56 protein-coding genes (1 of these 56 running past the window's edge) are annotated in these 55,565 nt (G+C 66.2%); 24 read left to right on the forward strand and 32 right to left on the reverse strand.

Annotated elements, in window-relative coordinates; translation table 11 throughout:
* Positions 1–188: 188 nt before the first annotated feature.
* Complete coding sequence (gene clpA, locus M0L44_RS20970) at positions 189–2,498, reverse strand: ATP-dependent Clp protease ATP-binding subunit ClpA (protein ID WP_252772133.1); 2,310 nt, start codon at positions 2,496–2,498, stop codon at positions 189–191.
* Positions 2,495–2,851, reverse strand: a complete 357-nt coding sequence (clpS, locus tag M0L44_RS20975; RefSeq protein WP_252772134.1) for an ATP-dependent Clp protease adapter ClpS — start codon at positions 2,849–2,851, stop codon at positions 2,495–2,497. Before clpS ends, clpA begins: the two co-directional genes overlap by 4 nt.
* A gap of 228 nt (positions 2,852–3,079) precedes the next feature.
* Between clpS and M0L44_RS20980 the strand changes: the two genes are divergently transcribed.
* Entirely contained in the window at positions 3,080–3,304 is a 225-nt protein-coding gene (locus tag M0L44_RS20980) for a cold shock domain-containing protein (protein ID WP_151123101.1), read from the forward strand.
* A gap of 114 nt (positions 3,305–3,418) precedes the next feature.
* On the opposite strand, the gene icd is transcribed toward M0L44_RS20980, so the two are convergent.
* The 3 genes from icd to hemN form a co-directional block, all read right to left on the reverse strand.
* A complete protein-coding gene (gene icd, locus M0L44_RS20985) occupies positions 3,419–4,672 on the reverse strand; it encodes an NADP-dependent isocitrate dehydrogenase (protein ID WP_252772135.1) in 1,254 nt (417 codons plus the stop codon).
* Positions 4,673–4,797: 125 nt separating this feature from the next.
* Positions 4,798–5,499: a sulfite exporter TauE/SafE family protein gene (locus M0L44_RS20990; protein WP_252772136.1), complete on the reverse strand. Its 702-nt coding sequence runs from the start codon at positions 5,497–5,499 to the stop codon at positions 4,798–4,800.
* Positions 5,500–5,501: 2 nt separating this feature from the next.
* Positions 5,502–6,911: an oxygen-independent coproporphyrinogen III oxidase gene (gene hemN / locus M0L44_RS20995; protein WP_252772187.1), complete on the reverse strand. Its 1,410-nt coding sequence runs from the start codon at positions 6,909–6,911 to the stop codon at positions 5,502–5,504.
* Between the two features lie 158 nt (positions 6,912–7,069).
* On the opposite strand from hemN, the gene fnr reads away from it, so the two are divergent.
* Positions 7,070–7,804: a fumarate/nitrate reduction transcriptional regulator Fnr gene (fnr, locus tag M0L44_RS21000; protein ID WP_252772137.1), complete on the forward strand. Its 735-nt coding sequence runs from the start codon at positions 7,070–7,072 to the stop codon at positions 7,802–7,804.
* 59 nt (positions 7,805–7,863) lie between these two features.
* On the opposite strand, the gene M0L44_RS21005 is transcribed toward fnr, so the two are convergent.
* The 9 genes from M0L44_RS21005 to M0L44_RS21045 all read right to left on the reverse strand — a co-directional run bounded on the left by M0L44_RS21005 (position 7,864) and on the right by M0L44_RS21045 (position 15,814).
* Positions 7,864–8,145 (reverse strand): hypothetical protein, encoded by a 282-nt coding sequence (locus tag M0L44_RS21005; RefSeq protein ID WP_252772138.1) that lies wholly within the window; start codon positions 8,143–8,145, stop codon positions 7,864–7,866.
* 70 nt (positions 8,146–8,215) lie between these two features.
* Positions 8,216–8,497 carry a nitrogen fixation protein FixH gene (locus tag M0L44_RS21010; protein ID WP_252772139.1) on the reverse strand — a complete coding sequence of 94 codons (282 nt, stop codon included), beginning with the start codon at positions 8,495–8,497 and terminating at the stop codon, positions 8,216–8,218.
* A gap of 22 nt (positions 8,498–8,519) precedes the next feature.
* Entirely contained in the window at positions 8,520–9,992 is a 1,473-nt protein-coding gene (ccoG, locus tag M0L44_RS21015) for a cytochrome c oxidase accessory protein CcoG (RefSeq protein ID WP_252772140.1), read from the reverse strand.
* A 14-nt stretch (positions 9,993–10,006) separates the two neighbouring features.
* Positions 10,007–10,924 (reverse strand): cytochrome-c oxidase, cbb3-type subunit III, encoded by a 918-nt coding sequence (gene ccoP, locus M0L44_RS21020; protein WP_252772141.1) that lies wholly within the window; start codon positions 10,922–10,924, stop codon positions 10,007–10,009.
* Positions 10,925–10,967: 43 nt separating this feature from the next.
* On the reverse strand, positions 10,968–11,141 hold the full coding sequence (locus tag M0L44_RS21025; RefSeq protein WP_252772142.1) for a cbb3-type cytochrome oxidase subunit 3: 174 nt from the start codon (positions 11,139–11,141) through the stop codon (positions 10,968–10,970).
* An 18-nt stretch (positions 11,142–11,159) separates the two neighbouring features.
* A complete protein-coding gene (gene ccoO, locus M0L44_RS21030; RefSeq protein WP_252772143.1) occupies positions 11,160–11,780 on the reverse strand; it encodes a cytochrome-c oxidase, cbb3-type subunit II in 621 nt (206 codons plus the stop codon).
* Between the two features lie 19 nt (positions 11,781–11,799).
* The gene (gene ccoN, locus M0L44_RS21035) at positions 11,800–13,245 is read right to left on the reverse strand and encodes a cytochrome-c oxidase, cbb3-type subunit I (RefSeq protein WP_252772144.1); all 1,446 of its coding nucleotides are present in this window, start codon (positions 13,243–13,245) and stop codon (positions 11,800–11,802) included.
* 32 nt (positions 13,246–13,277) lie between these two features.
* Positions 13,278–13,481, reverse strand: a complete 204-nt coding sequence (gene ccoS / locus M0L44_RS21040) for a cbb3-type cytochrome oxidase assembly protein CcoS (protein WP_022982560.1) — start codon at positions 13,479–13,481, stop codon at positions 13,278–13,280.
* Positions 13,482–13,522: 41 nt separating this feature from the next.
* Entirely contained in the window at positions 13,523–15,814 is a 2,292-nt protein-coding gene (locus M0L44_RS21045) for a heavy metal translocating P-type ATPase (protein WP_252772145.1), read from the reverse strand.
* 82 nt (positions 15,815–15,896) lie between these two features.
* On the opposite strand from M0L44_RS21045, the gene M0L44_RS21050 reads away from it, so the two are divergent.
* Positions 15,897–16,361: a DUF192 domain-containing protein gene (locus tag M0L44_RS21050; RefSeq protein WP_435526452.1), complete on the forward strand. Its 465-nt coding sequence runs from the start codon at positions 15,897–15,899 to the stop codon at positions 16,359–16,361.
* 66 nt (positions 16,362–16,427) lie between these two features.
* On the opposite strand, the gene M0L44_RS21055 is transcribed toward M0L44_RS21050, so the two are convergent.
* Complete coding sequence (locus tag M0L44_RS21055) at positions 16,428–17,012, reverse strand: superoxide dismutase (RefSeq protein ID WP_252772146.1); 585 nt, start codon at positions 17,010–17,012, stop codon at positions 16,428–16,430.
* An 88-nt stretch (positions 17,013–17,100) separates the two neighbouring features.
* On the reverse strand, positions 17,101–18,399 hold the full coding sequence (gene xseA / locus M0L44_RS21060; RefSeq protein ID WP_252772147.1) for an exodeoxyribonuclease VII large subunit: 1,299 nt from the start codon (positions 18,397–18,399) through the stop codon (positions 17,101–17,103).
* A 386-nt stretch (positions 18,400–18,785) separates the two neighbouring features.
* Here xseA and M0L44_RS21065 point away from each other — a divergent pair, with 386 nt between their 5' ends.
* From M0L44_RS21065 to adk, 6 genes are all read left to right on the forward strand, one after another.
* Positions 18,786–19,409, forward strand: coding sequence for a MotA/TolQ/ExbB proton channel family protein (locus M0L44_RS21065; RefSeq protein ID WP_252772148.1), 624 nt, complete (start codon positions 18,786–18,788; stop codon positions 19,407–19,409).
* A gap of 16 nt (positions 19,410–19,425) precedes the next feature.
* Complete coding sequence (locus M0L44_RS21070) at positions 19,426–19,860, forward strand: ExbD/TolR family protein (RefSeq protein ID WP_252772149.1); 435 nt, start codon at positions 19,426–19,428, stop codon at positions 19,858–19,860.
* Complete coding sequence (gene lpxK / locus M0L44_RS21075; protein WP_252772150.1) at positions 19,857–20,927, forward strand: tetraacyldisaccharide 4'-kinase; 1,071 nt, start codon at positions 19,857–19,859, stop codon at positions 20,925–20,927. The genes M0L44_RS21070 and lpxK overlap by 4 nt, the downstream gene beginning before the upstream one ends.
* Positions 20,924–21,121 (forward strand): Trm112 family protein, encoded by a 198-nt coding sequence (locus tag M0L44_RS21080; RefSeq protein WP_252772151.1) that lies wholly within the window; start codon positions 20,924–20,926, stop codon positions 21,119–21,121. The genes lpxK and M0L44_RS21080 overlap by 4 nt, the downstream gene beginning before the upstream one ends.
* Positions 21,118–21,876: a 3-deoxy-manno-octulosonate cytidylyltransferase gene (gene kdsB, locus M0L44_RS21085; protein WP_252772152.1), complete on the forward strand. Its 759-nt coding sequence runs from the start codon at positions 21,118–21,120 to the stop codon at positions 21,874–21,876. The genes M0L44_RS21080 and kdsB overlap by 4 nt, the downstream gene beginning before the upstream one ends.
* 141 nt (positions 21,877–22,017) lie before the next feature.
* A complete protein-coding gene (adk, locus tag M0L44_RS21090; protein ID WP_252772153.1) occupies positions 22,018–22,671 on the forward strand; it encodes an adenylate kinase in 654 nt (217 codons plus the stop codon).
* Positions 22,672–22,796: 125 nt separating this feature from the next.
* Here adk and M0L44_RS21095 read toward each other — a convergent pair whose 3' ends face one another.
* The 5 genes from M0L44_RS21095 to M0L44_RS21115 form a co-directional block, all read right to left on the reverse strand.
* Positions 22,797–25,898, reverse strand: a complete 3,102-nt coding sequence (locus tag M0L44_RS21095) for a TonB-dependent receptor (protein ID WP_252772154.1) — start codon at positions 25,896–25,898, stop codon at positions 22,797–22,799.
* Positions 25,899–26,184: 286 nt separating this feature from the next.
* Entirely contained in the window at positions 26,185–27,090 is a 906-nt protein-coding gene (locus M0L44_RS21100) for an LD-carboxypeptidase (protein ID WP_252772155.1), read from the reverse strand.
* Entirely contained in the window at positions 27,087–27,704 is a 618-nt protein-coding gene (gene tadA, locus M0L44_RS21105; protein WP_252772156.1) for a tRNA adenosine(34) deaminase TadA, read from the reverse strand. The genes M0L44_RS21100 and tadA overlap by 4 nt, the downstream gene beginning before the upstream one ends.
* Positions 27,705–27,747: 43 nt before the next feature.
* A complete protein-coding gene (locus tag M0L44_RS21110) occupies positions 27,748–28,437 on the reverse strand; it encodes an LrgB family protein (protein WP_252772157.1) in 690 nt (229 codons plus the stop codon).
* A gap of 9 nt (positions 28,438–28,446) precedes the next feature.
* Entirely contained in the window at positions 28,447–28,854 is a 408-nt protein-coding gene (locus M0L44_RS21115) for a CidA/LrgA family protein (protein ID WP_252772158.1), read from the reverse strand.
* Between the two features lie 94 nt (positions 28,855–28,948).
* On the opposite strand from M0L44_RS21115, the gene M0L44_RS21120 reads away from it, so the two are divergent.
* Entirely contained in the window at positions 28,949–29,824 is an 876-nt protein-coding gene (locus M0L44_RS21120; RefSeq protein ID WP_354004159.1) for a LysR family transcriptional regulator, read from the forward strand.
* Positions 29,825–29,839: 15 nt separating this feature from the next.
* Here M0L44_RS21120 and M0L44_RS21125 read toward each other — a convergent pair whose 3' ends face one another.
* The 4 genes from M0L44_RS21125 to guaB all read right to left on the reverse strand — a co-directional run bounded on the left by M0L44_RS21125 (position 29,840) and on the right by guaB (position 34,891).
* The gene (locus M0L44_RS21125; protein WP_252772160.1) at positions 29,840–30,445 is read right to left on the reverse strand and encodes a 2'-5' RNA ligase family protein; all 606 of its coding nucleotides are present in this window, start codon (positions 30,443–30,445) and stop codon (positions 29,840–29,842) included.
* 4 nt (positions 30,446–30,449) lie between these two features.
* Positions 30,450–32,054 (reverse strand): glutamine-hydrolyzing GMP synthase, encoded by a 1,605-nt coding sequence (gene guaA / locus M0L44_RS21130; RefSeq protein WP_252772161.1) that lies wholly within the window; start codon positions 32,052–32,054, stop codon positions 30,450–30,452.
* Positions 32,055–32,063: 9 nt separating this feature from the next.
* Positions 32,064–33,338, reverse strand: a complete 1,275-nt coding sequence (locus M0L44_RS21135) for a TCR/Tet family MFS transporter (RefSeq protein ID WP_252772162.1) — start codon at positions 33,336–33,338, stop codon at positions 32,064–32,066.
* An 80-nt stretch (positions 33,339–33,418) separates the two neighbouring features.
* The gene (guaB, locus tag M0L44_RS21140) at positions 33,419–34,891 is read right to left on the reverse strand and encodes an IMP dehydrogenase (RefSeq protein ID WP_252772163.1); all 1,473 of its coding nucleotides are present in this window, start codon (positions 34,889–34,891) and stop codon (positions 33,419–33,421) included.
* Positions 34,892–35,051: 160 nt separating this feature from the next.
* Here guaB and M0L44_RS21145 point away from each other — a divergent pair, with 160 nt between their 5' ends.
* Positions 35,052–35,549, forward strand: coding sequence for a DUF4124 domain-containing protein (locus M0L44_RS21145; protein ID WP_252772164.1), 498 nt, complete (start codon positions 35,052–35,054; stop codon positions 35,547–35,549).
* A gap of 30 nt (positions 35,550–35,579) precedes the next feature.
* Here M0L44_RS21145 and M0L44_RS21150 read toward each other — a convergent pair whose 3' ends face one another.
* Both M0L44_RS21150 and M0L44_RS21155 read right to left on the reverse strand, forming a co-directional pair.
* Entirely contained in the window at positions 35,580–35,897 is a 318-nt protein-coding gene (locus M0L44_RS21150) for an RnfH family protein (protein WP_252772165.1), read from the reverse strand.
* A complete protein-coding gene (locus M0L44_RS21155; protein ID WP_252772166.1) occupies positions 35,884–36,336 on the reverse strand; it encodes a type II toxin-antitoxin system RatA family toxin in 453 nt (150 codons plus the stop codon). Before M0L44_RS21155 ends, M0L44_RS21150 begins: the two co-directional genes overlap by 14 nt.
* A gap of 48 nt (positions 36,337–36,384) precedes the next feature.
* On the opposite strand from M0L44_RS21155, the gene smpB reads away from it, so the two are divergent.
* Both smpB and pip read left to right on the forward strand, forming a co-directional pair.
* Positions 36,385–36,855, forward strand: a complete 471-nt coding sequence (gene smpB / locus M0L44_RS21160; RefSeq protein WP_252772167.1) for an SsrA-binding protein SmpB — start codon at positions 36,385–36,387, stop codon at positions 36,853–36,855.
* Between the two features lie 10 nt (positions 36,856–36,865).
* Complete coding sequence (gene pip, locus M0L44_RS21165) at positions 36,866–37,843, forward strand: prolyl aminopeptidase (protein WP_252772168.1); 978 nt, start codon at positions 36,866–36,868, stop codon at positions 37,841–37,843.
* A gap of 7 nt (positions 37,844–37,850) precedes the next feature.
* Here pip and M0L44_RS21170 read toward each other — a convergent pair whose 3' ends face one another.
* Complete coding sequence (locus M0L44_RS21170) at positions 37,851–39,662, reverse strand: NAD(P)/FAD-dependent oxidoreductase (protein WP_252772169.1); 1,812 nt, start codon at positions 39,660–39,662, stop codon at positions 37,851–37,853.
* Positions 39,663–40,016: 354 nt separating this feature from the next.
* Here M0L44_RS21170 and M0L44_RS21175 point away from each other — a divergent pair, with 354 nt between their 5' ends.
* Positions 40,017–42,071, forward strand: a complete 2,055-nt coding sequence (locus M0L44_RS21175) for a sigma-54-dependent Fis family transcriptional regulator (protein ID WP_252772170.1) — start codon at positions 40,017–40,019, stop codon at positions 42,069–42,071.
* A 16-nt stretch (positions 42,072–42,087) separates the two neighbouring features.
* Here the strand turns inward: M0L44_RS21175 and M0L44_RS21180 are convergent, their stop codons facing one another.
* Genes M0L44_RS21180 through phaR form a run of 3 tightly spaced genes read right to left on the reverse strand, consistent with a single transcriptional unit; the run spans position 42,088 to position 45,318 of the window.
* A complete protein-coding gene (locus M0L44_RS21180; RefSeq protein ID WP_252772171.1) occupies positions 42,088–43,278 on the reverse strand; it encodes a PLP-dependent transferase in 1,191 nt (396 codons plus the stop codon).
* Positions 43,279–43,298: 20 nt separating this feature from the next.
* Entirely contained in the window at positions 43,299–44,702 is a 1,404-nt protein-coding gene (rimO, locus tag M0L44_RS21185) for a 30S ribosomal protein S12 methylthiotransferase RimO (RefSeq protein WP_252772172.1), read from the reverse strand.
* A gap of 43 nt (positions 44,703–44,745) precedes the next feature.
* Complete coding sequence (gene phaR, locus M0L44_RS21190; protein ID WP_252772173.1) at positions 44,746–45,318, reverse strand: polyhydroxyalkanoate synthesis repressor PhaR; 573 nt, start codon at positions 45,316–45,318, stop codon at positions 44,746–44,748.
* A gap of 234 nt (positions 45,319–45,552) precedes the next feature.
* Between phaR and M0L44_RS21195 the strand changes: the two genes are divergently transcribed.
* A complete protein-coding gene (locus M0L44_RS21195) occupies positions 45,553–46,851 on the forward strand; it encodes an O-acetylhomoserine aminocarboxypropyltransferase/cysteine synthase family protein (RefSeq protein WP_252772174.1) in 1,299 nt (432 codons plus the stop codon).
* A gap of 15 nt (positions 46,852–46,866) precedes the next feature.
* Here M0L44_RS21195 and M0L44_RS21200 read toward each other — a convergent pair whose 3' ends face one another.
* A complete protein-coding gene (locus M0L44_RS21200) occupies positions 46,867–48,045 on the reverse strand; it encodes a DUF4382 domain-containing protein (RefSeq protein WP_252772175.1) in 1,179 nt (392 codons plus the stop codon).
* A gap of 289 nt (positions 48,046–48,334) precedes the next feature.
* On the opposite strand from M0L44_RS21200, the gene M0L44_RS21205 reads away from it, so the two are divergent.
* From M0L44_RS21205 to M0L44_RS21245, 9 genes are all read left to right on the forward strand, one after another.
* On the forward strand, positions 48,335–48,997 hold the full coding sequence (locus M0L44_RS21205) for a TetR family transcriptional regulator C-terminal domain-containing protein (RefSeq protein WP_252772176.1): 663 nt from the start codon (positions 48,335–48,337) through the stop codon (positions 48,995–48,997).
* A 223-nt stretch (positions 48,998–49,220) separates the two neighbouring features.
* Positions 49,221–49,808, forward strand: a complete 588-nt coding sequence (locus tag M0L44_RS21210; protein ID WP_252772177.1) for an NAD(P)H-dependent oxidoreductase — start codon at positions 49,221–49,223, stop codon at positions 49,806–49,808.
* A 5-nt stretch (positions 49,809–49,813) separates the two neighbouring features.
* Positions 49,814–51,124: an amidohydrolase family protein gene (locus M0L44_RS21215; RefSeq protein WP_252772178.1), complete on the forward strand. Its 1,311-nt coding sequence runs from the start codon at positions 49,814–49,816 to the stop codon at positions 51,122–51,124.
* On the forward strand, positions 51,121–51,591 hold the full coding sequence (locus tag M0L44_RS21220) for a RidA family protein (protein WP_252772179.1): 471 nt from the start codon (positions 51,121–51,123) through the stop codon (positions 51,589–51,591). The genes M0L44_RS21215 and M0L44_RS21220 overlap by 4 nt, the downstream gene beginning before the upstream one ends.
* 5 nt (positions 51,592–51,596) lie before the next feature.
* Positions 51,597–52,457 (forward strand): creatininase family protein, encoded by an 861-nt coding sequence (locus M0L44_RS21225; protein WP_252772180.1) that lies wholly within the window; start codon positions 51,597–51,599, stop codon positions 52,455–52,457.
* A gap of 80 nt (positions 52,458–52,537) precedes the next feature.
* Positions 52,538–53,542, forward strand: a complete 1,005-nt coding sequence (locus M0L44_RS21230; RefSeq protein WP_252772181.1) for an ABC transporter substrate-binding protein — start codon at positions 52,538–52,540, stop codon at positions 53,540–53,542.
* Positions 53,543–53,605: 63 nt separating this feature from the next.
* Entirely contained in the window at positions 53,606–54,436 is an 831-nt protein-coding gene (locus tag M0L44_RS21235; protein ID WP_252772182.1) for an ABC transporter ATP-binding protein, read from the forward strand.
* Positions 54,433–55,257: an ABC transporter permease gene (locus M0L44_RS21240; protein ID WP_252772183.1), complete on the forward strand. Its 825-nt coding sequence runs from the start codon at positions 54,433–54,435 to the stop codon at positions 55,255–55,257. Before M0L44_RS21235 ends, M0L44_RS21240 begins: the two co-directional genes overlap by 4 nt.
* Positions 55,258–55,282: 25 nt before the next feature.
* A protein-coding gene (locus M0L44_RS21245) for an FAD-binding oxidoreductase (RefSeq protein ID WP_252772184.1) crosses the window boundary here: on the forward strand, positions 55,283–55,565 show its beginning. 1,097 nt of this gene lie beyond the right edge of the window; the window shows 283 of its 1,380 coding nt (coding positions 1–283); its start codon is at positions 55,283–55,285; the stop codon falls past the right edge of the window.

Genomic DNA, 55,565 nt, shown 5'->3' on the forward strand with positions numbered 1-55,565 from the left:
CCAGCGCACCGCCACCATCGACCCCGGCGACGGCATGACCTGGCGCGTGGGCTTCTCGCTGCTGCGCCACGTCGTCGACATCTGATCGAACTTCGTCAAGAGGGCCTTGGGGCCGCGCTTACGCTGATCCTGGGTTCGCCTGGACAAAAAAAGAGCACCCGAAGGTGCTCTCTTGGCAGGCTGGAGCCTCAGGCCGCAGCCGCTTCGGCCTTGGGCTTGTCGCCGCTCTTGCCTGCCGGCTGGATGTCCAACTGGACCTGACCTTCGGCATCCACATCGACGGTCAGACGACCACCGTCGACCAGCCGCCCAAACAGCAACTCGTCGGCCAGTGCCTTGCGGATGGTGTCCTGGATCAGGCGCTGCATCGGTCGAGCGCCCATCAGGGGATCGAAACCGCGCTTGGCCAAGTGCTGGCGCAGGGCGTCGGTGAAGGTCACCTCCACCTTCTTCTCGGCCAGTTGCTCTTCCAGTTGCAGCAGGAACTTGTCGACCACCCGCAGGATGATCTCCTCGTCCAGGGAGCGGAAGTTGATGATGGCGTCCAGGCGGTTGCGGAACTCCGGCGTGAACAGGCGCTTGATGTCTCCCATCTCGTCCCCCTGCTCGCGCCGGGTCGTGAAGCCGATGGTGGACTTCTGCATGGTCTCGGCCCCCGCATTGGTCGTCATGATGATGATGACGCTGCGGAAGTCGGCCTTGCGCCCGTTGTTGTCGGTCAGCGTGCCATGGTCCATGACCTGCAGCAGCACGTTGAAGACATCCGGATGCGCCTTCTCGATCTCGTCGAGCAACAGCACCGCATGCGGCTTCTTGGTGATGGCTTCAGTCAGCAGCCCCCCCTGGTCGAAACCCACATAGCCCGGAGGTGCGCCAATCAGCCGACTGACCGCGTGGCGCTCCATGTACTCGGACATGTCAAAGCGAATCAACTCGATGCCCAGGATGTAGGCCAGTTGCTTGGCCACTTCGGTCTTGCCGACGCCGGTGGGGCCGCTGAAGAGGAAGGCCCCGATGGGCTTGTCGGCCCGGCCCAGGCCCGAGCGCGCCATCTTGATGGCGGAGGACAAGGCCTCGACCGCCGGATCCTGTCCGAACACCACGCTCTTGAGGTCACGGTCGAGACTCTTGAGCTTGCCGCGGTCGTCGCTGGACACGTTGGCCGGCGGAATGCGCGCAATCTTGGCGACGATTTCCTCTACCTCGTTGCGAGTGATGGTCTTCTTCTGCTTGCTCTTGGGCAGCACGCGCTGGGCTGCACCGGCTTCGTCGATGACGTCGATCGCCTTGTCGGGCAGGTGTCGATCATTGATGTACTTGGCCGACAACTCGGCCGCAGCCTGGAGCGCGCCCAGAGCGTACTTGACGCTGTGGTGCTCCTCGAAGCGGGACTTGAGCCCCTTGAGGATCTCCACCGTCTGCTCCACCGAAGGCTCCACGACATCCACCTTCTGGAAGCGGCGCGACAGGGCCGCGTCCTTCTCGAAGATGCCGCGATATTCCTGGAAGGTGGTGGCGCCAATGCACTTCATCGCGCCACTGGACAGAGCGGGCTTGAGCAGGTTGCTGGCATCGAGCGTGCCGCCAGAAGCCGCACCGGCACCGATCAGCGTGTGGATCTCGTCGATGAACAGAATGGCCTTGGGTTGTTCCTTGAGCTGCTTGAGCACGCCCTTGAGCCGTTGCTCGAAATCGCCGCGGTACTTGGTGCCCGCCAGCAAAGCCCCCATGTCCAGCGCATAGACGATGGCATCGGAGAGCACCTCTGGCACGTCCCCTTCGGTGATGCGCCAAGCCAGCCCCTCGGCAATGGCGGTCTTGCCCACGCCGGCCTCGCCCACCAGCAGCGGATTGTTCTTGCGACGGCGGCAGAGAACCTGGACCACACGCTCCACTTCGGATTCCCGTCCGATCAGCGGATCGATCTTGCCTTCCTTGGCCTGCTGGTTGAGGTTGGTGGTGAATTGCTCCAGCGGGGAACCCTTGCCCTCGCCGGCGTCTTCCTTCTCGCCCTCAGGCGCCCCGCCCTCGTTGCCACCCTTGGCAGGCTCGGGGGGGTCGGACTTCTTGATGCCGTGAGCGATGAAGTTCACCACGTCCAGCCGGGTCACGCCCTGCTGGTGCAGGTAGTAGACCGCGTGGGAATCCTTCTCGCCGAAAATGGCCACCAGCACGTTGGCGCCGGTCACTTCCTTCTTGCCACCGCCGGTGGACTGCACATGCATGATGGCGCGCTGGATCACCCGTTGGAAGCCGAGTGTCGGCTGGGTGTCGACTTCATCCGTCCCGCCCACAGTCGGCGTGTTCTCACGGATGAAGGCCACCAGGCTCTTGCGCAGATCCTCGATGTTGGCTGCGCAGGCGCGCAGCACCTCTGCGGCGGAGGGATTGTCCAGCAGCGCGAGCAACAGGTGCTCCACGGTGATGAACTCATGGCGCTGCTGTCGGGCCTCGACGAAGGCCATGTGCAGGCTAACTTCAAGTTCTTGCGCGATCATGCGGCCTCCATAATGCATTGAAGCGGATGTCCGGAGCGGCGTGCTGCAGCGAGCACCAGTTCGACCTTGGTCGCGGCAATGTCCTTGCTGAACACGCCACACACCGCACGCCCCTCATGGTGGATCTTCAACATGATTTGGGTGGCGGCCTCAAGATCAAGCCTGAAATATTCCTGCAGCACCATCACCACGAACTCCATCGGGGTGAAGTCGTCGTTCAGCATGACCACCTGGTACATGCGGGGAGGACGCGTACGCTGTGCCTTGCGCTCGGCCACGACCGAGCCCTGCCCGTCCTCGGGCTTGGGCGTCGAAGCCCCCCCAGGGGGCGAGGAAGGTCGGTTCGAAGGCATGAATTCAGTATAGCCACTTGATAGCCCGTTCACACTGGTAGGGAATGGTCCGCGGAACCAGCCTCTCTCAAGCCCCAAAAAGTGACACATTGCAAGCGCAGTTCGCATGCGCGTGACATCTCATCACCTTGCACGAAACCCAGGTACCTCAAGCGATTGACACATGAGCGTCAAGTGCCAAAAATTGTCATTAATAAAAGCCTGAAAAAGGCCAAAGGAGGAAATGCGATGGAAGCCATTGGCACTGTGAAATGGTTCAACGACGCCAAGGGTTTTGGCTTCATCGAGCCGGAGAGCGGCGGGGGCGACGTGTTCGCCCACTTCTCCGCGATTCAGATGGATGGGTTCAGAACCCTGAAGCAAGGCGGGAAAGTGCGCTTCGAGCTCGTCCAAGGCCCCAAGGGACAGATGGCGCAGAACATCCGGCCGCTTGAAGAGCCGGTTCGTTCCTGAACTGAGCAAGAAGCCCCACGCTCACCCCCAGAAGGCAAAAGCCCGGCACCGCTTGCGCGGCACCGGGCTTTTCTGTCTCTGGAGGAGGCCCGCCTTGTGGGCGGGCACACGAGATCACATGTTCTCGATCATCACCTGACCGAAACCGGAGCAGGACACCTGGGTCGCACCGTCCATCAGACGGGCAAAGTCATAGGTGACCTTCTTGCTCAGGATGGACTTCTCCATGGAAGCGACGACCAGATCAGCCGCTTCGGTCCAACCCATGTGGCGCAGCATCATCTCAGCCGAAAGAATCTCGGAACCCGGGTTCACGTAGTCCTTGCCGGCGTACTTCGGCGCAGTGCCGTGCGTGGCCTCGAACATGGCCACCGAGTCGCTCAGGTTGGCGCCCGGAGCGATGCCGATGCCGCCGACTTGGGCAGCCAGCGCGTCAGAGATGTAGTCGCCGTTCAGGTTCAGCGTAGCGATCACCGAGTACTCGGCCGGACGCAGCAGGATCTGCTGCAAGAAGGCATCCGCGATCGAGTCCTTGATCACGATGTCCTTGCCGGTCTTCGGGTTCTTGAACTTGCACCACGGGCCGCCGTCGATCAGCTCGGCGCCGAACTCCTTTTGGGCCAGGGCGTAGCCCCAATCACGGAAGCCACCTTCGGTGAACTTCATGATGTTGCCCTTGTGGACCAGGGTCACGCTGGGCTTGTCATTGTCGATCGCGTACTGGATGGCCTTGCGCACCAGACGTTCGGTCCCTTCGCGCGAGACCGGCTTGATGCCGATGCCCGAAGTTTCCGGGAAACGGATCTTCTTGACACCCATCTCCTCGATCAGGAACTTGATGACCTTCTTGGCCTTCTCGGTCTCGGCTTCCCACTCGACACCAGCGTAGATGTCCTCCGAGTTCTCACGGAAGATCACCATGTCGATCTTCTCGGGCGCCTTGACAGGCGACGGAACGCCCTTGAAGTACTGCACCGGACGCAGGCAGACATACAGGTCCAGTTCCTGGCGCAGCGCCACGTTCAGAGACCGGATGCCACCGCCCACGGGGGTGGTCAGCGGGCCCTTGATCGACACCACGTAGTCGCGCAGGACTTCCAGCGTCTCGGCCGGCAGCCAGACATCTGGGCCGTAGACCTTGGTGGACTTCTCGCCCGCATAGATCTCCATCCAGTGGATCTTGCGTGCGCCACCGTATGCCTTGGCCACAGCGGCATCCACCACCTTGATCATCACCGGGGTGATGTCAAAGCCCGTGCCGTCACCTTCGATATAGGGAATGATCGGGTTATTCGGCACATTGAGCGAGAAGTCCGTGTTGACGGTGATCTTCTGCCCACCCTCGGGCACTTTGATGTGCTGGTACATGTCGCTAGGCTCCAGGCGTCGTTATGAAAAGATGTTCCAGAGTCTGAAATTCTAGTTCAGACGGACTGTCTTTCGGCTGACGTTCGCACGCAAGATCCTGCAGATGCTGCAGTGGCACGAATCCATCAGGAAATGCAGTAGGCGGCGACCCTCATCCAGAGGTCGTGACCCAGTGCCCACGCAGAGGCGGCGGTCAGGGCCACTCCAGACAGCCGGACCACCCAGGACATGACGCCAGCCTCGACCAGATTGGCACGCCCTCCCAGCCAGCGCACGAAAAGCGCCGGCACGGTCCCCAGCGCCACCGAGGACCCCAGAGCAAAGACCGTCATCACGGCAGCCCCGCCAACGGGCCCATTCGCCAGAGCGGCGACCACAAGCGCCGACTGGAGAAGACCGCAGGGCCAGGCGACCCACAGGGCGCCCATGCCCAAGGCTTTGCCCGGCCCCCGAACGACCTGCCAGCCATCCGACATGGCGGTCGAGCGCAGCCCACCACGCCCGAGCCGGTCCAGCCAGGCCGGTTGCCGCCCGGTGAACATCAGCCAGATACCCAATGCGAGGGCCGCCATGTGCGCCAAGCCCCACAGGGGACGCAGCGCAGGGCTCAGCCGCCCGAGTTCGCCCAGCGCAGAGACGCTTGACGCAGCAAGCGCGCCCGCCGCGGCATACCCCAGCACCCGCCCCACATGGAAGCCGGCCCAGGCGGAACGACCACCGCCGCAAACCCCCACCACCGCAGCGCTGGACGCACCACACATGGCCACGCAATGGACCGTACCCGCCAGCCCCATCATCAGGGCACTGAAGATCAACGCATAGTTCACCTTCAGATGATGCGCGAGAAACGCTCCCTGACCTTGTCTGCCTGGAGATGTTTGTCAAAGGCCATGGCGATGGCTCGGACAAAGAACCAGCCGCGGGCCGTGACCTGAAGCGCCGCAGGCTCTCGCACGACAAGCCCCATGGCCTCGTAGGGCGCGAGGGACTCCAGCTCGGTCCGGAAGTACTCCGGCACCTTGATCAGGTGGGACAGCTCGATCGACTCGAACTCCAGACGCCCCTGGCACATCAGGGCCATGATGACCGCCCGCCGAAGCAGGTCGTCGCGCGTCAGCGCCAGCCCGCGGACGATCGGGAACTGCCCCTGGCGCACCGCGTCGTAGTACTCGGGCAAAGTTTTGGCATTCTGGCTGTAGGTCGCCCCCATGCGCCCGATGGCGGAGACCCCCAGACCAATCAGATCGCAATCGGGCTGCGTGCTGTAGCCCTGGAAGTTCCGGTGCAGACGCCCCTGCCGCTTCGCAGCCGCCAGCGCGTCGCCAGGCAAGGCGAAGTGATCCATGCCGATGTAGGTGTACCCGTCGGACAGGAAGCCGGCGATCGCGCCGGACAGCATGGTCACCCGGTCCGCCGCACTCGGCAACTCCGCCGGATCGATGCGCCGCTGGGGTTTGAACCGCTGCGGCAGATGGGCGTAGGCATACAGGGCGATCCGATCCGGCCTCAACTCACCCACCAGGCGGATGGTCTGAGCGAACGACTCCGGGTTCTGCTTGGGCAGGCCGTAGATCAGGTCGACATTGACGGATTCATATCCCAGCTCGCGCGCGCTGCGGACCAAGTCACGAACGCTCTCGAACGACTGAACGCGGTGCACGGCCTTCTGAACCTCGGCATCGAAGTCCTGCACGCCGAAGCTCAGCCGGTTGAAGCCCAACTGCCGCCAAAAGGCCAGCCGCTCGGCAGAAGCGGTGCGAGGATCGACTTCGATGGAGATTTCCGCCCCCGGTGCCAGCTGAAACGCCCTGCGCAAGGACGCCATCAGACGAGCCAACTCTTCATCGCTGAGAAAGGTGGGCGACCCGCCGCCCAGGTGGAGCTGTGACACCACCTGCGGCTCACCCAGTGTCTTGGCATGCAGGTCGATCTCGAGATCCAGCGCGTCGAGATACTCGCCGGCACGCTCATGGTGCTTGGTAATGACCTTGTTGCAGGCGCAGTAGTAGCAGACCGACTCGCAGAAGGGGATGTGGATGTACAGGGACAGCGGAGGCTTGCCGCCCACCACCGCTCCCTCCGCACGCTGACGCAGGGCGCAGGCATAGTCATGCGCGGTGAACGCCTCCACGAACCGATCTGCTGTCGGATAGGAGGTGTAGCGGGGACCTGGAACGTCGAATTGCCGCAACAAGTCAACCGGCAGCTGCACATCGGCGGAGTCTGAGATCTGAACCATGTCGCCATGGTGCCAGCGGCCCCACACCCGGTCTTGATTTGACTCAAGCAACCACAGATACTGATCGGGACAATTGCGCTCCTGCACCGGGGCTTCCATGGTGCGCCGTACCGTGCCCCATCGCGCAGCGAAGCGGGTGCTTCTTCCATAATGGGCCTATGACCGACGCCACCCAATTGAAACCCGACGCGTTCAAGGTCGCGTGCTCCAGCTGCAATCTGCGCGAACTGTGCTTGCCCGTGGGACTTGCCCGTCCCGACCTGGAAAGACTCGATGCCCTGGTGGCCACGCGCCGCAGCGTGGCACGTGGCGACATGCTGTTCCGTGCTGGAGATGCCTTCCAGTCTCTCTACGCTGTTCGTACCGGCTTCTTCAAGACCTGCGTGTCCTCCGAGGACGGTCGCGATCAGGTGACTGGTTTCCAGATGGCCGGGGAGTTGCTCGGGCTGGATGGCATCAGCAACGACCGCCACTCTTGCGACGCCGTGGCCCTGGAGGATTCCCAGGTCTGCATCATTCCCTACGGTCAGCTGGAGTCCCTGTCACGTGAGTTCACTGACCTTCAGCATCAGTTCCACAAGATCATGAGCCGCGAGATCGTTCGCGATCACGGCGTGATGCTGCTGCTGGGAAGCATGCGGGCCGAAGAGCGGCTGGCTGCCTTCCTGATGAACCTGACCCAGCGCCTGCAGGCACGAGGCTTCTCAGCCTCCTCGCTGATCCTGCGAATGACCCGGGAAGAGATCGGGAGCTACCTGGGGCTCAAACTTGAAACCGTCAGTCGCACGTTTTCGAAATTCCAGGACGATGGCCTGCTTGAGGTGAAGCAGCGCCATATCCGCATCATCGACCAAGACGGTCTTCAGCAGTTGATCAACGGCGCACACTGCTGAAACACTCTACGGCCCAAGCCATCGGGAGATCGCTTGGGCCGAGAGACATCGGCGATCCCTCAAGCAAGGTGCGCCACATCCTTGCGTTCAGAGTCCGTGCCCGGCGGCAAGCTCAGCAGCTGCGTCAGCGCTGCGGCAATGGAGATCACCGCCCAAAAGATGAGGAAGGTGGCGGAGTAGATCGCAGACAAGCTCCAGTCAACGCGGTCAGCGCCGAACCAGTGCAACTCGGCTGGATCCACCACGACGAAGACCAGCGCCTCAGCGACCCCAGCCATCAGAAAGGCTGGCCAAAGGACACACAGCGCCCTGACCGAGCACATGCGGGTGGATTCAGGCATGGCAACACTCCTCCCAAACAGGGTTGAAGGACACCTGGTTGCCGTGGCGGGGCATCACAGCCCCTCAAATTCAAGGTTCCTGCTTCGGCGTCGCCGCATGGTTGCGGGCGGCAAGCGCGGGCGTCATGCTATCCACCCCATCATGAACCTCGGAAGCCCCACCCGACTCATCCTTCAGCAGCACAGGATCGGCGCCCCGAACAGCCACCACGGCAGAGATGATGCTGGCGACCACCACCGCCAGGGGGCCGGAGATCACCAGCCACACCATGGGGTGACGCCACCACGGCTTTTGCGAATCCTGAGCCTGAGGCGCAACACTGACAACAGGGGAAACTTCGGATGCCGACATGTCTGAATTCCTCAAATGGCGCTCAACGGGGCACCATGAAGGTGGATTTCTCCTCCACCAGAACAGGGTGCGTCTTGTCGTCATGCGCCAAGCGCTCGACGTCAAACTGGATGCTGTGCATGCCGTTGCCCACCTGCTGTGCCGCCTCAAAGGGGATCTGCGCGCTCACGGTGATCCACCGTGCCTCGGCAGGGTCAAGTTCGAACGCAGCGGGCCCGGCAATCATGATTCCCGGCAGGCCGCGAACAGCAAGCTGGTACTTCTGCTTCTCTTCCGCGGAGTTCATGATCTGGATGCGGTAGACATTCTCGACACGACCATCGTCAACGATGCGTGCCAGAGAAGCGCGATCCCGCACGACATCCACGCGGAAGGGGCTACGCAGATAAATGCTCAGCACGAATGCAGAAACGATAGCGATCAGAATCGCCGTATAGATCAATACACGTGGGCGGAGTATGCGTCGAATCATCGACCCTCGATCCAGGTGCTGATCCAGACCATTTTCGGTCGCGTAGCGGATCAAGCCCTGCTGGTACCCCATCTTGTCCATGATGCCATTGCAGACATCGATACAGGCCGCGCAACCGATGCACTCGTACTGCAGTCCCTTGCGAATGTCGATGCCCGTGGGACACACCTGCACACACAGCCCGCAGTCGACACAAGAGCCCAACCCCAGCTTGGCGGGATCGGCCTTCTTGGAGCGCGCACCACGGGGCTCACCACGCTCCGTGTCATAGCTGATGATCAGCGTATCCCGGTCGAACATCACGCTCTGGAACCGGGCATAGGGGCACATGTACTTGCAGACCTGCTCGCGCATGTAGCCTGCATTGCCGTACGTGGCAAAGCCGTAGAACAGGACCCAGAACCATTCCCAGGGCCCGAAACTCAGTGTCAGCGCCTCATGACCCAGCACACGGATCGGGGTGAAGTAGCCCACGAAAGTGAAGCCCGTCCACAGGCCGAAAACGATCCAAGCGATCTGCTTGCCACTTCTGCGCAGCAGCCGCTCCAAGGTCCAGGGCCCCTGATCCAGGCGCATGCGCTGGGCACGGTCCCCTTCGAACTTCTGTTCGAACCACATGTAGATCTCGGTGTAGACCGTCTGGGGACAGGCGTAACCACACCAGAGCCGCCCTGCCACCGCCGTGAAGAGAAACAGGCTGTAGGCAGAAACAATCAAAAGACCCGTCAGATATATGAAATCCTGAGGGTAAAGAACCATCCCGAAGATATAGAACCTGCGGGCACCCAAGTCGAACAAAATCGCTTGGCGGTCATTCCAACTCAACCAGGGCAGTCCATAAAACAGAATCTGCGTGAGCCAGACCAATCCCCAACGCCAGGTGGCAAACCACCCCGTGACGCTGCGGGCATAGATTTTCCGAGACTTCTGGTAAAGCGATACCACCTCCGCCACACTGTCTTTGCCAGTCTCTGGCGCTTGCCCAACGGGAGAAGAAGAAATAGGGGTGGTGGTATCGCTCATGCTGTTACTTTAGCTCACTGAGCTGCGACCTTCGTGTTCTGAGACAAATTCCAGACGTAGGCCGTCAGCACCTTGATCTGCTCAGGGGTGAAACGCTGCCCTTGCGGCGGCATCACATTGGTCTTGCCGTGGTTGACCATGGCCATCACGGCATCTTCACCCCAGCCATGCAGCCAGATCTTGTCGGTCAGATTGGGTGCTCCCACCACCGGGTTGCCCTTGCCTTCCGGACCATGGCAGGCCGCACAGACCACGAACTTGGGCTTGCCCAGTTGAGCCGCCACCGAGTTATTGGGGCTGCCCGACAGGCTCAGCGCATAGTTGGCCACATTGCGCACATCCTCGGGGGTGCCCACCGCGGGCGCCATCACCGGCATCACGCCCTGGCGACCGTTGATGATGGTCTTCTCGATGTACTCGGGGCTGCCGTCGCCGCCCAGCCAGTCCTTGTCGGTCAGGTTGGGAAAGCCCTTGCTGCCGCGAGCATCCGCGCCGTGGCATTGCGCGCAGTTGTTGACGAACAGGCGCTCGCCAATCGCCATCGCCTGCGGATTCTTGGCCAGATCGGCGGCAGCCAGGTTGGCGAAGCTGGCGTACACCGGCGCCATGGTGGCGCGCGCCTTCTCGTTCTCAGCCTGCAATTGCCCCACGGCCGTCCACTGCAGCGTGCCCTTGCTTGAGCCCAAGCCGGGGTAGAGCGCCAGGTACACCGCGGCAAACACCACGGTGATCACAAACAAGCCCATCCACCAGCGAGGCAGCGGGTTGTTCATCTCCTTGAGGTCCTCGTCCCAGACGTGGCCCGTGCTGTTGTCTTCGGCCATCACCTTCCGGCGGCTGGCGATGATCAGCAAAGCCAGGCAGAAGACGAGACCCCCAATCACGATGGCCGCGATGTAAACGGACCATCCGATGTTGAAAAAGTCACTCATTCCATTCTCCAGTGGCGGAGGCGGTCGCCCGCCCCTTCACACATCATTTGTGGGTGGACGTCGAGCCGGGCGCGTCGTCATCCAGGAATGGCAGTTGGGCCGCTTCGTCGAAGGCGGACTGACGCCGCCGACTCCAGGTCCACACCATCAGCCCGATGAACAGCAGCAAGGACACGAGGGTCACGATGCTGCGCAGCGAGTTCAGATCAATCGACATGCTCTCGGCTCCTTGTCATCACTTGCGGGCGGTGCCCAGGACCTGCAGATAGGCCACCAGGGCGTCCATCTCGGTCTTGCCCTTGACCTCTTCGCCGGCAGCGCCGATCTCAGCCTCGGTGTAGGGCACGCCCACCTTGCTCAGGGCAGCCATCTTGGGGCCGATGGCGGCCGGATCCAACTGGTTGTTGTTGAGCCAGGGGAAGGACGGCATGTTGGACTCAGGCACCACATCACGCGGATTGTTCAGGTGCACACGATGCCATTCGTCGCTGTAGCGACCACCCACGCGCTGCAGATCCGGACCCGTGCGCTTGCTGCCCCACTGGAACGGGTGGTCGTAGACGAACTCGCCAGCGACCGAGTACGGGCCATAGCGCAGGGTCTCTGCACGGAAGGGACGCACCATCTGCGAGTGGCAGTTGTAGCAACCCTCGCGGAGGTAGATGTCCCGGCCAGCCAGCTGCAGCGGGGTGTAGGGCTTGAGGCCCGGCACCGGCTGGGTGGTGGAATGCTGGAAGAACAGGGGGACGATCTCGACCAGACCACCGAACGCCACGGCGATCAGGATCAGGACGATCATCAGGAAGTTACTGGTCTCGATCTTCTCGTGACCAGATGGCTTGTGTTGGCTCGCCATGTGTTGTTCTCCTTCAAACTCAGGCGTGAGCGGCCACCGCCGGGATCGGCGTCGGCACGGCACGGCCATTGGCGACAGTCATGATCGTGTTCCAGGCCATGATCAGCATGCCCGTCAGGTACAGCAGACCGCCGCACACACGAATCACGTAGAACGGATAGGTGGCCTTGACCGATTCGACAAAGCTGTAGACCAGCGTGCCGTCCGGGTTCACCGCGCGCCACATCAGACCCTGCATCACGCCGGCAATCCACATGGCGGCGATGTACAGCACGATGCCGATGGTGGCGATCCAGAAGTGCAACTCAATCGCACGGGTGCTGTACATGCTCTTGCGGCCGAACATGCGGGGGATCAGGTGGTACAGGGCGCCGATGGACACCATGCCCACCCAGCCCAGGGCACCGGAGTGCACGTGGCCGACGGTCCAGTCCGTGTAGTGCGACAGGGCATTCACGGTCTTGATCGACATCATCGGACCTTCGAAGGTCGACATGCCGTAGAACGACAGGGACACGATCAGGAACTTCAAGATCGGGTCGTCACGCAGCTTATGCCATGCACCCGACAGGGTCATGATGCCGTTGATCATGCCACCCCAGGAGGGAGCCAGCAGGACCAGCGAGAAGATCATGCCCACCGATTGCGCCCAGTCGGGCAGCGCGGTGTAGTGCAGGTGGTGGGGGCCGGCCCACATGTAGGTGAAGATCAGGGCCCAGAAGTGCACGATCGACAGGCGATACGAGTACACCGGACGCTCAGCCTGCTTGGGGATGTAGTAGTACATGATCCCCAGGAAGCCAGCGGTCAGGAAGAAACCCACCGCATTGTGGCCATACCACCACTGGACCATCGCATCCTGGACACCCGCATAGGCGGAGTAGGACTTCATCGGCCACAGGGTGACAGGCACCTCAGCGCTGTTGACGATATGCAGCAGGGCCACGGCGATGATGAAGGCACCGAAGAACCAGTTGGCCACATAGATGTGGCGCACCTTGCGGATGCCGATGGTGCCGAAGAACACCACCGCATAGGACACCCACACCACCGCGATGGCGATGTCGATCGGCCACTCCAACTCGGCGTACTCCTTGCCGCTGGTCATGCCCAGCGGCAGGGTCACCACCGCAGACAGCACGATCAGGTTCCAGCCGATGAAGGTGAACCAGGCCAGCTTGGGCAGGAACAGAGCGGTCTGGCAGGTGCGCTGGACCACGTGATAGCTGGTGGCAAAAAGCACCGAGCCGCCAAATGCAAAGATCACAGCATTCGTGTGCAGCGGCCGCAGGCGACCATAGGTCAACCAGGGGATGCCGTTGATGAGCTCAGGCCACGCCAACTGGGACGCGACGATCACTCCTACCAGCATCCCTACGATGCCGTACAACACCGCGACGAGGGCGAACCCCCTCACCACGGCGTCTGTGTATGCCGGTTGCGCCGGCGCGGAACTATTTGCCATCGGAAGGCCTCCTTCTTATCGAGACTCTTGACTCACTGAGACGGGTTGGATTGTTTTTGAACACCCTGACGGGGCGCTTGATCGTCATCAACGACGGTCGCGTCCTGTTGCAGGATCCGCTCACCTTCGCGCTCCAGGTCGTCAAACTGGCCACGGTGCAGCGCCCAGCCGAACACGCCGATGATCACCAGCACCAGCACGGCGGAGAGGGGTATCAGCAGGTAGAGAATGTCCATCGGATCGCGCGCAAACAGATGAGGGGGATGCCGGGAAACTCTCAACGACCGATTCGCCAGGAGTTGCCCACCACCAACAGTGAACTCAGGGCCATGCCCAGCCCGGCCCCCCAGGGGGGCAGGTAACCCAGCATGGCCAGCGGAATGCAGGCGGCGTTGTACAGCGCAGCCCAAGCCAGGTTCTGGCGCACCACCCGCATGGCCTGGCGCGCCAGACGCCGAGCCAGCAACACATCCTCGAACCGGTTCGACACGATCACCGCATCGGCATGGGCGCGAGACACCAATGCCCCCTGCCCCATGGCGAAGGACACGTTGGCACGCGCCAGAACAGGGGCATCGTTGATACCGTCTCCCACCATCCCGACGATCTCCCCGCCCGCCTGCGCCGCCGCCAGCACGTCGCGCTTCAGATCGGGCGTCGCATCCCCATGGACTTCCCGGATCCCCAGCGGCTGGGCCATCTTCTGGACACGCTCACTGACATCACCAGACAGCAGCCCCACCTGGACACCATCGGCCTGCAGGGCCGCCAGCGCCGCGGGCACCCCCGGCCGGAGCTGCTCGTCAAACTCAAAGCGAGCCAGCGGCTGTCCCGGCCGCCCGAAGTAGACGCAAGGCGCACTGCCGTCCACAGCGACAAAGTCACCTTCTTCACCAGCCCCGCCGCCACGCACCCAGGACAACGCCCCCAGGCGCCACGGCGCACCGTGCTCATCCGTTCCCTCCAGGCCGGCCCCGGGCTGCTCAGCGACCCGCCGCCAGACCGCCCGCGTGCCTGAAGCCTCGGCAGAGGCCAGGGCTTGTGACAGCGGGTGGGTTGACCAAGTGGCCAGCGAGGCCGCCAGGCGCATCAACTCCCGCTCGTCCGCTGCGTCTCCCTGAAGAACCACGGTGCGCACCCACTGCGGGCGCTCCTCGGTCAGCGTGCCCGTCTTGTCGGTATAGAGCCGGCTCATGGAGGCCAAGGCCTCCAGCGCATCCAGGCGCTGAACCATCACGCCTTTACGGGCCAACGCACCGGCCGCGGCCACCAGCGCAGAAGGCGCTGCCAGAGACAGGGCACAAGGGCAGGTGACGATCAGCACCGACACCACCACCCAGACGGCGCGGGACGGCTCGATCCACGCCCAAACCAGGCCCGAGCCCAGGGCCAAGGCCAGCACCGTCCACAGAAAGGGTCCCGCCCATGCATCCGCCCAGCGCGCCAGGGCAGGCCGCTGGCTCATGGCATCCCGCATCATGGCCACGATGGCTTCATGCCGGGTGTCCGCCCCCACCCGCTCAACCTGCATCGTCACGGGCGCAGACAGATTCATGCTGCCGGCCACCACCTCATCGCCCGCCCGCTTGTCGACCGGGCGGGACTCCCCAGTCAAAAGAGACTCGTCCGCCTGGGTGCTTCCCTGCTCCAACCGACCATCGGCAGGAAAGGCCGCCCCCACAGGCACCCGCACGCGATCCCCCCGTGCCAGGCGCAACACGCTGACGGTCTCGACCGCGTCATCGCGGCCCACCAGCCGAAGGGCAGTTTCCGGCATGCCCGACAGCGTGTCCTCAAGTGACTCAGCGGCGCGATGCCGGGCCGACATCTCCAAGAAGCGCCCCGCCAGCAAGAAGCTGACGAACATGGTGAGCGAGTCGAAATAGACCTCATGCCCGAAGGGCCCCTGTGGGTCGAAGGTGGCTCCAGAACTGGCCACGAAGGTGACCAGCAGCCCCAGTGCCACCGGAATGTCCATGCCAATCCGACGACTGCGCAGGCTGGCCCACGCGCCCTTGAAGAAGGCTCCTGCCGAGAAGGCCATCACCGGGATGGACACCAGCCAGCTCGCCCAGTTCAGCAACTGCCGCAAGTCGGGCGCGAGCTCGTTGCCATGCGCCACGTAGCTGGGCGTCGCGAACATCATCACCTGCATGGCACAGAAGCTGGCCACGAAGACGCGCCAGAGGGCCTGCCGCCGTTCCTTGCGCCGCAATTCGCGGGCCGAGGCCGCCGCATCCGGCACCGCATCGTAGCCCGCGCCCCGGATGGCCCGCACCATGGCAGAAGGCGATGTCCGGGCGGGGTTCCAGCGCACCATGGCGCGGCGGGATGCGGAGTTCACGCTGGCCTCCTCCACACCCGGCACGGCGCTCAACGCCGATTCGATGATCCCTGCGCACGCCGCGCAGTACATTCCGCTCAGCTGGAACGCCGACTCGGCGTGACGCCGACCATCGGCCTCTTCCGTCCAGCGGGTGAATCGCTGCTGCTCGATCGGATCATCCAGCACGTCCAGATCGCTGGCATGCAGAGATTCCGGAAGAGGCGAGGCAACGGCGGCGTTCATGAGGGGCGGAGACACGATCCAATGTCAGCCGCCCAGCGGGCAGCAGCGTTTCAGCATGTTAGGGCCAACAGACACACCAGAAATGACATTGATCAAGCGTAATCTCATCGCATGGAGCGCAATGCTGGGCCTGCTGGGGGTTTTCCCCCATAACGCCAAGGCCCAGGATGCTCAAAACCTGCCGACCCAGACCTTGTCCGCCGGCATGTACAACATCGTGGCCCAGGTGGCCCGAACCCCCCAGCAGCGGGAAATCGGACTGATGTTCCGAAAGGCCATGGCGCCCCACGAAGGGATGCTGTTCGTCTTCGAGGAGCCGGCCACCCAGTGCTTCTGGATGAAGAACACCCTGATCCCGCTGTCGGCAGCCTTTGTCGCCAGCGATGGGACCATCGTGAACATCGAAGACATGGCCCCCCAGACCGAAAACTCGCACTGCTCCCGCAAGCCTGTCCGGTTTGTGCTGGAAATGAACCAGGGCTGGTTCGCCAAGCGAGGGTTGAAGGCCGGCGCCCATCTGTCCGGTGCCGTCTTTGGCGGCAATTGACCTGGTTCGGACCGGAAAATGAAAAGGCCGGCGAAAGCCGGCCTTTGGCAGGTGTGCTGAGAAAAATCAGCCGGCGAAGTTCGCTTCCGCGAATGACCAGTTCACCAGGCTGTTCAGGAAGGTCTCCACGAACTTGGGACGCAGATTCCGGTAGTCGATGTAGTAGGCGTGCTCCCACACATCGATGGTCAGCAGCGGCTTGTCGCCGGTGGTCAGCGGGGTGCCGGCGGCGCCCATGTTGACGATGTCCACCGAGCCGTCAGCCTTCTTCACCAGCCAGGTCCAGCCCGAACCGAAGTTGCCCACGGCGCTCTTGGTGAAAGCTTCCTTGAAAGCTGCGTAGGAACCCCACTTGGCGTTGATCGCCGCAGCCAGGGCGCCAGAAGGCTCGCCGCCACCGTTCTTCTTCAGGCAGTTCCAGAAGAAGGTGTGATTCCAGATCTGCGCAGCATTGTTGTAGACGGGACCGGCCGACTTCTTGACCACGTCCTCCAGAGGCAAGCCGGCGAATTCGGTGCCACCGATGAGGTTGTTGAGGTTCACGACATAGGCGTTGTGGTGCTTGCCGTAGTGATATTCCAGGGTTTCCCGGCTCATGTGAGGGGTCAGGTCATCCAGGCCGAACGGCAGCGGCGGCAGAGTGTGTTCCATGCAATTTCCTTTCGAGGATGGTTCAACAGGCGCGTGACCCGCCGAATCCGGAGTCAACAGAATCCGATTTCATTGTAGGCACGGGCGATCAACCCCGCGTGGGCCTGGGAGGAACCGGCGGACCGCTCGGCACCAGATCCACGGCGGTGACATGTGCCTGGGCGACCCCATCGGCCCACACTGCACGAACGCCCTCCCCCACCACCAAAGACGCCGCCGACACAACCGGCCGCCCGTCACTGCCCTCGATCCAGGCATAACCGCGCGACAGCACACCCCTGGGATCCGCCGCTCTCAACCTGGCCTCTCGCAGGCCCAGGTCGTGCGACGCTCCCAGCAAGGTGCGCTCGACCACACGCTGCCAGCGCTGCTGTCGATCTGCAAACTGCCGGTCCAGCCGTTGGCGCTCCCCTTGCAGGGCGCCAGACAGCCGCTGCTGAGCCATACGCAGGCGATCGCCCTGGGACTGGAGCGCACGGCGGGGGTCTCGCAGGCGCAACCCCGCCAGATCCAGACGCTGCTCGGCGTCATCAAGGCGCTGATGCACCCGACGGATCATGGCTTGCGCCCGCACCGCCAGCATCTGCAGCAGGTCATCCCGGGCGGGTGACACCAGTTCTGCCGCCGCCGTTGGTGTGGGCGCGCGCAAATCGGCCGCCCAATCGGTCAGGGTGACGTCGGTCTCATGGCCCACGCCGCTGACGATCGGAATGGATGACTGCGCGACAGCCATGACCAGTTGCTCGTCGTTGAAAGCCCACAGGTCTTCCAGGCTTCCTCCACCGCGGCACAGGAGGATCACGTCCGCCTCGGCTCGCGCGTTGGCCAGTGCCAGCGCCCCCCGCAGGGACGCCGGGGCATCACCGCCCTGGACGATCGAAGGATAGAGGATCACCCGGACGTGGGGCGCACGGCGCCTCAGGGTGGTCATGACATCGTGCCAGACCGCGCCACTGCTGGACGTGACCACCCCGACCACCTGCGGATGCGCCGGCAAGGCCCGCTTGCGCAGCGGGTCGAACCAGCCGGCCTGCTCCAGACGCGCCTTCAGGCGAAGGAACTCCTCGTACAACCGGCCAGCCCCTACAGGCTGGAGGGACTCCACCACCAGTTGCAGTTCGCCTCGGGGCTCGTAGACCGACAACCGCCCCCGCACTTCCACCTGCTGCCCATCCCTGGGGAGACTCTGCAGCAGAACCGCCTGCCTGCGGAACATGACGCAGCGCAGTGCAGCGCCGGATCCGTCGCCATCCTTGAGCGAAAAGTAGCAATGCCCACTGGAGGCGCGGGTGAAGCCAGACAGCTCGCCACGCACCGCGACAGCGCTGAACCTGGCGGCCAGGGCATCCGCGACCGCCAGCAGGAGCGCCGCCACGGTCCAGGCCATTGGACGTGTGCCGCCAGCGAGATCCTCAGTCCAGCGTGACAAGATCAAGCCCCCTCGGTCCACAGCAACAGCAGATATCCACCTGCCGGCACCCGCTTCGGAGGGCATTGGCAACAGGCTCCAACAAACGCGTTTTGGTCACAAGTAATTGATTCAGAATGAATTTTCGCCGCCGATTTTTGGGGCAAACTAAGAAAACCCTTGAGGAATCGGGGCCCGAGCACTGATTCAGCAGGCTTACCCACAAAGTTATCCACAGTTCCTGTGGATCCCGATCCAGCGGAAACATGCCGTGGCGTGCAGGCCGCATGCAGGGCGTGAACGGGTGCCGCTTCAGTCCATAATCGCGCCAACTGTTCGCAGGGCCGTGCGCCAGAGGAATCTCGTTGCTGTCCATCTTACAAGCCGCTGGTTGGCCAATCTGGCCGCTGATGTTGTGTTCGGTCGGGGCCCTTGCCCTCATCCTGGAACGCCTGATGACCCTTCGACGCAGCCGCGTGGCGCCGGAGGGATTGATTGACGAAGTGCTCGCGGTGGCCAAGCAGGGCGCACCGAATGCGGACGTGCTCAAAAAACTCTCAGACAACTCCGTCATGGGCAGTGTGCTGGCAGGCGGGCTGCGCGCCTGGGCGTCCGATCCGCGCGCCCCGGAGGCTTCGCTCCGCCAGGCCTTTGAATCCGCCGGGCGTTCCGCGGCGCACCGCCTGGACCGTTACCTCAATGCCATCGCCACCATCGCGTCTGCGGCGCCGCTGCTGGGTCTGCTGGGAACCGTGATCGGCATGATCGAGATCTTCGGCTCTCAAGCTCCGGGCAGTGGCACCAACCCCACCCAGTTGGCCCATGGCATCTCCGTGGCGCTCTACAACACCGCGTTCGGCCTGATGGTCGCCATCCCCTCGCTGATGGCCCACCGCTACTTCCGCAGCCGGGTGAACGACTTCCTGCATGACATGGAACAGGCCAGCGAACGGCTGCTGCAACAGCTGCTGCGGCAGGGCACCCGCTGACTGACTGTTGCTGCCCATGAATTTCCGCGGATCTTCCTCTGATGAACCCGAGATCAACCTGATCCCGTTCATCGATGTGCTGCTGGTGATCCTCATCTTTTTGATGCTGTCCACCACCTACGCCAAATTCACCGAACTGCAGGTGAACCTGCCTTCGGCGGCAGCCGATCCGGTGAAAGAGCGCCCGGCACAGATCATCGTGGCCGTGGCGGCCGATGGCCGCTATGCGGTCGATGGCCAACCGGTGGACGGCCGCGACGTCGACGCCCTGGCCAGTTCGCTGCAGAAGGCCGCAGGGGGGCAGGACCATGCCTTCCTCATCATCTCGGCCGACGCCACCGCGGCCCATCAGTCCGTGATCAACGTGCTGGACGCGGCGCGCCGCGTGGGCCTGAACCGCATCACCTTCGCCGCCCAGCTCCCCGCCCAAGGCAGCACCGCACAGCCGTGAGCCACGTCTCGCCGCTGGCCCTGTGGCTGCAACGGCAGTGGTGGCAATCCCGGCCCAGCTGGGCTGTCTGGCCGCTGCTGCCTTTTTCAGCCCTGTACCTGCTGGTTTCCGGGTGGCAGCGCTGGCTGGGCCATCGATGGGCGCGCCGGCAGACTCCTCTCAGGGCGCCGGTGCTCGTGGTGGGCAACCTCATCGTGGGTGGAGCGGGCAAGACCCCCACGACCATGGCACTGGTGCAGGCCCTGCGTCAACGGGGCTGGCACCCTGGCGTGGTGTCCCGTGGTTACGGCCGCCAGAGTGACACGCTGCTCGAGGTGACGTCGACCACGCCCGCGAACGAAGCTGGCGACGAGCCTCTGCTGATCCATCTGCGCACCGGCGCACCGCTTTGCGTGGGACGGGACCGCCACGCTGCGGCCCAGGCCCTTCTGTCCGCCCATCCCGAGGTCGATTTGCTGGTGGCCGACGACGGACTTCAGCACACGCGGTTGCCCCGAACGGCCTCTGTGGTCGTCTTCGACGCCCGGGGCGCGGGCAATGGCCTGCCTCTGCCGGCCGGCCCCTTGCGGGAGTTGCTGCCTTGCCGCTGGCCCGCACCTTCTCTGACGCCGTGTCAGGTGATCTACAACGCAGAGCGGCCCAGCACCCGCCTGCCTGGGCATTGCGCCCGGCGGCAACTGGCCGGGGCCGTGAGCTTGGCCCAGTGGTGGCAGGGCCTGCCTGCCGATCCAGCTTGCCTGCACACCCTGATCGAACGCTCCCGACAGACTCCACTTCTGGCTTGCGCCGCCATTGCCGAGCCCGAACGCTTCTTTCGACAACTGGAACAGGCAGGCATGTGCATTCGGCGCCTGCCGCTGCCCGATCACGACAGCCTGAACATCGCCCCCTGGCCCGCGGAGGACGTCGACGTTCTGATCACCGAGAAGGACGCCGTCAAGCTCCCCCCGGAGCGTCATCAAGTACGACCCCGGCTGTGGGTGGTGGCGCTAGACTTCCAGCTTCCCGAAGAAGCGATCCACGCGTTGGACCGCGCACTTCGAAACGACTCTTCTTCGCACCCATGACTGCTGACCACCGACTTCTCGACATGCTGGTATGCCCGCTTTGCAAAGGCCCTCTTCAGCTGCGGCGTGACGAGCAGCAACGGCCTGCGGAACTGGTTTGCGCGGCAGATCGGCTGGCCTTTCCCATCCACGATGGCATCCCCATCATGCTGGAGGGCGAAGCCCGCACACTGGCAGCCGAGGAATCGCTGTGAGTTTCACCGTTCTCATTCCAGCCCGCATGGCCTCCTCCAGGTTGCCCGGCAAGCCGCTGGCTGACCTGGGCGGCAAACCCATGGTGGTGCGGGTGGCCGAACGGGCCGCTCAGGCTGGAGCCGTGCAGGTGGTGGTCGCCACCGATGTGGCCGAGGTTGCTCAGGCTTGTGCCGATCATGGCGTGCCGGCGGTGATGACGCGAACAGACCACCAAAGCGGCAGTGACCGGCTGGCAGAGGCTTGCGCAACCCTTGGATTGAGCGACGACCAGATCGTCGTCAATGTGCAGGGTGACGAGCCCCTGATCGATCCTGCCCTGGTTCAGGCCTGCGCAGAACTGCTGGAAAGAAATGGCGATTGCGTTGCGGCCACCGCCGCCCACGCCATCGACTCCGTGGACGAACTGCGCAACCCGAACGTGGTGAAGGTCGTCCTCGACAAGAAGGGCCAGGCCCTCTACTTCAGCCGAGCCAGCATTCCCTGGTGGCGTGACGGCTCAACCCCAGGCGAGCCCCATCTGCCCCCCCAGACCCCTGCCCTGCGACACATCGGACTCTATGCCTACCGGGTCGGTTTCCTGAAGCGCTTCCCCGCACTGGAAGCCGCCCCACTCGAGCAGACAGAGGCACTGGAGCAGCTTCGCATCCTGTGGCATGGCGGCAAGATCGCCGTCTACGTCACCGACACCCCTCCGCCGGCTGGTGTGGACACGCCGGAAGACCTGCTCCGCGTTCAACAACACTACCTGGGGTAAGCCCGCAGATCACACCTCCGGCCGCGTCAGGTCCGTGCAGGTGAGCCCATGCTATCCTGCCCTCAAACAAGGTCAGGCACCTGTCTGGGGCCTGACTTCGCCCACTGCGGCAACAAGAATTCACCATCACGAGGCATTTCCATGCGATTGATTCTTCTGGGCGCGCCCGGCGCCGGCAAAGGAACCCAGGCAGCGTTCATCTGCCAGAAATTCGGCATTCCACAGATCTCCACCGGCGACATGCTGCGCGCAGCCGTCAAGGCCGGCACTGAGCTGGGCTTGGTCGCCAAGAAGGTGATGGACGCAGGCGGCTTGGTCAGCGACGACATCATCATCGGTCTGGTCAAGGAACGCATCGCCCAACCGGACTGCGCCAAGGGCTTCCTGTTCGACGGCTTCCCGCGCACCATCCCGCAGGCAGAAGCCATGAAGGCAGCTGGCGTCAAGCTGGACTACGTGCTGGAAATCGATGTACCCGACGAGGCCATCATCGAGCGCATGAGCGGGCGCCGCGTGCACGTGGCCTCCGGCCGCACCTACCACGTCAAGTTCAATCCGCCGAAGGTTGAAGGCAAGGACGACGCCACCGGCGAAGATCTGGTGCAGCGCCCGGATGACGAGGAAGCCACGGTGTGCAAGCGCCTGGAGGTGTACCACTCTCAGACCAAGCCGCTGGTGGGCTACTACAGCGACTGGGCTGCGACGGGTGACGCCGCTGCGCCGGCCTACCGCAAGATCTCCGGCATGGGCTCGGTGGATGACATCACGTCGCGTGCGATGGGTGCGTTGCAGTAAGAGCCTCTCAAAGCAAAGAAGCGCAAGCCCACCAAACGGTGGGCTTTTTTTTGCCAGCGGCGTTTGCACGCCCGAAAAAAAGGGCCCGCATTGCGGACCCTTTCGGCTGATCAGGAGAAACCGAATCAGAACTTCACGTCGTACGACGCAGTGAGCTTCACGGAACGAGCCGGGGTGTAGCCAATCACGCGACCGTAGGTGTTGGACACTGCGTCTTGCTCCATCTGCTGCTCGTCGATGGCCGAAGCAACTTGCGAATTGAAGACGTTGAACACGTCCGCACGCAGGGACAGGCCCTTGACGAAGTCCGGCTTGTAGGTCAGGTTCAGGTCGATGCGACTGTCCCAGGGCAGGTTGCCCTTGCTGCCACGCGGCGAGTAGGTGAAGGTCTGACCACCATCGCTGGAGCAGTAGTGGAACGACGAACCGTAGCCATAGTAGTCGCCACCGTCCGTGGTACCGCCATAGTTGCTCAGGCAGCTCTTGGGTCGGCCCGAGGCCATCAGCAGGTTGGCACCAATGGCCCATTCCGGCGTCAGGTCATAGAAGCCGAAGGCCTTGATCTGGTGACGACGATCGCCTGGCAGGTAGCCGTAGGCACCTTCCATCAGAGCCGGGAAGTCCCAGGTCTGGGTGGCCGCCACGTCGGTCTGGCCCACATCGGACAGCGTCTGACCTTCGGTGTTGCCCTTGCTCTGCGACCAGGTATAGGTCACCTTGCCGTACCAGCCGTCCTTGTAGGGATGCTCAGCGAACAAGTCGACGGCAAAGTAGGTGCGCTTGGCGGAGTCGAAGCCCAGGTCTTCCTTGCTCAGCTTGACCTTGGTGTAGTTGCCGTCACCCTTGTAGTCCACCAGGAAAGTGTTGGACTGACCGGGATTGAAGGAGGCGCAACCGAACGGAGCCGGGTTGACACCCACCTCGAACGGATCGCCGTTCGCATCGGTGATGCCGTGGTCGATCGCATACTGGGTGAACGGGCGGTAGTCGCACAGGTCGTCGATGGTCGCCACCAGCTTGCGGTAGGTGACACGCCCCCCCACGGTCAGCGAATCGGACAGCGCCTTCTCGATGCCCAGGGTCAGCTCATCCTGGCTGTTGGGCTTCAGATCCTGAGCTGCCACCGTCTTGTAGTCCTTGGGTTGGCCATACTCGTTGTTGGACGAATACGGGTCACCCAGGTCCACGCGACCGATCGGTTGGCCATTGGCATCCACACCGGTGTAGGTGAAATACTGACGGGTGAAGGTCGAGCGGCTGGCGCCGCGCACCGCCAGATGGGTCGGGATCTGGACGCCATAGCGACCCGCCGAACCATAGATCTTGGTAGAGGAATCGCCATCAAGATCCCAAGTAAATGCCAAGCGCGGATGGATCTGGTCCTTCACCTTCAAGAAAACCTTGCCATCGCCATTCTTGTTCTCGTAGGCCTCGTGACGCAGGCCACCGATCAGCTGAAGGTTCTTGGTGACCTGCCACTTGTCTTCGATGTACTGGGCCGACTGGTTCGACTCGGCATCCGTCACATCGTTGAAGATCTGGTCTCGCCCGTAGTAGTAATTCGTGCCATCGGTCAGCGCACCACCGGCGCCCACCGACGTGGTCATACCAGTGGGAACGAGGTTGGGATCGGTGGTGGAGTAGTAACGAAGCAGACCGCCACCGGCATAGGTGATGCCCGCAGCCTTGGACTTCAGGCGAACCTGGTCCAGACCGCCGCGCAGCGAGTGGTCACCCATGCGGTATTCCAGGTCCAGGCGCAGGGACTTGACCGTGTCCTCCGACCCCGGGGCCAGCACTTGCGTACCGTAGTCAAAAGGATACGGATTGTTATACGTCAAGCCAGGAGCGGCGGCTGACGGAGTATTGAGAACGACCTGCCGGATATTGCTGTTCACATCAACGCCTTCGAAGCTGTTGATGTGCTGGGTCTTGCTCTGGCCGTACAGGGCCGTAGCCGTCAGATCGTCCGTCAGATAGCCGGTGTACTTCAGGATCTGCGAAGCGGCACCGACGCCGTCGTTGGTGCCATCGACGTTGGTGTAGTTGGCCGCTGCACCATAGTCCGTGCTGTGCTTGCCGGTGCTGTAGTCGTAGGTGGAGAGCTTCTCGGTGTTGTAGTACCGATCACCCACCAGCGACAGCTCCAGGTGATGGTCGCTGGTGATGTTCCAGTCGAACTTCGCCAGATAGCGATCGTTGGTGTTCTCTGACTTGGTCCAGGTTCCAACGGGGTTGTTTGCAGGGTCGGCAACGTAACCTGCCGTGCCACGGTTGGACTGCAGCCGCTCCGCGGCAACAAACATGAACAGGGTGTCTTCGATCAGCGGACCACCAACATAGGCGCCGAGAGAGTACTCGTCCTCGGTGTTGTCGCTGCGCTTGCGATAAATCAGCCCGTCGGTGTCAGGGTTGTAGCCCGTCTTCGGGTAGTAGATGTCACGTGCCTTACCGCGCAACCCGTTCGGCGTCACGCTCGCCTGAACACCGCCTTCCCAGTTGTTGGTACCGCTCTTGGTGATGATGTTCACCACGCCGCCGATCGAACGACCGAACTCAGCACCGAAACCACCCGTCAGCACCTGCGCTTCCTGGATCGCGCCGAACGGCAGTTCGGCGGCACCCAGCTGGGTCAGCGGGTTGGTGACCGGGAAACCGTTGATGTAGTAGGAGTTTTCAGACGGAGCCCCACCACCCATGCTGGCGCCGCCGGAATAGCGGGGGTCAGCGGTGGTGGTGTTGGGGGCCAGCTGGATGATCGCGTTCACATCGTGAGCGATCGGCAGTGCCGCCAGCTGCTTGGCGGTGAAGGTCGCACCATTGGTGGTGCTGGACATGTCGATCTGGGCGACCTTGCCCACGACCTGCACGGTCTGGGTGGCGGCCGTGTCGGCGAAGAACACTTCGCGACCCTGACCGAGGGAGACTTCCACGTTCTCGGTGACACTGATCACCTTGCCATCACGCATCAGCGTGACCTTGTAGGTGCCAGTCGGCAGCGACGAAGCCACGAAGCGGCCAGACGCGTCCGGAGTCAGCGTGCGCTTGACACCCGTCGCAGCGTTTTCGATCAGGATGCTGCTACCAGCCGCAACACTGACCTGGCCATAGATATTGCCGGTCGCGTTCGACTGCGCGAACGATGCGCCGGACACGACACTCAGGCCGACGGCAACCGCGATTGCGGACCGGCGCCACAGCGTGGATGACTTGCGAGTTTGAGCCACTGACTACTCTCCAGATGGTTGATCGATAGACCCACTCCGGGAGCAAGGCACATGCCGGTCTTGTGAAGCCTTGATGTACTTGCACCAGGAACGTGTGAACCGATTGTGACGGAAGGTCACGTCTGGGGAGCCCCCCCACTAATCCTTAGTGGCGTGCAAACAGGCTGTTTTGTTGCATGGATGCAGCACAGACCTAGGGGGCAGTTGGCGTGTTGGCGCCACTTATGGTGTCACGCCGCTTCCCTGGCGATCTTTCCTCGGTCAGGGAGCCCTGTTGAAGACGTCTTCAGTGCCACCCAATCAGGGCATCACGCCCTTCCACGGCCAGTTGAACCCGCATTCCAAAGGGCATGGTGACCTTGGTCGGGACGTGGCCAAACGGGAAGCCCGTCAGGATGGGCACCCCGGCCAAGGTCCGCAGATGCTCCACGACGGTCTTCAGGCTGTAGCCGCGGTCCATCGGCGACTTGCGCCACGCCGTGAAGGCCCCCAACAGGATGGCCTTCTGCGACGACAACACACCGGCCTGGTGAAGCTGCAGCAGCATCCGCTCGACACGGTAGGGGTGTTCCGCCACATCCTCCAGGAAGAGGATGCCCCCCCGCACCTTGGGCCAGTGGGGGGTTCCGAGCAGTGCGCACAGCATGCTCAGGTTGCCGCCCCACAGCAGCCCTGCGACGCCCAAGCCGTCAAAACCAGCCGGTGCGCGAAAGCCCACGGCCTCGAGTTCCCCGGACATCGCCTCGCAGAAGCAGTCGGGGGTGACCTCGTCCAGTGTCTCCGCACCAAAATCGTCCGCCGCCAACGGGCCGCACCAAGTCGGCGCTTTTTTGTGGGCCAACAAGCCCATCTGCAGCGCCGTCAGATCGCTGTGCCCGACCCAGCGGGTGCCCTGGTCCACGCTGCGGGCCAGCAGGTCCCAGTCGATCCGGTCCAGCAAGCGGGACAGGCCATAGCCGCCTCGCGTCGCCATGGCCACGGATGGTGCCTCGGCGGCCACCCGGTGGATGGCAGCCAAGCGCTGCTCATCGTCTCCGGCAAACCGCTGACTCTTCAGCAGGGCCGCCTCGTCGATCCGCACGGCAAAGCCACGCTCTTTCAGGCGGGCGGCGGCCAGCCGGACCGGCGCGGCCTTCAGCACCACACCCGCGGGCGAATAAAGGGTCAGAGAGGGCTTGGATTCGAGGGTCATGTCGGGCCAGGAGAAGGGGGGAAGTTGTCCAGGGCATCCTGGGGAAGCTCCACCACCTCCCCAGCAGGAATGGCGGCGGCTTCCATAAGCTGCTCGGATGGGGAAGACGCCGGCCGTGCAGCACGCTGCTGGCGCCGACGCTCCGCAAAGAAATCGCGCAGGATCTGTCCGCAGGCATCGGCCATCAACCCGCCCTGCACCAGGGTGTGGTGGTTCAACTGCGGTTGCGCGAACAGATCCACCACCGAGCCCGCCGATCCCGTCTTCGGGTCCAGCGCCCCGAAGACGACCCGCTTGAAGCGCGCATGCATCAAGGCCATGGCGCACATGGCGCAGGGTTCCAGGGTGACGAAGAGCTCGCAGTCCGGCAGCCGGTAGTTCTCAACCAACTGGGAGGCGTGGCGCAACGCCACCAACTCGGCATGTGCCGTCGGATCATGCGTGGTGATCGGGCGGTTGTAACCCGTGGCCAGCACCTGCCCGTCTCGCAGGATGACCGCCCCCACCGGCACCTCGCCGGCCAGCCAGGCGTTGTGCGCCTGATCCAGCGCGATCCGCATCGCGGCTTCATCCTGTGCGCTGAACGTGTGCAGGGGACTCTCGGGCTCGGTCATGATCGGTCGCGGTGGACCGGCATGATGCCACGCCCCGGCACGCTCACCGCAACAGCACGGCCAGCACCGGCGCCATCAACACATTCATCACGCCCACCAGCACCATCACCAGCCCCGCGACGGCGCCCTCTTCCTGCCCCACCTGGCTGGCCTTGGCCACGCCGGCGCCGTGCGCCCCCATGCCAAACAGCGCACCACGGGCCAGGCTGCTGCGCAGGGGCAGCCAGCGCAGCATGCCTTCGCCCAGCGCAGCGCCCAGCACCCCGGTGAAGACAACAAACACTGCCGTCAGATCAGGCACGCCACCGATGTCGCCCGACACCGTCATCGCGAACGGAGTGCTGATGGAGCGAGGCAAGAGGCTCAGGCGCAGTTCACCGCCCACCCCCAACAGGCTCGCCAACCCCCAGGCCGACAGCATGGCGGCCGAACTGCCCGCCACCATGCCCAGCAGCAGGGCCGGCCAATGCCGGCGGATCAGGGCCCGTTGCTCGAAGATCGGCACCGCGAAGGCCACGGTCGCCGGGCCCAGCAGCAGCACCATCCAGTGTGTGCCGCGGATGTAGTCGCTGTAGTCCTCATGGGCCAGCAGCACCAGCGCGATGAGAACGGCTGGCGTCACGGCCAGCGGCGCACTCCACCAACGGGGCAGCAGCCGGTGGAAGGACTTGGCGGCCAGGTAGATGAGGATGGTGATGGTCGACCACCCCAGGGTCAGCAACAGGGTGCTCATGACGGTTCCTCAGGCAGCGGCCTGGTGATGGGTCAAGCGCAGCACCAAGTCGACCACCACCGAAGTCACGGCCATCACGGTCAGCGTGCCCAGCACGATCACGGCCAGCACCTTGGCCCCCAGCCAGCCGAACAGCTCCGGGTGGTTGAGCACCGCCAGCACGGCCGGCACGAAGAACAGCAGCATCTCGGCCAGGAACCACTGGGCGCCGCGGCGCAGGCTGCCCAGTTGGATTTGCCCGGTGGCAAGCAGCAGGAGGGTCAGCGCCATGCCGACGATGCCGCCCGGCAGGCCAATGCCACTCACCCGCACGATGACCTCTCCGGCCAGCCAAGCCAGCACCAACAGGCCAATCTGCACCAGACGGTGGTGGCGCCACTGGCGGCGCGTGATCACGGACATGTCATGCAAGCTCATGGGAATTACCTCCTGCTGGCTTGCAATGTATGGCGCAGTGCAGCATGATGAAAGCGAATTGTTCTACTGACTTCAATTCCATTCTGGAATGGACATCAAACTGCGTCCCCTGCGGGCCCTGGTGGAGGTGACCCGCCAAGGCGGCTTCTCTCAGGCAGCACGTACCGTCTTTGCCACCCAGTCGGCCGTCAGCAAGGCCGTGCGCCAGCTCGAGGAAGACCTCGGCTTCGTGCTGCTGGACCGGGATGTGCACCCGCCACGCCTCACACCGGCCGGCGAGATCGTGCACCGGCGCGCGCTGACCCTGCTGGCCGAGCAGGACGACCTGATGGCCGAGCTCAACGCACTGCGGGGGCTGCAGCGCGGCGAGCTCCGCCTCGGTCTGCCGCCCATCGGCAGCAGCCAGCTCTTCGCCCCGGTGTTCGCGCAGTTCCGCGCCCGTTATCCCGGCATCGACATCCGGCTGGTGGAGCACGGCTCCAAACGGCTGGAAGAAGTACTGCGGGCCGGCGAGATCGATCTGGCCGGCCTGCTGGCACCGGTGCCCGCCGAGTTCGACTTCAAGCTGGTGCGCCAGGAACCGATCGTGGTCCTGATCGCCGCGGGTCAACCCCTGGGTCAGGCATCGGAAGTCGAGCTGGCTCGTCTCTCCGCCCTGCCCTTCGTGCTGTTCGAGTCCGGCTTCGCACTCAACCCGATCATTCTGGAGGCCTGTCAGCAGGCCGGCTTCACGCCGCATGTGGCAGCCCGCACCAGCCAGATCGACTTCATGATCGAGTTGGTGGCCGCTGGTCTGGGTATTGGCTTTCTGCCCCGCATGATGGCCGAGCAGCGCCACCATGCGGGCGTGCGCACCGTGACCCTCACCGCCCCCGCGCTGACCTGGCACATGGCACTGGCTTGGCGGCGCGGGGCCTATTTGTCCCATGCGGCCCAGGCCTGGCTGGACCTGATCAACCCTGCCCGCTGAGCAGCGCTGCGCCCGTCAGCCCTGCGGTGCTCCGGACAGAGGCCAGCGCGCCAGCACCCGATGCTGGGTCCTGCCCAGCAGGCTGTGGATCAGCACGAACTCCCGCACCGTCCATTGGACCGGCTCGACCGGTGACTCCGGCAACTCGCGCGGCGCGTAGGTCAGCGTCACATGCGGTGTGAAACGGACATCCACCGAATGCCCCAGCCCCTCGAGGGCCATGGACTGGCCCAGCTGGCGCTGGAAGTCCAACACGGCGGCCTCGTGGCTCGCGGCCGTGCGCAGAACGAAAGGCGCCTTGTCCCGCCGGATGCGAAAGCTCATCGCATGGTCCAGCACCACGTCGAAGGGCGCGCAGACCACGCGCGCAGCAGCGCGGCCCGCGGCCTCCACCACATCGGCAGGCACACCAGCGTGGTCGCCCAGATGATGGAGCGTGATGTGAAGCCGCTCCGGTGCGATGGGCTTGCTGTTCAGACCGTGTGATTCGCGCAGCCTCTGGCTGAGCGCGGCAATCTGCGCGCATGCCGCATCCGTCGGCTGCAACGCAAAAAACAGCCGATCCGTCGGCGCCGCCGGGGGCGGTGCCTCGAAACCCATCAGCGACAGCTGGTCGGACAAGAGCTCACTCCCACTCGATGGTGGCAGGCGGCTTGCTCGAGACGTCGTAGGTCACGCGGTTGATGCCGCGGACCTCGTTGATGATGCGGCTGGAGACCTTCTTGAGCAGGCTGTAGGGCAGCTCGGCCCAGTCGGCTGTCATGAAGTCGCTGGTCTGCACCGCGCGCAGGGCCACCACGTAGTCGTAGGTGCGGCCATCGCCCATCACGCCCACGCTCTTGACCGGCAGAAAGACGGTGAAGGCCTGGCTGGTCAGGTCGTACCAGCTCTTGCCGGAGTTCGGCTCGATGGTGGAGCGCAGCTCGTCGATGAAGATGGCATCGGCCCGGCGCAGCAGGTCGGCGTAGTCCTTCTTCACCTCGCCCAGGATGCGCACCCCCAGGCCCGGGCCCGGGAAAGGATGGCGATAGACCATCTCCGGCGGCAGACCCAGGGCCACGCCCAGTTCGCGCACCTCGTCCTTGAACAGCTCGCGCAGCGGCTCCAGCAGCTTCAGGCCCAGCTGCTCGGGCAGGCCGCCCACGTTGTGGTGGCTCTTGATCGTGGTGGCCTTCTTGGTCTTGGTCCCGCCACTTTCCACCACGTCCGGGTAGATGGTGCCCTGGGCCAGGAAGGTGGCGCCCTTGACACCGTTGCCAGCGGCCTTGAGTTTCCCGGCTTCCGCCTTGAAGACATCGACGAACAGGCCGCCGATGATCTTGCGCTTCTTCTCGGGGTCGGTCACGCCGGCCAGCTGCCCCAGGAACAGCTCGGAAGCATCCACGCGGATCACCTTCGCGTGCAGCTTGCCCGCGAACATGTCCATCACCATGTCGCCCTCGTTCAGGCGCAGCAGGCCGTGGTCGACGAAGACACAGGTCAGCTGGTCGCCGATGGCGCGGTGGATCAGTGCCGCGGCCACGCTCGAATCGACACCGCCGGACAGGCCGAGGATCACCTCCTCATCACCCACCTGCTCACGGATCTTCGCGATGGCTTCCTCGATGTAGTTGCCCATGATCCAGTCGCCTGCGCAACCGGCGATATCGCGCACGAAGCGGGTCAGCATGGCCGCGCCCTGCACGGTGTGGGTCACCTCGGGGTGGAACTGGACGGCGTAGTAGCCCTTGTCCTCGTTGGCCATGCCCGCGATGGGGCAGCTGGGGGTGCTGGCCATCAGCTTGAAGCCCTGCGGCAGCGTCGTGACCTTGTCGCCATGGCTCATCCAGACCTTGAGCATGCCGTGGCCTTCGGCCGTGGCGAAGTCCTGCACACCCTCCAGCAGGCGCGTGTGGCCATGGGCGCGCACCTCGGCGTAGCCGAACTCGCGGGTGTCGCTCCAGCTCACCTCGCCGCCCAACTGTACCGCCATGGTCTGCATGCCGTAGCAGATGCCCAGCACCGGCACGCCCAGATCCCACACCGCCTGCGGCGCGCGCAACTGGTGGTCCTCGTAGGTGCTGGCGTGGCTACCCGACAGGATGATGCCCTTGGGTGCGAAGCTACGGATGAAGTCGTCCGAGACGTCGTTCGGATGGATCTCGCAGTAGACATGGGCCTCGCGCACGCGCCGTGCAATCAGCTGCGTCACCTGGGAGCCGAAGTCGAGGATCAGGATCTTGTCATGCATGGTGGGATCTCAGGTCGGAGCCGCCTCGGCCTCGGTGGGCTTGAGCGGTGAAGGATGGCGGCGGAAATGCTGGATCGCCAGCACGGTGGCCAGCACCTGCAGTGCGGCACACAGGTAGAACGGGGCCCCGATGCGCCAGTCGCCATGCGGGTAATGGGCGGTCAGCTGCAGCAGGAAGGAGCCGATCACCGGTGCGGCCACGGCCGTCAGGCTGTTGAGCGAGGCCACGGAGCCCAGGGTGCGCCCCTGGGAATGCTCGTCCACCGCGGTGGAGACCACCGTCTGCAGCGTGGTGCTGACCATCATGCCGAAGATGTCCAGCACGATGATGGCGTACATCATCCAGCCCTCGGTGGCCAGGCCCCACAGCAGGTAGCAGATGGCCGAGGACACCAGGCCGATCACCGCGATGCGCTGCGGCGCGATGCGCTTGACTACCACGCGGATCAGGCCGCCCTGCACCAGCACGGCCATGACACCGATGGCGAACAGCGACCAGCCGTTCTCCTTCGGCCCCCAGCCGAACTTGAAGGTGGTGTAAAGCACCCAGGTGGTGTGCAGGATGAACTGGGCCAGGCTGGACAGGCCGATGACCGCGACCAGGGTGCCGATGCCCTCGGTCTCACCCAGACGGCGCAGCGAGGCCACCGGGTTGGCCTTGCGCCAATTGATCGGCACGCGTCGGTCCTTGGGCAGGGACTCGGGCAGCACGAACACGCCGTAGATCGCGTTCAGGATGGCCAGGCCGCCGGCCACGAAGAACGGCAGGTGCAGACTGATGTGGCCCAGCAGCCCGCCCATCACCGGCCCCAGCACAAAGCCCATGCCGAAGGTGGCGCCCAGCATGCCGAAGCGCTTGGCCCGTTCCTGCGGCGTGGAAATGTCGGCCACATAGGCCTGCGCCACCGCCGCATTGGCCTGCAGCGCCCCGCTGACCAGCCGTACGGCAATCAGCATCCACACCGCCGTGGCCAGGCCGGTGACGAAGAAACTCAGCGCGAGGCCGGTGAAGCCCAGCAGCAGCACGGGACGGCGACCGAAATGATCCGACGCAGCGCCCAGCACCGGCGAGCCAAAGAAGTTGGCCACACCGAAGGCCAGGCTGACCATGCCGTACCAGAAGGCCTGGTCGGTCTGCGAACCGGTGAAGGTGCCGACCAGCGGCGCCAGCACCGGGATGATGAGCCCGATCGACACCATGTCGATCAGGACGGTCAGCATGATGAACGGCATCGCGGCCGTCCGCTGGCGGGTGGAGGTTCCCGGGGTCTCGGCTGGGCTCATCGGACGCATCGGACTTTAGGCAGAGGCTTCAATGACAGCGCCCGGACGGGCCGGGCGCTGCGAAGGGTCACGACGAGAGCTCACTCCGCCCGGTAGTTGGGCGCTTCCTTGGTGATCTGCACATCGTGCACATGGCTTTCGCGAATGCCGGCCGCCGTGATCTCGACGAACTCGGCCCGGTCGCGCATCTCGTCGATGGTGGCACAACCGCAATAGCCCATCGAAGCCCTCAGGCCGCCCGCCATCTGGTAAATGATCGACACCAGCGAACCCTTGTAAGGCACGCGGCCTTCGATGCCCTCGGGCACCAGCTTGTCGGCGTTGGGGTTGGTGGTCTCGTCGTTTTCCTGGAAGTAGCGGTCGGCCGAACCGGCCTTCATCGCCCCGATCGAGCCCATGCCGCGGTAGCTCTTGTAGCTGCGGCCCTGGTAGAGGATGACCTCGCCCGGTGCCTCTTCGGTGCCGGCGAACATGCCGCCCATCATCACGGTACTGGCACCGGCGGCGATGGCCTTGGCGATGTCACCCGAGTAGCGGATGCCGCCGTCGGCGATCAGCGGCACGCCCGTGCCCTTGAGTGCCGTGGCCACGCTGTCGATGGCCATGATCTGGGGCACGCCCACACCGGCCACGATGCGGGTGGTGCAGATGGAACCCGGGCCAATGCCGACCTTGACCGCGTCCGCACCGGCCTCGACCAGCGCCAGCGCTGCGGCACCGGTGGCAATGTTGCCGCCCACGACCTCGATCTGCGGGTAGTTGCGCTTGACCCAGCGCACCCGCTCGATCACGCCCGCAGAGTGGCCATGCGCGGTGTCGACGATCAGCGCATCGACGCCGGCCTTGACCAGCAGCTCCACGCGCTCTTCGGTGCCCTCGCCCACGCCCACCGCAGCGCCCACGCGCAGCTTGCCGTGCGAATCACGGGCCGCGTTGGGGAAGGTGGTCTGCTTGGTGATGTCCTTGACGGTGAAGAGACCGCGCAACTCGAAGGCGTCGTTGACGACCAGCACGCGCTCGAGCTTGTGCTTGTGCATCAGTTCCTTGGCCTCGGCCAGCGAAGCGCCTTCCTTCACGGTGATCAGGCGCTCGCGCGGCGTCATGATCTCGCGCACCGGCACGTCCAGACGGGTCTCGAAGCGCAGGTCCCGGCCGCTCACGATGCCGACCACCTTGCCAGCCTCGATCACCGGGAAGCCCGAAATGCCATGCTGGGCGGACAGTGCCTTCACCTCGTGCACCCGGGTCTCGGGCGAGATGGTGATCGGGTCCTTCAACAGGCCGGATTCATAGCGTTTGACCCGCGCCACCTCGGTCGCCTGCTGCTTGGGCGTGAGGTTCTTGTGCACGATGCCCATGCCGCCTTCCTGTGCGATCGTGATCGCCAGGCGGGCTTCGGTCACCGTATCCATCGCTGCCGAGACGAGCGGCAGGTTCAGGACGATGTTGCGGGAGAAGTGGGTGGCCAGCGACGTGTCGCGTGGCAGAACTTGCGAGAACGCGGGGACCAGCAACACATCGTCGAAGGTCAGCGCTTTGCCAAGAAGGCGCATGGGGAAAGCTCCAGACGCAAAAGCGGATTATACGGAATGCGCACGCATCTTTCCTGTCGGCATGGATACACATTGCCTCGCCCGCAGTGAGACCGGCCGCCTTACACTCCCCGCTGCATTCCCGGATGCGCTGTCCTCCACCTGATCCCAGCAGCCCGCCATGACGCTGTCCCGCCTTTGCCTGTTGGGCCTTCTGGCCCTTGCCACCACCGCCGCTTCGGCACAGTCCATCTGGAAGTGGCGCGACCGGGACGGCCACGTGATGGTCAGCGACAGGCCGCCTGGCGCCGAGGTGCCAGACAAGGACATCCTGCAGCGCCCCAGCGCCGCGCACATGGCCGCCGCGCCCAGCGACGCCGCCTCGCCCTCTGCCCCCCCAGCCTCGGCCGGCATCGACAAGGACCTGGAAGCCCGCAAGAACAAGCTGGCGCAGGCCCAGGCCGCCGACAAGGACGCCAAGATCAAGGCGACCAAGGAACGTGTGAGCGCCGAGAAGGCCCAGAACTGCCAGCGGGCCCGCAACCAGTTGCAGATGCTGCAGAGTGGCGCGCGCATGGCCCGTGCCAACGACAAGGGTGAGCGCGAGTTCCTCGACGACAAGGCGCGCGCCGAAGAAATCACCCGCGCCCAGCAGCAGATCAGCAACAGCTGCGATTGAAGCCCCGGGCCGCGCGCGGCCCGAGGACGTTCACCCGACCTTGTCCACTTTCTGCTTGCGGTAGCGCTGGCAGCGTGCTTCCTTCGGGTCGACGGTGAGGGGACGCCACACCTCCACCCGGTCATTCGGACGCAACACCGTGTCCAGAGGCCGGGCCTTCATCCACACCCCCACGGACAGCGTGTCATCCAGCGCCAGGCCATGCCGTGCCAGCAGGCCGCTGGCCTGCAGCGCCTGCGCCACGGTGCTGCCCACCGGCAGCGTCAAAGAGACGCGGTCCACCTGGCGCGGCGCCGGACTGTAGGCCACTTCAACGTCCAGCATCGCCTGTGCCTCAGCGGGGTCCATAGACCTGCTCCGCGCGCTTCACGAAGGATTCGACGAAGGTGTTGGCCACACGGTCGAACACGGGGCTGAGCACCAGTTCCAGCGGCCGGCTGGAGAAGGCATAGCGCAGGTCGAACTCAACCTTGCAGGCCTTGGGCGCCTCCTGCCCCGAGCCCAAGGGCAGGAAATCCCAGGACCCCTCCAGCATGGAGAACGGCCCATCCACCAGGCGCATCAGCACCTGCCGGTCAGGCTGATGGGTGTTGCGGGTGGTGAATGCGTGGCGAACGCCGGCGTAGTGCAGGTGGACCTTGGCTGTCACGCCGTCCTCGCGCTGCTCCAGGATCTCGCCCCGTTCGCACCAGGGCAGGAACTGCGGATAGGCCGGCACATCGACCACCAGGCGGTACATCTCGGCCGGGGTGTACCAGAGCAGGACGGACTTCTTGACGTGCTTCATACAATGGTCCGATTTTAAGGGGCCTGCCGGCCCGTCCTGATTGCCCCCATGTCCGCCCTGATCGCAGAAAACCGCCGCGCCCGTTTCGAGTACCACATCGATGAGCAATTCGAGGCCGGTGTGGTGCTGGAAGGCTGGGAGGTCAAGGCCATCCGCGCCGGCCAGGTGCAGCTCACCGACGGCTACGTGGTCATTCGCAACGGCGAGCTCTACCTGATCGGCTGCCGCATCAACGCGCTGCGCAGCGCCTCCACCCACGTGCACCCGGAGGCCGACCGCACCAAGAAGCTGCTGATGCACAAGGAGCAGATCAAGCGCCTGGTGGGCAAGGTGGAGCAGCGCGGCTTCACCCTGGTGCCGCTGAACCTGCACTACAAGGCTGGCCGGGTGAAGGCCGAGATCGCGCTGGCCAAGGGCAAGGCCCAGCACGACAAGCGCGAGACCGAGAAGAAGCGCGACTGGGAACGCGAGAAGGGCCGCCTGATGCGCCACAAGGTCTCCGGCCCCGCCAAGGATTGAACAGCACGCGATGAGCCACTGCACCCGCACCCTGGACGACATCCTCTACCCGCCGCTGGAGCCGCTGCGCAGCGGTCACCTGCAGGTCGATGGCCGCCACAGCCTCTACTGGGAGACCAGCGGCAACCCCGCCGGCATCCCGGTCATCTTCGTGCACGGTGGCCCCGGCGCCGGCACCTCGCCACGCAGCCGCCGCTACTTCGATCCGGCCCGCTACCACATCGTCCTGCTGGACCAGCGCGGTTCGGGCCAGTCCACCCCGCTGGGCGACTGCCAGGACAACACCACCGACCGACTGATCGCCGACTTCGAACAGCTGCGCGAGATGCTGGGGATCGAGCGCTGGCTGGTCTTCGGCGGCTCCTGGGGCTCCACCCTGTCGCTGGCCTACGCCCAGGCCCATCCGCAGCGCTGCCTGGGCCTGGTGCTGCGGGGCATCTGGCTGGGCACGCAGGAAGAGATCGACTGGTGGCTCTACGGCGTGCGCAACATCTTCCCGAAGGAATGGGAAGCCTTCGCCGGCTTCATCCCCGAGGCCGAACGCGGTGACCTGCTGGGCGCCTACCAGCGCCGCCTGACCAGCGCCGACCCGGCCGTCTACCTGCCCGCGGCCCGCGCCTGGGCCCGCTACGAAGGCGCCTGCATCTACCTGCGGCCGCAGCCCGAGGCGGTGGCCGCCATGACGGACGACACCGCCGCGCTGGGCATGGGCCGGCTGGAGGCGCACTACTTCGCCCACCAGGCCTTTCTGAAGCCCGGGCAGCTGATCGACGGCGTGCCGGCCATCCAGCACCTGCCGGCCATCATCGTGCACGGTCGCTACGACGTGATCTGCCCGGTGCGCTACGCCCATGCGCTGGCAGACGCCTGGCCGCAGGCGCGGCTGGTGGTGGTGCCCGATGCCGGGCACTCGTCCTACGAGCCCGGCATCGCTGCCGAGCTCGTGGCCGCCACCGACCGCTTCGCGGCCACCGGCCGGCTGGTCTGAGCCGGGCTCAGCGGGTGTGGTGCACGGCCTGCTGGCCGTAGACCGACACCGGCAGCCCCTCCATGCGGGCCTTGAGCTGAAGCGCCAGGTACAGCGAGTAGTGGCGTGACTGGTGCAGATTGCCGCCGTGGAACCACAGCCCCGGCTGCTGCGTGGGCTTCCACATGTTGCGCTGCTCGCCTTCCCAGGGCCCCGGGTCCTTGGTGGTGGCCGAGCCCAGGCCCCACACCTTGCCCACCCGGTCGGCCACCTCGGGGCTGATCAGGTCGGCCACCCAGCCGTTCATCGAACCATAGCCGGTGGCATAAACCACCAGGTCCGCCGGCAGCTCGGTGCCGTCGTCCAGCACCACCGCGTGCTCGCTGAGGTGGCTGATGCCCTTGCCCGACTGCAGCTTGATGCTGCCGTTGATGACCAGGTCGCAGGCGCCCACGTCGATGTAGTAGCCCGAGGCTCGCCGCAGATACTTCATGAACAGGCCCGAGCCGTCGTCGCCGAAGTCCAGCATGAAGCCGGCCTTCTCCAGCGCGCGGTAGAAGCCCGCATCCCGCTCGCGGATCTGGTCGTACAGCGGCTTCTGGAAGTCGGCCATGATGCGGTAGGGCAGCGAGGCGAAGATCAGGTCCGCCTTGCGGGTGCTGACCCCATTGGCCACCGCCTGCTCCGAATACAAGGCACCCAGACCGATCTCCATCAGCGAGTCCGAGCGCACGATGTGGGTGGACGAGCGCTGGACCATGGTGACATCGGCCTCGTGCTCCCACAGCGCGGCGCAGATGTCGTGCGCCGAGTTGTTGGCCCCGATCACCACCACCTTCTTGCCGCGGTAGGCGTCCGGCCCTGAATGCTGTGAGGAATGCTGCTGCTCGCCGCGGAACACATCCTGTCCTGGGATCTTCGGGATGTTGGGCTTGCCGGACATGCCAGTGGCGAACACCAGCTGCTGGGGCCGCAGCACCAGGGTCTCGCCATTGCGCTGCACCGTCACTTCCCAGTCCTGGGTGGCCTCGTTCCAGCGCGCCTGCGTCGCCCGGGTGGACGGCCAGTAGTTGACCTCCATGACCTTGGTGTACATCTCCAGCCAGTCGCCGATCTTGTCCTTGGGCGCGAACACCGGCCAATTGTCCGGAAACGGCAGGTACGGCAAGTGGTCGTACCAGACCGGGTCGTGCAGGCACAGCGACTTGTAGCGCCCGCGCCATTGGTCGCCCGGGCGCTCATGGGTGTCGATCACGATGTGCGGCACGCCCAGCTGGCGCAGCCGCGCGCCCAGGGCAATGCCGCCCTGCCCGCCCCCGATCACCAGCACATAGGGTTGCGTGCTGCGGCCCAGCTCGGCGGCCTCCTGCTCGCGCTTCTCCAGCCAGGTCTGGCGGTGCTTGTGGATGCCGTGCTCGGCCCCCTTGGGCCGGCGCTGGCCCAGCGGCTCCTCGAAGCCCTTGAGCTCCTGCATCGTGGTCAGCAGGGTCCAGATGCGGCCGTTCTTCAGGCGCAGGTGGCCGGTGCCCCGGGCCAGGCTGGTGTCGATGGTCAGCCAGGCCGAGACCACTCCGCCAGCCTCCTCCACCGTCTCCTTCGGATCCAGCTCAAAGCGCACCGGCAGGGCCGGGCTGAGCTGGTGGCGCAGCATCTCGGTGATCTGCGCCGGTCCCTCCATCGTCTTCAGGTTCCAGGTGAAGAGCACCAGATCGCGCCAGTAGCTCTCGTCCGCGAAGAGGCCGGCCACGGCCTCGCTCTTTTCGGCGGCCAGGCCCTGGTTGAGCGCGTCCAGCACCGCCTGTGCTGCGGCCCGGGGATCGGAGGTGGAAGGAAGGGTCATGCGTGTCTCCTGTGTCGTGTTGCAGCGCTCGTCGGCGCCGCACCTCCTTCGGCAATGCCTGTGCCAGCCGTGGGCTCGCCACCGGGACTGCCCATGCCGCCGAGGCGCCTCGTCCCTCGTACAGCCCCCGTGCACACGCCCCCGTTCATGGCGCTTCCTCGCCCCTCATGGCGGGCCTCGACACCTCCGATCGCGCGCCACAGGTGTTGCATCGGAAGCGGTCGGCCGCAACAGCCCTGCGACACCTGTCGCAACGGCCTGTCGCGCCCCGCCCGGCGGGGCTGTGGGTAAACCTCCATGCAGCGTCCCGGGCCCCTTGCCCACAATCAAGTGACGCCCACGGTGGCCCCTCGCATGAACGCACGCTCCTACGCCTCCCACGTCCAGGAGATCGAGTCCTTCGGACTCGGTCTGAACCGCGGCACCCCTGCGCGCGACGCGGCCGTCCTGCGCAGCTGGCAGCGCTGCATCGAACGCCACCGGCTGGACCCGGCCGCCACCTGCGAGGCCTACATCGTCCCCGAGGGCCAGTTGCGGGTGCACCGCGAGGAATCCGAGCCGCTGATCCGCATCGCCCGCAGCGGGCTGGAGCGCCTGTACCAGCAGCTGGCCGGGCTGCAGTACGTGCTGCTGCTGGCCGACCGCCACGGCATCACCGTGGACTTCCTCGGGCACGAGGGCGACGCCGACGCGCTGCGCCGCGCCGGGCTCTACCTGGGCTCCGACTGGCGCGAAGACCGCGCCGGCACCTGCGCGGTGGGGGCCTGCCTGGAAGGCGGCGAGGCGCTGATCATCCACCAGAGCGACCACTTCGACTACACGCACACGCCGCTGTCCTGCACCGCCGCGCCCATCTACGACCACCGTGGCGAACTGGCCGCGGTGCTGGACCTGTCGCTGCTGCGCTCGCCCGAATCGCGCAGCAGCCAAAGCCTGGCCCTGCACCTGGTGACGTCCACGGCCCGGCGCATCGAGCTGGCCCACCTGATGGAGCGCTCGCGCAGCGACTGGGTGCTGCGCCTGTCCCGCTCGCCCGACTTTCTGGACGTGGACCCGGACGCCGCGCTGACACTGGACGGCGCGGGCCGGGTGCGCGGCATGACGCAGGCCGCGGCCCGCATCCTGGCCCAGGCCATCGGCCTGCCCTGGGCCGAACGGCGCGACCTGCTGGGCCTGCCGCTGGAGCGCTTCTTCGAGCTGGATGTGGATGGCCTGCCCAGCCTGCTGCGCCACCGCCTGGCGCAGGACCGCATCGTGCGCGCCCGCGACGGCAGCATCCTGTTCGCCCACGCCATCGAACCGCAGCGCGGCAGCGCCACCCCGGTGCGCGACGCGACCCCGGCCCCCTCCGCCACGACCACCGCGACCACCACCCCGGTGCCGCAAGCGCTGCGCGCCCTGTCGGCCGGCGACGCCCACCTGGACGCGCTGCTGCACAAGGCCGCCCGGCTGGCCCCGCAGCGCCTGCCAGTGATGATCCAGGGCGAAACCGGCGCGGGCAAGGAATACCTGGCCCGCGCCCTGCACGCGGCCAGCGGCCGGCCGGGGCCCTTCGTCGCCATCAATTGCGCCGCCATCCCCGAGACCCTGCTGGAGAGCGAGCTCTTCGGCTACCTGCCCGGCACCTACACCGGCGGCGCCAGCCGCGGCAAGACGGGACTGGTGGAGGCCGCGCACCGCGGCACCCTGTTCCTGGACGAGATCGGCGACATGCCGCTGCACCTGCAGGCCAAGCTGCTGCGCGTGCTGTCCGAGTCGGAGATCACGCCGCTGGGCGCACGCCAGCCCAAGCCGCTGGACCTGCGGGTCATCTCGGCCACCCACCGGCCACTGACGGTGCTGGTGGACCAGGGCCTGTTCCGCCAGGACCTGCTGTTCCGCCTGAACGCGGCCCAGCTGAGCCTGCCGCCGCTGCGCCAGCGCCAGGACCTGGACGCACTGATCGACCGCCTGGCCGAGGCCCAGCGCCCGGGCCTGCGGCCCACGCCCGAAGCGCGAGCCCTGCTGCGCACCCATGGCTGGCCGGGCAACCTGCGCGAGCTGCACAACGCCCTGTGCCATGCGGCCGCGCTGAGCGAAGGGCCGTGCTTCGGCCCGGAGCATCTGCCGGAGACGGTGCTGGAGGCTTCCGCTGGATTGCCCCAGACGGTGGCGACGATGCTCCCCCGCCTGCCGGCGCCGCCCCTGGAGCCGCCCCCGCACGTCAGCGATGCCACCGATCCTGAGGACCCCGCTGGTCCCGCGGATCCCGCGATGGCGCTGGAGCGCCTGCTGCAGCGCTGCCAGGGCAATGTGTCCGAAGCGGCCCGCCTGCTGGGCGTCAGCCGCTCCACCATCCACCGCCGCATCCAGCGCCTGGCGCTGGGCGAGCGGCGGGTGCGCTGGTCCCCCGCCGACAGACGAGACTGAGCCCGGAGCCTGCTCTTCAGCGCGCGTCCAGCCGGGCCAGGCCGGCGGCCAGGTCGGCGATCAGATCGTCCACCACCTCCAGGCCGATGCACAGGCGCACCAGCGTGCCGCGGTAGGGGCTGCCCAGCTTGCGCATGGCGCCACCCTGGTAGGGCACGGCCAGGCTCACCGGCCCGCCCCAGCTCCAGCCGATGCGGAAACGCTGCAGCCCGTCGACGAAGGCGTCCACCTGCGTGGCGCTGAAACGCGGGTCCATCTCCAGCGTCAGCAGGCCGGCCGAGGCGCGGCACAGCGCCGCCCAGTGGGCATGGCCGGGGGAGTCCGGCAGCGCCGGGTGCAGCACGCGTGTCACCTGCGGCTGGGCCTGCGCCCAGGCCGCGATGCGCCGGGCGGCGGCGTCCTGCGCCGCATAGCGCAGCGGCAGGCTGGGCAGGTTGCGCAGCACCAGCTCCACATCGTTGGCGCCCACGCCCAGGCCCAGGCGGCTGTGCGTCCAGGCCAGCTTTTCGTACAGGGCCGTGTCGCGGCAGGCCACCGAGCCCATCAGCACATCGCCTCCGCCCGAGGGGTACTTGGTCAGCGCATGGATGGTCACGTCCACGCCCAGGCCGTCGCCCAGCGCGAAGGCATCGAAGGCCAGGCCGGCGCCCCAGGTGTTATCCAGGGCGATCACGGCCTGCGGCGCCTTCTCGCGCACCGTGCGCACCAGGGCCGGCAGGTCGGGGAACTCCAGCGTCACCGAGCCCGGGGCCTCCAGCCAGACCAGCTTGACGCTCTCGTCCAGCGCCTGGGCCAGGCTCTCGGGCTGCATCGCGTCGTACAGACGGTGGCCGATGCCCCAGGCCGCCATCTCGTGGCGGGCGAAGTCCTTGCTGGGGTTGTAGACGTTGTCCGGCAGCAGCAGCGTGTCGCCCGCCTTCAGCAGCCCCATGTTGACCACGGTGATGGCCGACAGACCGCTGGGGGCCAGCAGCACGTGCTGGGCCCCTTCCAGCGTGGCCAGGCGGGCCTCCAGCGTGAAGGTGGTGGGCGTGCCGTGCAGACCGTAGGTGTAGGCGCTCTTGTCCACCCAACTGCGCTGGCGCAGCGCGGCCATGTTCGGGAAGTAGACGGTCGAGCCCTTGCACACCGGCACCACCGGCGATGCGAAATCGCCCGGGGCCTGGTAGGGGTGGTGGATCAGCTCGGTGGACTTGGCGTCGCTCATGGGGTCTGCCTGTGAAGGGATCAGAAGGGTTCGCCGACCAGGTCGTGGCCCTCGGCCCCGACGATGCGGACCTTGGCGAACTCGCCGACCTTCAGCTGCACCGAGGCCTTGGCCGGCGGCAGGATGCGCACCGTGCCGTCGATCTCCGGCGCGTCGGCGTAGGTGCGCCCCACCCCGCCGCGGCGGCCCAGGGCCGGCGCGCTGTCCACCAGCACCTGCATGGTGGCGCCCACGCGGCGGCGCAGCCGCTCGATGGAGACCTGCTCGGCCACGGCCATGAAGCGGGCACGGCGTTCCTCGCGCACTTCATCGGGCAACGCGCCCGGCAGCGCGTTGGCGGTGGCGCCATCCACCGGCGAATAGGCGAAGCAGCCGGCCCGGTCGATCTGCGCCTCGCGCAGGAAGTCCAGCAGGTATTGGAATTCTTCTTCGGTCTCGCCGGGGAAGCCGGCGATGAAGGTCGAGCGGATCACGATCTCCGGGCACAGCTCGCGCCAGCGCAGGATGCGCTCCAGGTTCTTCTCGCCGCTGGCCGGGCGCTTCATGCGCTTGAGGACATCCGGGTGGGCGTGCTGGAAGGGCACGTCCAGGTAGGGCAGCACCAGGCCCTCGGCCATCAGCGGGATGACCTCGTCCACATGCGGGTAGGGGTAGACATAGTGCATGCGCACCCAGGCGCCATGCTCACGGGCCAGCTCGCCCAGCTTGGCCGCCAGGTCCAGCATGCGGGTCTTGACCGGCGCGCCGTTCCAGAAGCCGGTGCGGTACTTCACGTCCACGCCGTAGGCCGAGGTGTCCTGGCTGACGACCAGCAGCTCCTTCACCCCGCCCTCGAACAGGGCCCGGGCCTCGTTGAGCACATCGCCCACCGGGCGCGAGACCAGGTCGCCGCGCATGCTGGGGATGATGCAGAAGGTGCAGCGGTGGTTGCAGCCCTCGCTGATCTTCAGGTAGGCGTAGTGCTTGGGGGTGAGCTTGATGCCGGCGGCCGGCACCAGGTCCACGAAGGGATCGTGCGGCTTGGGCACGTGCTGGTGCACCGCGTCCATCACCTCCTGGGTGGCGTGCGGGCCGGTCACGGCCAGCACCTTGGGGTGCACCTCGCGCACCATGTTGCCGCCGTCCGCGCCTTCACGCGCACCCAGGCAGCCGGTGACGATGACCTTGCCGTTCTCGGCCAGGGCCTCGCCGATGGCGTCCAGGCTCTCCTGCACGGCGTCGTCGATGAAGCCGCAGGTATTGACGATGACCAGGTCGGCGCCCTGGTAGGTCTTGGCGGTCTTGTAGCCTTCGGCCGAGAGCTGGGTGAGGATCAGCTCGGAATCGGTCAGCGCCTTGGGGCAGCCCAGGCTGACGAAGCCGATGGTGGGGGCGTCGCCGGGGGTGTTCGGGGTGGCGGCGGCGGTGTCGGGTGCGGAGCTCATGGGGCGGGATTGTCTCAAACCCGCCCCGGCCCCGGTGCGGGACCTACTTCTGCGCCGGCGGCGGCGGGAAGCCGCCGAACAGGTTGCCGGCCTGCTTCTGCATCTGTTCCTGCATCTGCTGGAAGAGCTGCTGAGACTGTTCCAGGTAGCTGCCCATCAGGCCCTGCATCACCGGGGCCTGGCCGCTCATCAACTGGGTCCACATCTCGGGCGTGAAGCTCTTGGGGTCGTACAGGCCGCTGGCCTGCTCGGCCAGCCGGCCCTGCATGTCCACGAAGGCCTGGAGGTTCTTCTCCAGATAGTTGCCCATCACGCCCTGCATGGCGTGGCCGTAGAAGCGGATGATCTGCGCCAGCGAGCGGGCGCTGAACATGGGCATGCCGCCCGCCTCTTCCTCCAGGATGATCTGCAGCAGGATGCTGCGGGTCAGGTCCTCGCTGGTCTTGGCGTCCCGCACCTCGAACTCGATGCCGTCCAGCACCATCTGCTTGACGTCGGCCAGCGTGATGTAACAGCTGGCCTGCGTGTCGTACAGACGCCGGTTCGGGTACTTCTTGAGGATGCGCAGGGCGGCGGTCGAGGCCGCGCCAGCGGCATCCTTGGGCTCTTGCGTCATAAGGCGGCGGGCTCCGATGGGTGGGTGCCCCGCGGGGGCAGGGTTTCAATCGATTCTAGTGGTCGCCCTGGGCCGTCCAGCCCCGGGATTGCACGGTTGGATGCGCTGCAACAAAGGCCAACGGTTTGCGCATCTGTCCATGCGGGAAACCGGCTTCGCGAAACGGTGCGCAGCCGCTAGGCTGTCGGGCTGAACCGTTCCAACCCTCTCACCACAACCTCAGAACGCACCCCCATGAGCAGCGCCGAACACCGCTTCGAGACCCTGGCCGTCCATGCCGGCTACACCCCTGACCCAACCACCAAGGCCGTGGCCGTGCCGCTGTACCAGACGGTGGCCTACTCCTTCGACAGCGCCCAGCACGGCGCCGACCTGTTCGACCTGAAGGTCGCGGGCAACATCTACACCCGCATCATGAACCCGACCACCGACGTGCTGGAAAAGCGGGTGGCGGCCCTGGAAGGCGGCATCGCCGCGCTGGCCCTGGCCTCGGGCCAAGCGGCGGTCACCTACGCCATCCTGACCATCGCCGAGGCAGGCGACAACATCGTCTCGTCCAGCGCCCTGTACGGCGGCACCTACAACCTGCTGGCCCACACCCTGCCGCAGTACGGCATCCAGACCCGCTTTGCCGACTACCGCCAGCCCGAGCAGTTCGAGACCCTGATCGACGAACGCACCAAGGCCATCTATGCCGAGACCCTGGGCAACCCCAAGGGCAATGTGACCGACATCGCCCGCCTGGCCGAGATCGCCCACCGCCACGGCATCCCGCTGATCGTGGACAACACGGTGGCCAGCCCCTACCTGTGCCGGCCGATCGAGCATGGCGCCGACATCGTGGTGCAGTCGCTCACCAAGTACCTGGGCGGCCACGGCACCAGCCTGGGCGGCGCCATCATCGATTCCGGCAAGTTCCCCTGGGCCGAGCACAAGGCCCGTTTCAAGCGCCTGAACGAGCCGGACGTGAGCTACCACGGCGTGGTCTACACCGAAGCCCTGGGCCCGGCGGCCTACATCGGCCGGGCGCGCGTGGTGCCGCTGCGCAACACCGGCGCGGCCATCTCGCCCTTCAACGCCTTCCAGATCCTGCAGGGCATCGAGACCCTGGCCCTGCGCATGGACCGCATCTGCGACAACACCCTGGCGCTGGCCAAGTACCTGCAGCAGCACCCCAAGGTGGGCTGGGTCAACTACGCCGGGCTGGAGGACCACCCTGAGTACCCCCTGGCCAAGAAGTACCTGGGCGGTCGCCCCTCGGGCCTGTTCACCTTCGGCGTGAAGGCGCCGGCCGGCCAGGGCCGCGAGGCCGGAGCCCGCTTTCTGGATGGGCTGAAGCTCTTCACCCGCCTGGTGAACATCGGCGACGCCAAGTCGCTGGCCACCCACCCGGCCTCCACCACCCACCGGCAGCTGTCGCCGGAGGAACTGGAGAAGGCCGGCGTGAGCGAGGACGCGGTGCGCCTGTCGGTCGGCATCGAGCATGTGGATGACCTGATCGCCGATCTCGACCAGGCGCTGGCGGCCGTCTGAAGCCGCCAGCCCGCGTCAGAACGCGAAGTTGGTCGTGACCGTGGTGCCCGTGCCCACGGTCAGCGGCCCGGCCGTCTGCAGCACACCGCCCGATTCCGCGTTCAGCGTGTAGGCGCTGCCGGCCGTGGCGTCGGCAGCGAAGACCAGGCTGCCCCCGGCCACATACGGGGCCACCCAGGGGGCGGCTGCGGGCAGGTCCAGCGCGTAGGCGCCGCTGTCCGCATCGGCCAGGGTGCTGCCCACCACGATCCAGTCGCCGCCGCTCAGGTGCTGCGCGGCGCTGATCTGGGCGTCGACCGAGACGGCCGGCGTGGTGACCACACCGGCCAGCGTGCCCACGCCGGCCAGGGGCGGCAGCAGCGGCATGCCCGATGTGCTGATCGTCGTCACCAGGCCCGAATCGACCGTCACCCCCGTGACCACCAGCGTGGCGAAGCCGGGCGAGGTGATCACGAAGTCGTAGCTGCCCGGGGCCACCGGCTGCAGCAGAAACTTGCCGGTGGCGTCCGGGGCCGTGGCCTTGATGACCACCCCGTCCTGCTGCAGCGACACCGTGGTCAGGCCATTGGCCAGCGCGGCATCCACATAGCCACCCACCCCCGAGATGTAGGCCGGCGTGGCCTTCACCACCGGCTTGAGGATGTACTTGCCCGAGGCACCGGCCGTCACGACCGACTTGCAGGCGTCGAAGTCCAGCACCATGTCGACCATTTGGTTGGCCTGCACGTCCAGGTCCACATTGATCTTCAGGCCCGTCTGCTGGGCGCTCGGCGTGGTCAGCGGCTGTTCGCTGCCCCCGGTGGGCACCACCGAGTTGGCCAACGGATCACTGCCGCTGTTGTCGGCCAGCACCAACCGCATCTGGCTGTAATGGCCTGCGGCCAGGGGCACCTGCCCCAGTTCTGCCAGCACCCCGTTGCTCAGCGTCAGCAGGTCCACCCGCAGCGCCGGATTCAGCGCAATGTCGATCCAGCCCGGATCGCTGTCGGAGGCCGAGGCGCTCTGGTTGACCTGCACCTTCTGGATGGTGACGTTGACCTGGTCGAAACCGCAGGCCGGTGCGTCGGTCAGGCTCACCCGCAGCGTGCCGGTGGAGCCATCGGTGGATGTGGAGGAACCGCCCCCACCACAGGCCGCCAGAAGCGCCGCGCCCGTCAGACTCAGAACGGCCCAGATGCGTCGAAAGTTTGTCATGTCGATACCCCTTCACTCAACGCGGTGACTGTGTAATTTGCACATTTTCCGCCATTCCGATGGCCCGGGCGTCACAAGATGCAAATGGGGCGGCCGCCCCGCCGTGGTCCGTAACATGCTTGCCCAGGCAGCCCAGCGCATCCCGGGCCGCCGCCTCGCCATGTCATCCCGTCCCCCTTCTTCGCCCCGCAAGACGAGCCCGCCCGCGGCGCGCGCCACCAGCGTCCGCCGTCCGGCCCCCGCCCCGTCCAGGGAGGCGGGCCCACCCTCGCCCCTGTTCCGCCCCGCCATGCCCCCCAGCGCTGAGCCGGTGGCCCCACCCCGGCGCACCGTGCGCCAACCGCGCCAGCGCCACCATGCCGGCCGGGCTCAGATCCTGGCGACCATCCGCGCCTCGGCGATCGACGTCTTCAGCCGCCATGGCTTTGCCGGCACCACCATGCAGGCGGTGGCCGAGGGCGCCGGGCTGACCAAGCAGCAGCTGCTCTATTACGCGGGCAGCAAGGACGAGCTCTACGCCAACCTGCTGCACGAGGTGGTCAACGAGTGGCGCGAGGCCTTCTCGCTCACCGAGGAAGCGGGCCACACCCCGGCCCAGCTGCTGCGCGACTACGTGCACCGCAAGCTGCACTACGCCCTGGCCAACGGCCCGGTGTCGCGCATCTTCACCGCCGAGATGCTGGCCGGCGGCACCCACATCGCCCGCTACTGGCCCGAGATGCTGGCCTCCACCCAGAACAAGGCGCGCCTGCTGCAGCGCTGGATGGACGCCGGCCTGCTGCGCCGGCGCGACCCGCTGCTGCTGCTGCAGCAGATCTGGGGCATGACCCAGTACTACGCCGACTACCAGGCCCAGGTGGCTGTGATGATGGGCGCGCAGCCGCCGGTGGACGCCATCGCCGACGAGATCGCCACCACCGTGCTGCTGGCCTGCGGGCTCTCGCCCGACTGAGCTGGCGCCCGGGCCGGCTTCTGGTGCGGCGCGCCTCAAGCGCGTGCATCGCGCACCCCGGGCGTGAGGCCCACCCGGGGCTCCGTCGGCCCCTCGCCCACCCCGCCCCACCGGCGCTGAAGACGCTGCGCCGACGCCGCGCCACCCGGCCCTGGCCCCGCCGTGCTGGCTGGCATCGCGCTTGCTTATTTTGACCAACAGTCAAATTTAAGAGCCAGCTGCCATGCGCGTCCTCGTGATCTTCTGCCACCCGGTGGAAACCAGCTTCAACGCGGCCCTGCACCAGGAGGTCCTGCAAGGCCTGCGCGCCGCCGGCCACGAGGTCGATGACTGCGACCTCTACGCCGAGGGCTTCAACCCCGTGCTCTCGCGTGAGGAGCGCCTGGGTTACCACTCGGTGCCCAGCAACCAGCTGCCGGTCAAGCGCTATGTGGAGCGCCTGCAATGGGCCGAGGGCCTTGTGTTCTGTTTCCCCACCTGGTGCATGGGCCTGCCGGCCATGCTCAAGGGCTTCTTCGACCGGGTGCTGATGCCCGGCGTGGCCTTCGACATCAGCGACCCGGCCCATGTGAAGCCGGCGCTGACCCACCTGAAGCACATCTCGGCGGTGGTGACCTACGGCCGCCCGCGCTGGGTGGCCTGGTACATGGGCGACCCGCCGCGCCGCGTCATCAAGCGCTACCTGCGCCTGCTGACCGGCGGCAGCGCCCGCATCAGCTACCACCCCTACTACCACATGAACGTGGCCACGCCGACCACGCTGGGCGCCTTCAAGGCCAAGGTGCGCGCGGCCATGGAACGCTTCGCCTGAACGCCATGGCCGGCCTTCACCTCCCCTGCGCCGCGCCCACGCGCCTGCTCCACACCCGCCTGCCCCGCTGGCTGCTGCCGGCCCACTGGCCATCGGACAGCGCCGGGCGCCCGGCCCTGGCCTGCCTCACGCTGGCCGCCGGGCACATCGAGCAATTGGCGCCCATGTCTGCGGACACCTCGCCCGCCAGCCCCACCGACTGGGACCTGGCCGGCGCGCCGGTGCTGCCTGGCCTGGTCGATGCCCACACCCACCTGGACAAGACCTTCACGCTGGAGCGCATCGGTCACGTGAAGCCCGGCCTGCTGGCCGCCATCGACGCCATGATGGGCGACCGCGCCCACTGGACCCGCGAGGACATCCACGCCCGCGCCAGCCAGGCGCTGCAGTGGGCCTGGGAGGCCGGCGTCACCCGCATCCGCAGCCACGTGGACTGGTGGGAGCCCGCGCAGGAGCCGCTGGCCTGGTCGGTACTGGGCGAACTGGCCCAGGCCTGGGCCGGCCGCATCCAGCTGGAGCGCGCGGCGCTGGTGCCGCAGACGGCCTTCGAGGACAGCGCCCAGGCCCACCGCCTGGCCCGCCACATCGCCGCCAGCGGCCCCGGCGCCCTGCTGGGCGGCTTCATCCATTCGCACCACTGGACGCCCAGCTCGGCCCGCCAGCTGCTGCTGGCCGCGGCCGAGGCCGATCTGGACCTGGACCTGCATGTGGACGAGGAGCTCAACCCCGCCGCCGAAGGCCTGGCCCTGGTGGCCCGCACGCTGCGCGAGATCGGCTACGCCGGCCGGGCCGTCTGCGGCCATGTCTGCGCGCTGGCGGCCCAGCCCGAGGCCCAGGCCCTGGCCACGCTGGACGCGGTGGCCCAGGCGCCCATCACCCTGGTCTCGCTGCCCATCACCAACCTGCTGCTGCAGGACGCCGTGACCGGCCGCACCCCGCGTCAGCGCGGCATCACCCTGGTCAAGGAGGCGCGCGAACGCGGCATCCCGCTGCTGCTGGCCAGCGACAACGTGGAGGACCCCTTCTGCGCCGTGGGCAGCTACGACCCGGTGGAGGCCTTTGCCACCGGCGTGCAGGTGGCCCAGCTGCCCGAGGCCTTCGACAGCTGGAGCCAGGCCCTGTGCCGGCCCGACTGGCTCGACCGGCGAGCCAGCCCCGGCTGGGACGCCCCGCCGCCGCTGGCCGGCCGCGTGGCCGACCTGGTCATCTTCCCCCGCGCCAGCGCCAGCGGCTGGCCATCGCGTGCGCAGGCCAGGGTGGTGCTTCGCGCGGGCCAGCGGCTCGCTCCCTCTTCCGACGACACGGTGACGCCATGAACGCCCCATCCTCCGCCGGCGCCGCGCCGCTGGCCCGCTACGCCGCCAGCCGCCGAATGGGCGACTACGTGTTCCTGTCCGGCGTCATCGCGGTGGACCCGGCCGCGGGCCGCATCGTGCGCGGCTACGACGACATCCCGGCCGAGGCCGCGGCCCGCATCGGCCGCACCGGCGAGTTCTCCTGCGACATCAAGGAAGGCCCCATCCTGGCCCAGAGCTGGTATGTGCTGGACCGCATCCGCCAGACCATCGAGGCCGAGGGCGGCCGCATGGAAGACGTGTTCAAGCTGGTGCAGTACTTCCGCAACCTGGACCACTTCCCGCTCTACAACCGGGTGCGCAAGCTGTTCTACCCGGACCAGCCCCCCGTCTCCACCGTGGTCGAGGTCAGCGGCCTGATGCCCACCGACGACATCCTGATCGAGGTCGAGGGCACGGCCTACCTGCCCCTGCGCCGCCCGGAGTGAACCCCATGCTGCACGGCTTCTGCCCCGCCCCGCGCTTTCTGCCCTACCTGAGCTGGACGGACATCGCCGCCCTGCCCGACCGGGAGAACACCGTCATCGTGCTGCCCGTGGGCGCCACCGAGCAGCACGGCCCGCACCTGCCCTGCGCGGTGGACACACTGATTGCCGCCGGCGTGGTGGGCCATGCGCTGGCCCAGCTGCCGGCCTCGGTGCCCGCCTTCGGCATGGCGCCCATCAGCTACGGCAAGTCGGAAGAGCACCTGCACTTTCCCGGCACCGTCACCCTCACCGGCCGCACCCTGCTGTCCACCATCGAGGAACTGGGCGAATCGGTCTACCGCGCGGGCTTTCGCAAGCTGCTGTTCGTCAACGGCCACGGCGGCCAGCCCCAGGTGCTGGAGATGGCGGCGCGCGAGCTGCGCCTTCGCCACGGTGACTTCATCGTCGTGCCCAGCTTCACCTGGCGGGTGCCGCATGTGGCCGGCCAGTACCTGAACGAGCGCGAGAAGCGCCTGGCCATGCACGCCGGCCATGCCGAGACCGCGCTGGTGCTGGCCCTGGCCCCCGAGACGGTGCGCATGGACCGGGCCGTGGCCAGCTACCCGCCGGAGTTCCCGTCCAAGCTGCTCTCGCCCGATGGCCGGCCGGCCTGCGCCTGGGCCGCCCGCGACTTTGGCGACAGCGGCGTGATCGGCGACCCGACCCCCGCCACCGCCGAACAGGGCCAGGCCATCCTCGATTCACTGGCCACCAGCTGGGCCCAGGCAATCACCGAGCTGCACGAAGCCCGCTGGCCGGCCCGCAGCGCGCCCACCTGGGAGCGCGGCCAGTTTGCCGGCGAGGTGGCCGGCAGCGCCGCGCCCTGAGCCGTCCACCGCCCCTTTTTCCGGTTTCCCGGTTTCCCCTTCCCCTCCCCGTCCCTTCCCTAGCTGCAGGAGTTTTCACGATGCAACGCCGTACTTCCTTCTCCTTCAAGCGCTCCGGCCGCGTGCTGGCCGCCGGCCTGGCCCTGCTGGCCGCAGGTGCCTCGCAGGCCGCCGAGGAGAAGTTCGTCTACCTGACCAACTGGTTCGCCCAGGCCGAGCATGGCGGCTTCTACCAGGCGGTGGCCACCGGCCTCTACAAGAAGCACGGCCTGGACGTGACCATCAAGATGGGTGGTCCGCAGGTCAACGGTGTGCAACTGCTGGCCGCCGGCCAGGCCGACTGCATCATGGGCTCCAGCCAGCTGCAGATGACCCAGGCCCGCTCCAACGGCGTGCCCATCGTCACCGTGGCCGCGCTGTTCCAGAAGGACCCGCAGGCCCTGATCGGCCATGAGGACGTCAAGTCCTTCGAGGACATGAAGGGCAAGACCATCCTCATCGCCTCGACGGCCCAGCAGGGCTACTGGCCCTGGCTGAAGACCAAGTACGGTTTCACCGACGCCCAGACCCGCCCCTACACCTTCAGCATCCAGCCCTTCCTGGCGGACAAGAACACGGTGCAGCAGGGCTACATCACCTCCGAGACCTACGCCCTGCAGAAGGCCGGTGCCAAGGCCAATGCCTTCCTGATGGCCGATGTGGGCTACCCGTCCTATGCCACCACCGTGTCCTGCATGGACAGCACGGTGGCCAAGCGCAGCAAGGCGGTGCAGGCTTTCGTGCAGGCCAGCATCGAGGGCTGGAAGAGCTACCTGGCCGACCCGGCCCCGGGCAATGCCCTGATCAAGAAGGACAACCCGCAGATGACCGACGACCAGCTGGCCTTCAGCGTGGCCAAGCTCAAGGAGTACGGCCTGGTGACCGGCGGTGACGCGGCCAAGAACGGCATCGGCACCATGACCGAGGCCCGCGTGAAGGAAGGCTATGACTTCCTGGTGGCCAACAAGCTGATCGACCCGGCCAAGGTCAGGGTCGAGCAGACGGTGAACCTGCAGTTCCTCAAGGGCGTCAAGGTCCTGCCCTGAGCCTTGAGCTGTCGCGGACGGCGCGGCGCGCCGTCCGCCCCCTGTCGTCCTCGCACGCGCACCATGGCTGACACCGACACCCCCACGCCCGCGGGCTCGCCCCCGTATGCGGTCGAGATCCTCTCGGCCGAGAAGACCTACCCCAACGGCACCCGCGCGCTGATGCCGGTGGACCTGCGCATCGCCCCCGGCGAGTTCGTGACCCTGCTGGGGCCCTCGGGCTGCGGCAAGAGCACGCTGCTGAAGATGATCGCCGGCCTGCATGCGCCCAGCGACGGCCGCATCCTGCTGTGGCGCCAGCCGGTGGACCAGTTGGCCCGCACCGGCCACGGCATGGACTTCGTCTTCCAGTCGCCCACGCTGATGCCCTGGGCCGATGTGCGGCGCAACGTGCGCCTGCCGCTGGACCTGGCCGGCGTGCCCCGCGCCGAAGCCGATGCCCGGGTGGACGAGGTGCTGAAGCTGGTGGGCCTGGAGAAGTTCGACCGCGCCCTGCCGCGGGCCCTGTCCGGCGGCATGCAGATGCGCGCCTCCATCGCCCGCGGCCTGCTCACCCGGCCGGACCTGCTGCTGATGGACGAGCCCTTCGGCGCGCTGGACGAGATCACCCGCCACCGCCTGGATGCCGACCTGCTGGCCCTGTGGAAGCAGCGCGGCCTCACCGTCGTCTTCGTCACCCACTCCATCCACGAGGCGGTGTTCCTCTCCACCCGCGTGGTGGTGATGGCCGCGCGGCCGGGCCGCGTGGTGGAGGAGTTCACCATCGACGAGCCCTACCCGCGCAGCGCGGACTTCATGGTGTCCGAGCGCTTTGCCGCCCAGGCCCGCCGCCTGCAAGAGAGCCTGCTGCGGGCCAGCCAGGCCGGCCTGGAACCTGAGGAGGTCAGCGCATGAGCCACCCCTCCTCAACCCCGCCCCGCACCCCGCTGCTGCTGCGCCCGCGCGTGCAGCAGGTGGTCTACCCGCTGCTGGTGCTGCTGGTGCTGCTGGGCGCCTGGCAAGGCACGGTGGACGCGCTGGAGCTGCCGGCCTACCTGGTGCCCTCGCCCATCCTGATGTTCAAGACCCTGGTGGAAGACGCGGGCATGCTGATGCCGGCGCTGTGGGTCACGTTGAAGATCACGCTGCTGTCCTTCGCGGCGGCCACCGTCATCGGCGTGCTGATCTCCTTCCTCTTCGTGCAGAGCCGGCTGATCGAGCTGGCCCTGCTGCCCTACGCGGTGCTGCTGCAGGTCACGCCCATCGTGGCGGTGGCTCCGCTCATCATCATCTGGGTCAAGGACCCGACGCTGTCGCTGGTGGTGTGCGCCACGCTGGTGGCGCTGTTCCCGGTCATCTCCAACACCACGCTGGGCCTGCGCAGCGTGGACCCGGACCTGCTGGCCTACTTCCGCATGAAGCGCGCCAGCCGCTGGCAGCAGCTCATCCGCCTGCGCGTGCCCGGTGCCCTGCCCTACTTCTTCGGCGGCCTGCGCATCTCCAGCGGCCTGGCCCTGATCGGTGCGGTGGTGGCCGAGTTCGTGGCCGGCACCGGCGGCAGCGGCGCGGGCCTGGCCTACCAGATCCTGCAGGCCGGCTTCCAGCTCAACATCCCCCGCATGTTCGCCGCGCTGCTGCTGATCTCGCTCACCGGTGTGCTGCTCTTCGCCCTGATGGGCCTGCTGGCCCGCTGGGCCCTGGGCAGCTGGCACAGCAGCGCCCAGGCCCAGGAATGAAGCGCCCCTCTTCGACATCCTCCCCATGACCACCTCCGCCTACCCCATCGACACCCTGCGCGCCGAGCTGCCTGCGCTCGACTGGATCACCGAACCGCACCGCGTGGAGAACCTCTCGCGCGACTTCGCCTGGTACAGCCCGGTGCTGGAACGCACGCTGGCGGGCAAGCACGGCGACATCGCGGTGCGGCCCCGCAGCGAAGACGAGATCCGCGCCGTGGTGGGTGCCTGCGCCCGCCTGGCCATTCCCATCACGCTGCGCGGCACCGGCACCGGCAACTACGGCCAGTGCACGCCGCTGCACGGCG

Source organism: Ideonella oryzae (assembly GCF_024055665.1).
Classification (GTDB): domain Bacteria; phylum Pseudomonadota; class Gammaproteobacteria; order Burkholderiales; family Burkholderiaceae_C; genus Ideonella; species Ideonella oryzae.

Bases quoted from the DNA above. Each gene is read 5' to 3' on its own strand.
- clpA (WP_252772133.1), bottom strand. From the start codon at position 2,498: ATGATCGCGCAAGAACTTGAAGTTAGCCTGCACATGGCCTTCGTCGAG.
- clpS (WP_252772134.1), bottom strand. From the start codon at position 2,851: ATGCCTTCGAACCGACCTTCCTCGCCCCCTGGGGGGGCTTCGACGCCC.
- M0L44_RS20980 (WP_151123101.1), top strand. From the start codon at position 3,080: ATGGAAGCCATTGGCACTGTGAAATGGTTCAACGACGCCAAGGGTTTT.
- icd (WP_252772135.1), bottom strand. From the start codon at position 4,672: ATGTACCAGCACATCAAAGTGCCCGAGGGTGGGCAGAAGATCACCGTC.
- hemN (WP_252772187.1), bottom strand. From the start codon at position 6,911: ATGGTTCAGATCTCAGACTCCGCCGATGTGCAGCTGCCGGTTGACTTG.
- fnr (WP_252772137.1), top strand. From the start codon at position 7,070: ATGACCGACGCCACCCAATTGAAACCCGACGCGTTCAAGGTCGCGTGC.
- M0L44_RS21005 (WP_252772138.1), bottom strand. From the start codon at position 8,145: ATGCCTGAATCCACCCGCATGTGCTCGGTCAGGGCGCTGTGTGTCCTT.
- M0L44_RS21010 (WP_252772139.1), bottom strand. From the start codon at position 8,497: ATGTCGGCATCCGAAGTTTCCCCTGTTGTCAGTGTTGCGCCTCAGGCT.
- ccoG (WP_252772140.1), bottom strand. From the start codon at position 9,992: ATGAGCGATACCACCACCCCTATTTCTTCTTCTCCCGTTGGGCAAGCG.
- ccoP (WP_252772141.1), bottom strand. From the start codon at position 10,924: ATGAGTGACTTTTTCAACATCGGATGGTCCGTTTACATCGCGGCCATC.
- M0L44_RS21025 (WP_252772142.1), bottom strand. From the start codon at position 11,141: ATGTCGATTGATCTGAACTCGCTGCGCAGCATCGTGACCCTCGTGTCC.
- ccoO (WP_252772143.1), bottom strand. From the start codon at position 11,780: ATGGCGAGCCAACACAAGCCATCTGGTCACGAGAAGATCGAGACCAGT.
- ccoN (WP_252772144.1), bottom strand. From the start codon at position 13,245: ATGGCAAATAGTTCCGCGCCGGCGCAACCGGCATACACAGACGCCGTG.
- ccoS (WP_022982560.1), bottom strand. From the start codon at position 13,481: ATGGACATTCTCTACCTGCTGATACCCCTCTCCGCCGTGCTGGTGCTG.
- M0L44_RS21045 (WP_252772145.1), bottom strand. From the start codon at position 15,814: ATGAACGCCGCCGTTGCCTCGCCTCTTCCGGAATCTCTGCATGCCAGC.
- M0L44_RS21050 (WP_435526452.1), top strand. From the start codon at position 15,897: ATGACATTGATCAAGCGTAATCTCATCGCATGGAGCGCAATGCTGGGC.
- M0L44_RS21055 (WP_252772146.1), bottom strand. From the start codon at position 17,012: ATGGAACACACTCTGCCGCCGCTGCCGTTCGGCCTGGATGACCTGACC.
- xseA (WP_252772147.1), bottom strand. From the start codon at position 18,399: ATGGCCTGGACCGTGGCGGCGCTCCTGCTGGCGGTCGCGGATGCCCTG.
- M0L44_RS21070 (WP_252772149.1), top strand. From the start codon at position 19,426: ATGAATTTCCGCGGATCTTCCTCTGATGAACCCGAGATCAACCTGATC.
- M0L44_RS21080 (WP_252772151.1), top strand. From the start codon at position 20,924: ATGACTGCTGACCACCGACTTCTCGACATGCTGGTATGCCCGCTTTGC.
- adk (WP_252772153.1), top strand. From the start codon at position 22,018: ATGCGATTGATTCTTCTGGGCGCGCCCGGCGCCGGCAAAGGAACCCAG.
- M0L44_RS21100 (WP_252772155.1), bottom strand. From the start codon at position 27,090: ATGACCCTCGAATCCAAGCCCTCTCTGACCCTTTATTCGCCCGCGGGT.
- tadA (WP_252772156.1), bottom strand. From the start codon at position 27,704: ATGACCGAGCCCGAGAGTCCCCTGCACACGTTCAGCGCACAGGATGAA.
- M0L44_RS21110 (WP_252772157.1), bottom strand. From the start codon at position 28,437: ATGAGCACCCTGTTGCTGACCCTGGGGTGGTCGACCATCACCATCCTC.
- M0L44_RS21115 (WP_252772158.1), bottom strand. From the start codon at position 28,854: ATGAGCTTGCATGACATGTCCGTGATCACGCGCCGCCAGTGGCGCCAC.
- guaA (WP_252772161.1), bottom strand. From the start codon at position 32,054: ATGCATGACAAGATCCTGATCCTCGACTTCGGCTCCCAGGTGACGCAG.
- M0L44_RS21135 (WP_252772162.1), bottom strand. From the start codon at position 33,338: ATGAGCCCAGCCGAGACCCCGGGAACCTCCACCCGCCAGCGGACGGCC.
- guaB (WP_252772163.1), bottom strand. From the start codon at position 34,891: ATGCGCCTTCTTGGCAAAGCGCTGACCTTCGACGATGTGTTGCTGGTC.
- M0L44_RS21145 (WP_252772164.1), top strand. From the start codon at position 35,052: ATGACGCTGTCCCGCCTTTGCCTGTTGGGCCTTCTGGCCCTTGCCACC.
- M0L44_RS21150 (WP_252772165.1), bottom strand. From the start codon at position 35,897: ATGGACCCCGCTGAGGCACAGGCGATGCTGGACGTTGAAGTGGCCTAC.
- M0L44_RS21155 (WP_252772166.1), bottom strand. From the start codon at position 36,336: ATGAAGCACGTCAAGAAGTCCGTCCTGCTCTGGTACACCCCGGCCGAG.
- smpB (WP_252772167.1), top strand. From the start codon at position 36,385: ATGTCCGCCCTGATCGCAGAAAACCGCCGCGCCCGTTTCGAGTACCAC.
- pip (WP_252772168.1), top strand. From the start codon at position 36,866: ATGAGCCACTGCACCCGCACCCTGGACGACATCCTCTACCCGCCGCTG.
- M0L44_RS21170 (WP_252772169.1), bottom strand. From the start codon at position 39,662: ATGACCCTTCCTTCCACCTCCGATCCCCGGGCCGCAGCACAGGCGGTG.
- M0L44_RS21175 (WP_252772170.1), top strand. From the start codon at position 40,017: ATGAACGCACGCTCCTACGCCTCCCACGTCCAGGAGATCGAGTCCTTC.
- M0L44_RS21180 (WP_252772171.1), bottom strand. From the start codon at position 43,278: ATGAGCGACGCCAAGTCCACCGAGCTGATCCACCACCCCTACCAGGCC.
- rimO (WP_252772172.1), bottom strand. From the start codon at position 44,702: ATGAGCTCCGCACCCGACACCGCCGCCGCCACCCCGAACACCCCCGGC.
- phaR (WP_252772173.1), bottom strand. From the start codon at position 45,318: ATGACGCAAGAGCCCAAGGATGCCGCTGGCGCGGCCTCGACCGCCGCC.
- M0L44_RS21195 (WP_252772174.1), top strand. From the start codon at position 45,553: ATGAGCAGCGCCGAACACCGCTTCGAGACCCTGGCCGTCCATGCCGGC.
- M0L44_RS21200 (WP_252772175.1), bottom strand. From the start codon at position 48,045: ATGACAAACTTTCGACGCATCTGGGCCGTTCTGAGTCTGACGGGCGCG.
- M0L44_RS21205 (WP_252772176.1), top strand. From the start codon at position 48,335: ATGCCCCCCAGCGCTGAGCCGGTGGCCCCACCCCGGCGCACCGTGCGC.
- M0L44_RS21210 (WP_252772177.1), top strand. From the start codon at position 49,221: ATGCGCGTCCTCGTGATCTTCTGCCACCCGGTGGAAACCAGCTTCAAC.
- M0L44_RS21215 (WP_252772178.1), top strand. From the start codon at position 49,814: ATGGCCGGCCTTCACCTCCCCTGCGCCGCGCCCACGCGCCTGCTCCAC.
- M0L44_RS21220 (WP_252772179.1), top strand. From the start codon at position 51,121: ATGAACGCCCCATCCTCCGCCGGCGCCGCGCCGCTGGCCCGCTACGCC.
- M0L44_RS21225 (WP_252772180.1), top strand. From the start codon at position 51,597: ATGCTGCACGGCTTCTGCCCCGCCCCGCGCTTTCTGCCCTACCTGAGC.
- M0L44_RS21230 (WP_252772181.1), top strand. From the start codon at position 52,538: ATGCAACGCCGTACTTCCTTCTCCTTCAAGCGCTCCGGCCGCGTGCTG.
- M0L44_RS21235 (WP_252772182.1), top strand. From the start codon at position 53,606: ATGGCTGACACCGACACCCCCACGCCCGCGGGCTCGCCCCCGTATGCG.
- M0L44_RS21240 (WP_252772183.1), top strand. From the start codon at position 54,433: ATGAGCCACCCCTCCTCAACCCCGCCCCGCACCCCGCTGCTGCTGCGC.